At 71.1% G+C, this 57671-nt stretch carries 40 protein-coding genes and 1 pseudogene (2 of these 41 cut by a window edge); 20 read left to right on the forward strand and 21 right to left on the reverse strand.

Annotated elements, in window-relative coordinates:
• Positions 1-325 carry the 5' end (the start) of an ABC transporter ATP-binding protein gene (locus AC3IX6_RS35915; RefSeq protein ID WP_489367455.1) on the reverse strand. 431 nt of this gene lie to the left of the window's left edge, so 325 of the gene's 756 nt are visible here — the first part of the coding sequence; its start codon is at positions 323-325; its stop codon lies beyond the left edge, outside the window.
• A gap of 223 nt (positions 326-548) precedes the next feature.
• Here AC3IX6_RS35915 and AC3IX6_RS35920 point away from each other — a divergent pair, with 223 nt between their 5' ends.
• From AC3IX6_RS35920 to AC3IX6_RS35930, 3 genes are all read left to right on the forward strand, one after another.
• On the forward strand, positions 549-1472 hold the full coding sequence (locus tag AC3IX6_RS35920; RefSeq protein ID WP_489367456.1) for a sensor histidine kinase: 924 nt from the start codon (positions 549-551) through the stop codon (positions 1470-1472).
• A gap of 32 nt (positions 1473-1504) precedes the next feature.
• A complete protein-coding gene (locus tag AC3IX6_RS35925; RefSeq protein ID WP_489371662.1) occupies positions 1505-2182 on the forward strand; it encodes a response regulator in 678 nt (225 codons plus the stop codon).
• A gap of 70 nt (positions 2183-2252) precedes the next feature.
• Positions 2253-2936 carry a VOC family protein gene (locus AC3IX6_RS35930; protein WP_489371663.1) on the forward strand — a complete coding sequence of 228 codons (684 nt, stop codon included), beginning with the start codon at positions 2253-2255 and terminating at the stop codon, positions 2934-2936.
• Between the two features lie 21 nt (positions 2937-2957).
• Here AC3IX6_RS35930 and AC3IX6_RS35935 read toward each other — a convergent pair whose 3' ends face one another.
• From AC3IX6_RS35935 to AC3IX6_RS35950, 4 genes are all read right to left on the reverse strand, one after another.
• Entirely contained in the window at positions 2958-3461 is a 504-nt protein-coding gene (locus tag AC3IX6_RS35935) for a GNAT family N-acetyltransferase (protein WP_489367457.1), read from the reverse strand.
• Positions 3462-3553: 92 nt separating this feature from the next.
• A complete protein-coding gene (locus tag AC3IX6_RS35940) occupies positions 3554-5479 on the reverse strand; it encodes a helix-turn-helix domain-containing protein (RefSeq protein WP_489367458.1) in 1926 nt (641 codons plus the stop codon).
• A gap of 105 nt (positions 5480-5584) precedes the next feature.
• A complete protein-coding gene (locus AC3IX6_RS35945; RefSeq protein WP_489367459.1) occupies positions 5585-6970 on the reverse strand; it encodes an MFS transporter in 1386 nt (461 codons plus the stop codon).
• A gap of 190 nt (positions 6971-7160) precedes the next feature.
• Positions 7161-7601: a hypothetical protein gene (locus AC3IX6_RS35950; RefSeq protein WP_489367460.1), complete on the reverse strand. Its 441-nt coding sequence runs from the start codon at positions 7599-7601 to the stop codon at positions 7161-7163.
• A gap of 583 nt (positions 7602-8184) precedes the next feature.
• Between AC3IX6_RS35950 and AC3IX6_RS35955 the strand changes: the two genes are divergently transcribed.
• The 3 genes from AC3IX6_RS35955 to AC3IX6_RS35965 all read left to right on the forward strand — a co-directional run bounded on the left by AC3IX6_RS35955 (position 8185) and on the right by AC3IX6_RS35965 (position 13508).
• Positions 8185-9120, forward strand: coding sequence for a terpene synthase family protein (locus AC3IX6_RS35955; RefSeq protein WP_489367462.1), 936 nt, complete (start codon positions 8185-8187; stop codon positions 9118-9120).
• Positions 9121-9134: 14 nt separating this feature from the next.
• Positions 9135-10538, forward strand: coding sequence for a cytochrome P450 (locus AC3IX6_RS35960; protein WP_489367463.1), 1404 nt, complete (start codon positions 9135-9137; stop codon positions 10536-10538).
• Between the two features lie 69 nt (positions 10539-10607).
• Entirely contained in the window at positions 10608-13508 is a 2901-nt protein-coding gene (locus AC3IX6_RS35965) for an ATP-binding protein (protein WP_489367464.1), read from the forward strand.
• A 163-nt stretch (positions 13509-13671) separates the two neighbouring features.
• Here AC3IX6_RS35965 and AC3IX6_RS35970 read toward each other — a convergent pair whose 3' ends face one another.
• Positions 13672-14691: a LacI family DNA-binding transcriptional regulator gene (locus AC3IX6_RS35970; protein ID WP_489367465.1), complete on the reverse strand. Its 1020-nt coding sequence runs from the start codon at positions 14689-14691 to the stop codon at positions 13672-13674.
• 151 nt (positions 14692-14842) lie between these two features.
• Between AC3IX6_RS35970 and rhaI the strand changes: the two genes are divergently transcribed.
• The 5 genes from rhaI (at position 14843) to AC3IX6_RS35995 (ending at position 23550) form a co-directional block, all read left to right on the forward strand.
• Positions 14843-16009: an L-rhamnose isomerase gene (rhaI, locus tag AC3IX6_RS35975; RefSeq protein ID WP_489367466.1), complete on the forward strand. Its 1167-nt coding sequence runs from the start codon at positions 14843-14845 to the stop codon at positions 16007-16009.
• Between the two features lie 87 nt (positions 16010-16096).
• Positions 16097-18136, forward strand: a complete 2040-nt coding sequence (locus tag AC3IX6_RS35980; protein WP_489367467.1) for a bifunctional aldolase/short-chain dehydrogenase — start codon at positions 16097-16099, stop codon at positions 18134-18136.
• 7 nt (positions 18137-18143) lie between these two features.
• Positions 18144-19616 carry a rhamnulokinase gene (locus AC3IX6_RS35985; protein WP_489367468.1) on the forward strand — a complete coding sequence of 491 codons (1473 nt, stop codon included), beginning with the start codon at positions 18144-18146 and terminating at the stop codon, positions 19614-19616.
• A 386-nt stretch (positions 19617-20002) separates the two neighbouring features.
• Complete coding sequence (locus tag AC3IX6_RS35990) at positions 20003-23227, forward strand: discoidin domain-containing protein (RefSeq protein ID WP_489367469.1); 3225 nt, start codon at positions 20003-20005, stop codon at positions 23225-23227.
• Positions 23224-23550: an L-rhamnose mutarotase gene (locus AC3IX6_RS35995; protein WP_489367470.1), complete on the forward strand. Its 327-nt coding sequence runs from the start codon at positions 23224-23226 to the stop codon at positions 23548-23550. The genes AC3IX6_RS35990 and AC3IX6_RS35995 overlap by 4 nt, the downstream gene beginning before the upstream one ends.
• Positions 23551-24030: 480 nt before the next feature.
• Here AC3IX6_RS35995 and AC3IX6_RS36000 read toward each other — a convergent pair whose 3' ends face one another.
• Both AC3IX6_RS36000 and AC3IX6_RS36005 read right to left on the reverse strand, forming a co-directional pair.
• Positions 24031-25026, reverse strand: a complete 996-nt coding sequence (locus tag AC3IX6_RS36000; protein ID WP_489367471.1) for a GNAT family N-acetyltransferase — start codon at positions 25024-25026, stop codon at positions 24031-24033.
• A 56-nt stretch (positions 25027-25082) separates the two neighbouring features.
• Positions 25083-26222, reverse strand: a complete 1140-nt coding sequence (locus AC3IX6_RS36005) for a PucR family transcriptional regulator (protein ID WP_489367472.1) — start codon at positions 26220-26222, stop codon at positions 25083-25085.
• Positions 26223-26308: 86 nt separating this feature from the next.
• On the opposite strand from AC3IX6_RS36005, the gene AC3IX6_RS36010 reads away from it, so the two are divergent.
• The 3 genes from AC3IX6_RS36010 (at position 26309) to AC3IX6_RS36020 (ending at position 31110) form a co-directional block, all read left to right on the forward strand.
• Positions 26309-27364, forward strand: coding sequence for a ferredoxin reductase (locus AC3IX6_RS36010; protein WP_489367473.1), 1056 nt, complete (start codon positions 26309-26311; stop codon positions 27362-27364).
• An 8-nt stretch (positions 27365-27372) separates the two neighbouring features.
• Positions 27373-28491, forward strand: a complete 1119-nt coding sequence (locus tag AC3IX6_RS36015) for a fatty acid desaturase family protein (protein WP_489367474.1) — start codon at positions 27373-27375, stop codon at positions 28489-28491.
• A gap of 546 nt (positions 28492-29037) precedes the next feature.
• Entirely contained in the window at positions 29038-31110 is a 2073-nt protein-coding gene (locus AC3IX6_RS36020) for a SpoIIE family protein phosphatase (RefSeq protein ID WP_489367476.1), read from the forward strand.
• 48 nt (positions 31111-31158) lie between these two features.
• Here AC3IX6_RS36020 and AC3IX6_RS36025 read toward each other — a convergent pair whose 3' ends face one another.
• From AC3IX6_RS36025 to AC3IX6_RS36060, 8 genes and pseudogenes are all read right to left on the reverse strand, one after another.
• Positions 31159-32307, reverse strand: a complete 1149-nt coding sequence (locus AC3IX6_RS36025) for a substrate-binding domain-containing protein (RefSeq protein ID WP_489367477.1) — start codon at positions 32305-32307, stop codon at positions 31159-31161.
• 26 nt (positions 32308-32333) lie between these two features.
• A complete protein-coding gene (locus tag AC3IX6_RS36030; RefSeq protein WP_489367478.1) occupies positions 32334-33374 on the reverse strand; it encodes an ABC transporter permease in 1041 nt (346 codons plus the stop codon).
• Positions 33371-34936: a sugar ABC transporter ATP-binding protein gene (locus tag AC3IX6_RS36035; RefSeq protein ID WP_489367479.1), complete on the reverse strand. Its 1566-nt coding sequence runs from the start codon at positions 34934-34936 to the stop codon at positions 33371-33373. Before AC3IX6_RS36035 ends, AC3IX6_RS36030 begins: the two co-directional genes overlap by 4 nt.
• 95 nt (positions 34937-35031) lie before the next feature.
• The gene (locus tag AC3IX6_RS36040) at positions 35032-37803 is read right to left on the reverse strand and encodes a SpoIIE family protein phosphatase (protein WP_489367480.1); all 2772 of its coding nucleotides are present in this window, start codon (positions 37801-37803) and stop codon (positions 35032-35034) included.
• Positions 37804-37908: 105 nt separating this feature from the next.
• Positions 37909-38844: a cyclase family protein gene (locus AC3IX6_RS36045; RefSeq protein ID WP_489367481.1), complete on the reverse strand. Its 936-nt coding sequence runs from the start codon at positions 38842-38844 to the stop codon at positions 37909-37911.
• Positions 38845-39147: 303 nt separating this feature from the next.
• Entirely contained in the window at positions 39148-39531 is a 384-nt protein-coding gene (locus AC3IX6_RS36050; RefSeq protein ID WP_489367482.1) for a VOC family protein, read from the reverse strand.
• 9 nt (positions 39532-39540) lie between these two features.
• A complete protein-coding gene (locus AC3IX6_RS36055; protein ID WP_489367483.1) occupies positions 39541-40497 on the reverse strand; it encodes a nucleoside hydrolase in 957 nt (318 codons plus the stop codon).
• A gap of 168 nt (positions 40498-40665) precedes the next feature.
• Positions 40666-41085: pseudogene (locus AC3IX6_RS36060) on the reverse strand (SDR family oxidoreductase); the annotation flags it as partial.
• Positions 41086-41094: 9 nt separating this feature from the next.
• Between AC3IX6_RS36060 and AC3IX6_RS36065 the strand changes: the two are divergent.
• Complete coding sequence (locus AC3IX6_RS36065; protein ID WP_489371728.1) at positions 41095-42009, forward strand: EamA family transporter; 915 nt, start codon at positions 41095-41097, stop codon at positions 42007-42009.
• Here AC3IX6_RS36065 and AC3IX6_RS36070 read toward each other — a convergent pair.
• Positions 42006-42629 carry a hypothetical protein gene (locus tag AC3IX6_RS36070; RefSeq protein WP_489367485.1) on the reverse strand — a complete coding sequence of 208 codons (624 nt, stop codon included), beginning with the start codon at positions 42627-42629 and terminating at the stop codon, positions 42006-42008. The two genes, AC3IX6_RS36065 and AC3IX6_RS36070, sit on opposite strands and share 4 nt — an antisense overlap.
• A gap of 85 nt (positions 42630-42714) precedes the next feature.
• Positions 42715-44760 carry an RICIN domain-containing protein gene (locus tag AC3IX6_RS36075; RefSeq protein ID WP_489367486.1) on the reverse strand — a complete coding sequence of 682 codons (2046 nt, stop codon included), beginning with the start codon at positions 44758-44760 and terminating at the stop codon, positions 42715-42717.
• A 710-nt stretch (positions 44761-45470) separates the two neighbouring features.
• Here AC3IX6_RS36075 and AC3IX6_RS36080 point away from each other — a divergent pair.
• Complete coding sequence (locus AC3IX6_RS36080) at positions 45471-48836, forward strand: NB-ARC domain-containing protein (RefSeq protein ID WP_489367487.1); 3366 nt, start codon at positions 45471-45473, stop codon at positions 48834-48836.
• A 34-nt stretch (positions 48837-48870) separates the two neighbouring features.
• Here AC3IX6_RS36080 and AC3IX6_RS36085 read toward each other — a convergent pair whose 3' ends face one another.
• From AC3IX6_RS36085 to AC3IX6_RS36095, 3 genes are all read right to left on the reverse strand, one after another.
• On the reverse strand, positions 48871-49989 hold the full coding sequence (locus tag AC3IX6_RS36085) for an alpha/beta hydrolase (RefSeq protein ID WP_489367488.1): 1119 nt from the start codon (positions 49987-49989) through the stop codon (positions 48871-48873).
• A gap of 74 nt (positions 49990-50063) precedes the next feature.
• Entirely contained in the window at positions 50064-51236 is a 1173-nt protein-coding gene (locus AC3IX6_RS36090; RefSeq protein ID WP_489367489.1) for a serine hydrolase domain-containing protein, read from the reverse strand.
• Positions 51237-51412: 176 nt separating this feature from the next.
• On the reverse strand, positions 51413-53014 hold the full coding sequence (locus tag AC3IX6_RS36095; protein WP_489367491.1) for a DUF8189 domain-containing protein: 1602 nt from the start codon (positions 53012-53014) through the stop codon (positions 51413-51415).
• Between the two features lie 391 nt (positions 53015-53405).
• Here AC3IX6_RS36095 and AC3IX6_RS36100 point away from each other — a divergent pair, with 391 nt between their 5' ends.
• The 4 genes from AC3IX6_RS36100 to AC3IX6_RS36115 all read left to right on the forward strand — a co-directional run.
• Entirely contained in the window at positions 53406-54383 is a 978-nt protein-coding gene (locus tag AC3IX6_RS36100; protein ID WP_489367492.1) for an alpha/beta hydrolase-fold protein, read from the forward strand.
• A 62-nt stretch (positions 54384-54445) separates the two neighbouring features.
• Positions 54446-55966 (forward strand): DUF8189 domain-containing protein, encoded by a 1521-nt coding sequence (locus tag AC3IX6_RS36105; RefSeq protein WP_489371664.1) that lies wholly within the window; start codon positions 54446-54448, stop codon positions 55964-55966.
• Positions 55967-55977: 11 nt separating this feature from the next.
• Positions 55978-57450, forward strand: coding sequence for a DUF8189 domain-containing protein (locus AC3IX6_RS36110; protein WP_489367493.1), 1473 nt, complete (start codon positions 55978-55980; stop codon positions 57448-57450).
• Positions 57451-57476: 26 nt separating this feature from the next.
• A protein-coding gene (locus AC3IX6_RS36115; RefSeq protein ID WP_489367494.1) for a DUF8189 domain-containing protein crosses the window boundary here: on the forward strand, positions 57477-57671 show its start. It continues 1833 nt past the right edge of the window; only the first 195 of its 2028 coding nucleotides appear in the window; its start codon is at positions 57477-57479; its stop codon lies beyond the right edge, outside the window.

Genomic DNA, 57671 nt, shown 5'->3' on the forward strand with positions numbered 1-57671 from the left:
CGAGCGCCGGGAGGTCGTCGATGAGGTTGAAGAACTGGAAGATCATGCCGACGTCGCGGCGGCGGTAGAGGGCGAGGCCGGTCTCCGTCAGGCTGCCGAGGTCCTGGCCGTGCACGCTGATCGTCCCGGCGGTCGGCCGGTCCAGGCCGGCCACCATGTTGAGCAAGGTGGACTTCCCGCAGCCGGAGGGGCCCATCACGGCGACGGCTTCGCCCCGGCGGATCTCCAGGGACAGGGCGTCGAGCGCCAGGGTGTCGCCGTACTCCTTCGATACGCGGTCCAGGCGGACGACGACCTGGCCGGCGCTGTCGTGATGAGGTGTCATGGCACGAACCTAGAAGGCGGGCCGGACGTGCCGCGTCACCCCCCGGATGTATCGGGGAGGCCGCGTCATCCTGGGGATGTATGCGGGGACAGCACCGGGAGGGTGATGTGGACTACGCGGGGTGCCTGAGAAGGTCGGGTAGGAGAATCTTGGAAGATCGAGGTTCGTGAGGTCCGTGAGGTCCGTGAGGTCCACGCGCGGGGGCGGGGGAGGGGGAGTTGCTGTGACGACGGGATGGGTGGTCGCTGCCGTGGTGGCCGCGGCGGGTGCCGTGACGGCGGGGTTCGGGCTGACCATGGCGCTCCTGCGGGCCCGCGCGGCGCACCGGGCGGCGATCGAGGAGCGCGGCTGGCTGCTGGAGCGGGAGCGGGAGACCGCTGCCCGGACGGCGGTGGACGCGGAGCGGGCCCGGATCGCGGCGGAGCTCCACGACATAGTCAGCCACAACGTCAGCCTGATGATCGTCCAAGCCGGGGCCGCCCGCGAGGTGTTGGCGACGATGCCGGTGGAGGCGGCGGCCGCGATGGCCGCCGTGGAGAAGGCCGGGCGTACGACCATGACCGAACTGCGTCACCTGCTGGGCCTGCTCGCGCCCGCACAGGACGGCCGTGACGAACCGTACGGGGGCGGAGCCACCGAAAGACGGGACCCGGTCGCGGAGTTGGCGCCACAGCCGAGTCTGAGCCGGCTCAGTCCGCTCATCGACCGGATAGCCTTCGCCGGGCTGCCGGTCGAGGTACGGATATCCGGCGAACCGCGGCCGCTGCCGGCCGGGATCGACGTCACCGCCTACCGGATCATCCAGGAGGCGCTGACCAACGCACTCAAACACGGGGACGGGGTGAAGGCCGAGGTGACGGTGAGATACGCGGACCAGGCACTGAGGGTCGAGGTGCTCAACAGCGGACCGAGCGTGCTGTCCGGAGACCACATACCGGCGGCCACGGGCAAGCCCGCCCCGGCCGCGTCGACCACTGTCACCGCGGCCACCGCCGCCACCGCGTCGCGCCCGAAGGCGGACGGTGCGGGGCACGGGCTGGTCGGGCTGCGCGAGCGGGTCGCCGTCTACGGAGGGGACTTCGACGCACGCCGCCGACTGGGCGGCGGCTACCGGGTGCGCGCCCGCCTCCCGCTGGAGCGGCCGTGACCACGCAGGCCCCGGCCGCCGAGCCGGACCGGATGACGGCCTCGCCCCGGGTGGTCATCGCCGACGACCAGGAACTCGTCCGCACCGGATTCCGCATGATCCTCACCGCCCGGGGGATCGACGTGGTGGGGGTGGCCGCCGACGGAGTGGAGGCCGTCTCGGAAGTCCGCCGGCTGCGTCCCGACGTCGTCCTCCTCGACATACGCATGCCCCGCCTGGACGGACTGGAGGCCGCCCGCCAGATCCTCGCCGAAGCACCGGAATGCCGGGTGATCATGCTGACCACCTTCGACCTCGACCAGTACGTCTACGCCGCCCTCGCCGCCGGAGCCAGCGGGTTCCTGCTCAAGGACGTCACCCCGGAGTACCTCGCCAACGCCGTACGGCTGGTCGACACCGGCGACGCGCTGCTCTCCCCGTCGATCACCCGCCGGCTGGTGGAGCGCTGCGCCTCGGCATCGGCCGCCCGCAGCGGCGGGACGGCGGCACCCCACCCCGACCTGGACGCCCTCACCCCGCGCGAGCGGGAGGTGCTGACCCTCATGGGCCACGGGCTCTCCAACGCCGAACTGGCCCAGGAGTTCACGCTCAGCGAGGCCACCGTGAAGACCCACGTGGCCCGGATCTTCGCCAAGCTGAGCCTGCGCGACCGCGCCCAGGCGGTCGTCCTGGCCTACGAAACGGGCCTGGTCACTCCGGGGACGCCTTAAGGCCTGCCTGTTTCCTCGGCGGGCGGGGCTGACGTGGGGGACGGACTGGAAGGATGTGGCCGTGGAGCAGATGGTGAGTCGGCGGGAAGCGTCGGAGGCGGTTCAGGAATACGGGTGGCGCTTCCTGCTGGGCAGTTTGCTTACGGCGGTCCCGGTCGGATCGTTGGCTGAGGCGATCGGCTTGGCAGCGGAGGCCGTCGCGGTGTGCGGCGACGACGCCGACCGGCACCTTCGGGTCGATGTCCGCCCCGATCGGGTCGTCTTCACCCTGCAGTCGTTGGACCGCGCAGGGGTTACCACCCGGGATGTCGAACTCGCACGCCGGATCTCCGCCGCCGCGGACGCGTCCGGGTTTCCGGCCGGGCCCGACATCGGGACCGGAGCACCGCGGTCCGTCCAGGTTCTGGAGATCGCCGTCGATGCACTGGACATCGCCGGGATCCGGCCGTTCTGGAAGGCCGTGCTGGGCTATGCGGACGAGGCGGGCGCCGAGGGACCGGAGGATCCGCTCGTCGACCCGGTCGGGCAGGGCCCGGCCGTCTGGTTCCAGCGGATGGACCGGGCGCGCCCGCAGCGCAATCGCATCCACTTCGACATCTGTGTTCCGCATGACGAGGCACCGCGGCGGATCGAGGGCGCACTGGCGGCTGGGGGCCGGCTGGTGTCCGCGACCCGTGCCCCCGCCTTCTGGGTGCTCTCCGACCTGGAGGGGAACGAAGTCTGCGTGACCACATGGCAGGGCCGCGACGGTTGATGACTGTGACCAGCCCTCGCGTCACGGCAGTTCGCGGGTGAGCCATACGTGCTCGCCACGGTCGTCCGTGGCCACGCGATGCCGCTCGAAGCCGGTCTTCTCGAGGACGCGGAGCGAGGCCGTGTTCCAGGGACCGACGGTCGACCAGAGCCGCTTCCGTCCGGTCGCGATGGCGGCATCGATCACCGCCCCGGCCGCCTCGGTGGCGTAGCCACGTCCGTGGGTGCTCTGGAACAGCTCGTACGCGATCTCCGGCTCCTCCAGGGTGGAGCGGCCGATGATCAGCCCGCAGTAGCCGATGAAATCACCCTCGGCGCGACGCTGGATGGGCAGCAGGGCGATCCCCGTCGTCGCCGTCGCGGCGAGCAGCTCGGCTATGGACCTCCGGATGTCCTCGACCGCGTGGGTTCCCTTGCCGCGTTCGGCGAGGAGGTCGCAGAACGCGGCAGCGTCCGACTCGGCCCACGGCCGCAGGATCAGCCGCTCGGTCTCCAGGTGGAACGACATCGTCTCGTACGGAGTCATGCTCCCCACTCTGCCCCATGGGTCACCGCGCATCGCGGGCGGGAGTGCGGAGCGAGGGGCGCGGAGTGTGGAGTGCGGGCGCGTGCCTCGGCTCAGGCCGCGGGCGGGCCGGAGTTCGACAGGAGGTGCAGGCGCAGGGCGAGTTGGAGCTCCAGGGCGCGGGCGGGGGAGTTCCAGTCCTCGCCCAGGAGCCGGCCGATCCGGTCGAGGCGCTGCACGACGGTGTTCACGTGGATGTGCAGCGCCTCCTTGGCCTTGGAGAGGCTCGCCCCGTGGACGTAGTAGGCCTGGAGGGTGCGCACCAGCTCGGTGCCGCGCTGGGCGTCGTAGTCGATGACGGGGCCGAGCACCTGGTCGACGTACCCGCCGACGTCACCGTGGTCCCCGAGCAGCAGGCCGACGAAGCCCAGGTCCGGCAGGGCGGCCCCGTGGCCGGCGTGGCCCAGTGCGTGCAGGGCCCGCAGGCACCGTACGGCCTCGGCGTACACGGCCGGCAGCCCGCCCGGGTCGCCGGCCGGTCCGGCGGAGCCCACGGTGACGGGCGCGCCCACCGCCTGCCCCAGCTCCGCCGCCAGGGAGCGCGCGAGGTGCCCGGGGGGCCGCTCGGCGGGGGCCAGCAGTACGACGTGGCCCTCGTGCAGCCCGGCCAGGCCGTCGAGGGCGCGGGCGCGGCGTGCCGCCTCCGTCGACAGCCGGGGCCGCAGCGAAGCGTCGCAGTGGAGCACCAGGAGGGAGTGGGGGCGTGCGAGGTCCACGCCGAGTTTGCGGGCGCGGATCCTGCGGCTGTCGGTGTCGGGGGTGTGGCCCGGGCTCCGCGGGGTCAGCAGTTCGCCGAGGAGCTCGCCGCGCACCCGGTCCTCGGCGTGGGCCACCGAGCGGCGCAGCAGCAGGAGGAGCGCGGTGACCAGCCCGGTGCGCTCGAACAGCCGCCGGTCGCTGTCCGACAGGTCCGCCCTGCCCGTCAGGGCGATGCTGCCCAGGAGTTCGGGCCCGGCCAGGACCGCGCAGACCCACACCCCGTCGACCGGTACGGCCCGGCCGCCGGAACGGGAGGCCGCCACCCCCTGGGCGGGGGCGCCGATCGGGTCGGTGGCGACCCGGGCCAGCTCGGCGCCGTCGGCGTCGTGCACCACCAGTCCGCCCCGGAGCAGCGCGGCCACCTCCCGGGCCACATCGGTGACGTCCCCGCCGCGCAGGACCAGATCGGTGAGCCGGTCGTGGGTCTCGGTGGCCAGCCGCGCGGCCTCGCTGTGGGCCCGGGCGGTCTCGGTGGCGGCGTTGAGCTCGACCAGTGCCGTACGGGTCTCCTCCAGGAGCCGCGCCCCGTCGATGGCGACGGCGGCGTGGTCGGCCAGCGAGGAGAGCAGTGCGACCGCGTCGGGGGCGAACTCGCGCACCGACCGGTCGGCGGCGTAGAGCACCCCGATGACCCGGGAGGCGACGCGCAGCGGCACGCCGAGGATGCCCCGCAGCCCCTCCTCGCGGACCCCGGCGTCGATCGTGCTGGTGTGCCGGAAGCGGTCGTCGGCGCGGTAGTCGGAGCTGGCGTACGGCCGGGCCGTCTGCGCGACGAGACCGCCGAGGCCCTCGCCCATGCCGAGGCGCAACTGCTGGAAGGCGGCGGAGACGGAGCCGTCGGTGACGCGCATGAACGTATCGCCCACCACGGGGTCGTTGAGCGTGAGATAGGCGCAGTCCGTGCCGAGCAGGGTCCGGGCCCGCCGCACGATGGCCCGTAGCACCGCGTCGAGATCGCGCAGCGCCGCGAGGTCGCCGGCGGTGTCGAACAGGGCGGTGAGCTCCGCTTCGCGCCTGCGGTGCTGGTCGAGCGTGCGCCGGATGTCGAGGGCGACGCGGGTCGCCTCCTCCACGAGGGCCTGATCGGCGGCGCCGGCACCGGCGGTACGGGCCTGCGCGCCGGGCCGCGCGAAGTGCTCGGCGGGAGCGCCCTGGGCGAGCAGGTCCAGGAGCTGCCGCAACGCGGCCGCGGGCGCGGAGGGATCGTTCACGGGGGCCATGCTGGCAGCCCTTCGCTACGGGGTGGTGAGCGGGTCCGCCCGCCGGACCGGAGGCACCGGTCACGGCGGGCGGCCCGTGGGGCGGGCGGGGCCAGGCGGGTGGGGTCAGGCGGGATCGGAGACCGCGCCGGCGTACCCGCTCTGCGCGGCCACCCCGGTCGGCGCCGCCGCTCCCGCCTTCGGGACGGACAGGTCGCGGCCCCGGGTCTCGCGGGCGAAGAGGACGGTCAGGGTGGTGACGAGGGCCGCTGCGGACAGGTAGACGGAGACCGGCACGGAGGAGCCGTAGTCCTTCAGGAGCTCGACGGCGATGATCGGGGCCAGGGCCCCCGCGACGATCGAGGCGAGCTGGGAGCCCATCGAGGCGCCCGAGTAGCGGACCTTGGTGTCGAACATCTCCGAGATGAAGGCGGCCTGCGGCCCGTACATGGCCCCGTGCAGCAACAGCCCGGCCGTGACGGCGAGGGTGATGACCACGAAGGACTTCGAGTCCACCAGCGCGAAGAACGCGAACGCCCACAGCGCCATGCCGACCGAACCGATCAGCGTCACCGGCCGGCGCCCGATCCGGTCCGAGAGCGCGCCCCAGGCCGGGATGGTCAGGAAGTGGACGGCCGAGCCGATCAGGAGCGCGTTGAGCGCGGTGGTCTTGGGGAGCCCGAGGTGGGTGGTGACGTAGACGAGGAGGAAGGAGGTGAGCACGTAGTACGAGATGTTCTCGCCGAAGCGGGTGCCGATGGCGGTCAGCACCTGGCGCCAGTCCTTGCGGAACACCTGCACCACGGGTGCCTTCTCCACCTCGGCCCGGCCGGCCGCCTCGGCCTGCGCCGCGAGGAAGACGGGGGACTCGGACACCGAGAGGCGGATCCACAGCCCGACCATCACGAGGACCCCCGAGAGCAGGAACGGGATCCGCCAGCCCCAGGAGAGGAACGCGGCATCCGACTGCACGGCGGCGAGCAGCGCCAGCACGCCGGTGGCGAGCAGGTTCCCGCCGGGCGCCCCGGACTGCGGCCAGGAGGCCCAGAACCCGCGGTGTTCGGCCCCGCCGTGCTCGGACACGATCAGCACGGCCCCGCCCCACTCGCCGCCCAGCGCGAACCCCTGCACCAGGCGCAGCGCGGTCAGCAGGATCGGCGCCGCGACCCCGATGCTCGCGTGGGTGGGCAGCAGCCCCATCGCGAAGGTCGCGCCGCCCATCATCAGCAGACTGAGCACCAGCAGCTTCTTGCGCCCGACCTTGTCCCCGAAGTGCCCGAAGACCACCCCGCCCAGCGGCCGGGCGAGGAAGCCGATGGCGTAGGTGAGGAAGGCGATCAGGGTGCCCGTGAGCGGATCCGCGGTGGGGAAGAACAGCTTGTTGAAGACCAGGGCGGCGGCGGTCCCGTAGAGGAAGAAGTCGTACCACTCGATGGTGGTCCCGATGAGGCTGGCGGCGACGATCCGTCTGATGCCGGACGGAGCCTTCGGGTCGGCTGCGGTGGAGGCCATGTGAACCACTTCCAGGGTGTCTGCGGGGACGTCGGGTGTGGCCACAACGTAGAAGTCCGCAGGTCACCGGTATATGTGGCGTGCCGTCACAATCAACCCCACCTGAGTGTGTCCGACCACCATAAGGTCCGGACCGATTCCCTCGGACCCCTCCGGAAGCGGGTGGAAGGCCCCCGCCGGAATCGCGGAGTCACGGCTGTTGAGGAGGGGCTGCCGGGGAGTCGGCCGCGCGGGCGATGCCGTCGAGGCGGCCGTCGAACCACGCGTATCGCGCCGCGTCGCGAGCGGCCGGGGGTGCGCCGGGGTGTCGGTGACGGGTGCGGACGTTCTCCACGACCGCCCAGCCCTTGCCGCCGTCGAAGGTCCTGAACTCGACCAGGTGGTGGTCGAGGTGTCCAGTGATCATCACTGCCATGAGGGACAGGTACTCTCCCCGGAGGTCGGGGGTGAGCTCGCCCTCCTGCGGCCCTCCCAGGAGGACCTGCTGGTCCTCGGCCAGGAGCGTGCAAGTGGCCTGCACGGCCCGGACGAGTACCTCGAACCGCTCCCCGCCCAACCGCGTCCGTAAGAACTCCAGATGGGAGCCGAGGACGTCGGTCTCCAGGCCGCCTCCCGATCCGCCGGGATCCACTTGCGTTCCAGGCCCTCCGGGGTCCGACGGAAGATTCTCGGTCATGTTTCCGCCCTTCCCCCAACGGCCGTTGCCCTGAGCAGTGTAGGCAGGGGCCCGCGCTCCGACGGCGCTCTTCGGCCACCCGGCCGGCATCGGCTGCCTGCTCTACGGCACCCCTGGTCCCAGGCGCCCCGAACGCAATCGACTATGCCACTCGCACATTCAAAAGGAATGCGATTTCGGCAATTCCGGGATGGATTACCCGCGTTCACCCTCCCAACGTTGACAGCGTGCTGCGTCTTGAGGATAAATGAGTTCACAGGTGGCCTGATGTGGTCGCAGGTAGGCTGGATCAGGCCAGTCCGTGACCGGTTCGTTCCGCCCGTCACCTGGTGTGGTCGTGGCGATGTCGCAGTAGAGGGGTGTTTGGGTCGCGGGTGTACAGCGTGGTCGTGTAGTGAGCGGGTATTGACGAATCCGATTCTTCCGTGGGGGATCAATGGCCCAGCTCAGTTCTTTTTCCGTCCCCGATTTTCACCTTCCATTCGGAAACTCCAAGCATCCCGAGGCCGCCCGGGCGAACGCCGAGGCGACCTCGTGGGTGCTGCAACACGAGCTCGTGACCGCCGCGGCCGAGCAGTTCTCGGGCATCGGCGTGGGCCACCTGGCCGGCCGGGTGAGCGGTGACGTCCCCTACGAGCGGGTCCTCTTGCTCGCCGAGTGGATGGCCTGGTCGTTCGTCCTGGACGACCAGCACGACCACCTCATCAGGACGGGAGAGGTCGCGGCCTGGCGGCCCGTCACCGATGCGATCACCGGCTATCTGCGAACGGGGCGGATCGAGAGGTCGGCAGCGGGCCGGAATCCGTTGGTGACGGGATTCGTCGACCTGTGCGACCGGATCCTGGCCGGCATGACCGAGGGGACCGCGGCCCGGTACCGCGCCCATGTCCCCCTCATGCTCGACTCCTTGGACCAGGAGGCGGGCAACCGTGCCACCACGAGGTGCCCGGGGGTTCAGGAGTACGTCCTCATGCGCCGCCACAGCTCCCAGATCCTTCCGATGATGGACATGGTGGAGGCCGGGCTCGGGATCGACCTCCCGCAGAACGTCCACGACCTCCCCGAGTTCCAAGCTCTCGCCGCGAGCGTGCTCGACGTCATCTCATGGGGCAACGACGTGTTCTCCCTGCCTAAGGAGCACGCCTGCGGGGACACCAACAACCTCGTCTCCCTCATCTCCTTCTGGGAGAGGTGCTCCCTCCCCGACGCCGTCCAGGCGGTCGAGGCGCGTATTCAGGAGCGCATCGAGCAGTATCTGACCGAAGAAGAACGTCTGATTCAGGCCGTCAATGCGCTCCCCGGGACGGACCCGTCGCTGGTCGACGCGGTCACCCGCTGCGTGCGCAGTTACGAGGACTGGATGATCGGCGCCGATCTGTGGCAGCGTTACGAGTGCACGCGGTACAGCGACGAACGGTTCGCGGCCGGACTGGAGTCTGCGTACACCCGCCCGGATCTTGTCTCCGCGGCGTGACGGAAAGTCAGTTCATGGCAACTGAAGCTCATTCCGGTCCCGAGGTCCACGCTCCGGTCGCCCCAGGACGGTTACCGCTCCTGGGGCACGCGCTGCAACTGTGGCGCCGGCCGATAGCGTTCCTGGAGTCGCTCCGGGAACACGGCGACATCGTACGGCTCGACATCGGCACCTGGCCCGTCCACATGCTGACGAGCCCGGAGCACGTCCACTCGGTACTGGTCCAGCAGGCGCAGCAGTTCGGCCGGGGAAGGATCTTCGAGAGGCTCCGCCCGGTCTTCGGCAACGGGATCGTGACCACCGACGGCGACTTTCACCGCAAGCAGCGCCGGATGATGCAACCCGCCTTCCACCGGAACCACATCGCGGAGTACGCCGAGGTGATGTGCCGGCAGGCGGAGGCGATGTCCGCGTCGTGGACGGCCGGCCGTGAGATCTCCATGGTCACGGAGGCGCGCGGGTACGCGATGTCCTCGGTCGCCGAGATGATCTTCTCGGGGGAGCTGAGCCGGCCCGCCGTCGACGAGGTGCACCGCTCGCTGCCCATCGTCCTGGAGGGCATGCTCGTACGGGCGGTCATGCCCAAGTCGCTGGACCGGCTGCCCATTCCGTACAACCGGCGGTTCGACGGCGCGGCCGCCCGACTGCGCCGGGTCATCGACGAGGTGATCGAGCAGTACCGCGCCGAGGAGCCGGCCGACCGGGGCGACCGCCACGACCTGCTCTCCATGCTGCTGGCGGGCGTGGACTCCGAGACGGGCTCGACGATGGCTGCCGAGCAGGTGCGGGACGAGGTCATCGCCATCATGCTCGCCGGCACCGAGACCTCTGCGACCACCCTGTCCTGGATCTTCCACGAGATCGGCCGGCACCCCGAGGTGGAGGCGCGCGTCCACGCCGAGGTCGACTCAGTGGTGGGGTCCCGACCCGTGCGTCCCGAAGACATACCCGCGCTGACCTACACGCACGACGTCTTCCAGGAAGCCCTGCGCCTGCATTCCCCCTTGCTCTTCACCCGCAGGGCCCTGGCCCCCCTCACCCTCGGCGGAATCTCGATCCCGGCCGGCGCGGAACTGGCCTACAGTCCGTACACGTTGCACCGGGACCCCGTGCTTTTCCCCGACCCCGGCGTCTTCGACCCGGACCGCTGGCAGAAGGGGGCGAAGGAGCGTTCCCGTACTCACGGTTACGTCCCGTTCGGGGCCGGCCAGCACAAGTGCATCGGCGATTCCTTCGCCGTGGCGGAGATCCTGACCGCGGTGGCGACCGTCGCCTCGCGATGGCACCTGAAGCCAGCCCCGGGCGTCACCGTGCGCGAACTTCCCGCAGGGATCCCGCAACCCAGCGAGCTGCCGATGATTCCCGTGGCGCGGAAGATACAACACTCTTCTCATCCGAGTGATGAGATGCCGCAATAGTGTGCTGAAACAGCATCAACTCCTCCTCCGGCCCGTACACTCTGCCGCACGTGCTGGAGGGGGCAAGGGATGTCGCAGGTCACGGAACCGAGAAGCTGGAACGCTCAGCCCCTGCTGGAGCGGGAGGCGGAAGTCCTCGCGATCCAACGCGCGGTGGACGCACTCTGCGGCATCTCGGGCAATGGCTCGGCCAACCGCAGCGGGGGCGTCCTGACCTTCGCCGGATCGGCCGGCATAGGCAAGACCACCCTGCTGAGCGAGGCCCGCCGCCACGCCGCCGACCGCTCCTGCACCGTGCTCTTCGCGCGCGGCGGCGAGCAGGAGCGGCAGGTCCCGTTCCACGTGATGCGCCAGCTCATCCAGCCGGCCCTCGCCGCCATGAGCGAGGACGAACGGCGCGACGCGCTCGGCAACTGGTACGGCATCATCGCCCCCGCGCTCGGGCTGACCGCCGCCCCGAAGGGTCCGACGGGGCCCGACCCGCAGGGCGTGCGCGACGGACTCGACTGGGTGGTCACGCACTTAGCGGTGCGCAACGCCCCCGTCGTGCTGATCGTCGACGACGCGCACTGGGCGGACGCGGAGTCCCTGAGCTGGCTCACCTCCTTCGCGGCGCGCGCCGAGGAACTGGCCATGCTGATCATGGTGGCCTGCCGGCCCGACGAGATCCCCGCCGACGCCGGCGCGCTGCGCGCCCTCATGGGACGCCAGGGGACGCGCCCGCACGAGCTGGCTCCCCTGACCACGAGCGCCGTCGCGCGCATCGTGCGCGACGCCCTCGGTGAGAACGCGGACAACGTGTTCTGCCGCGAATGCTGGGCGATCACCGGTGGAAACCCCTTCGAGGTGGTCGAGCTGGTCATGAAGGGCCGCGACCGGGGGTTGAAGCCGCACCAGGGCAACATCGCCCAACTGCGCGACCTGGCTTCCGCGGTCAAGGGCAGCGGCCTGATCGACCGGCTCGAACAGCTCGGCCCGTCCACCGTCCGGCTCGCGTGGGCCGCCGCCGTGCTCGGCACCGCGGTCCCCCTCGGCATCGTCGGGGGCGTGGCCGCCCTCGGTGAGGCGCAGGCCGCCGAGGCCGTCGACCGGCTGCGGGCCGCACGGATCCTGACCGTCCTCACGGGCGTACGGCGCAAGGAAGTCGTGGAGTTCTTCCACCCGCTCATCGCCACCGCCGTGTACCGCTCGATTCCGCCCGGTGTACGGGTAGCCATGCACGGGATGGCCGCCCAGGCCGTGATCGACGACGGGCAGGGTTCCGCTGCCGGCGCCCGCCACCTGCTGGAGATGCACCCCGAGGGCGACCCGTGGGTCGTACAGCAGCTGCGTCAGGCCGCGCGCGAGAGCTTCTCCGCGGGCGCTCCTGATGCCGCGCGCCGCTACCTGGCACGTGCCCTGCGCGAGCCCCCGGAGGTGGAGGACCGCGCCGAGGTCCTGTTCGAACTCGGATCCGCCAACCTCCTGCACGATCCCGCGACGACGATCAACCAGCTCAGGGCCGCGCTGGAGGAGCCCAAGACCGACCAGGCCCTGCGCGAGGCGATCACGTACCGGCTCGCCCAGGCGCTCGGCCACACGGGGCAGCTGGGTCTGGCGGCAGGGCTCCTCGCGGAGGAGGCCCGGCGTGCCACGAGCTCCCGTACGCGGCTGCGCATGCAGGCCGAGCAGTTCAAATGGAACGCCGTCCGGTTCGACGAGGAGAACTCGCCCGCCCGCTCCCGGCTCCTCGCCCAGTTCGCCAAGCGGCTCACCGGTCGGGGTCTGCCCGAGCGGCACATCCTCGGTCTGCGGGCCTGGGACGCCGCGATGCGCGGCGAGCCCGCCTCCACCGCCCTGGAGTACGCGGAACAGGCGCTTGACGGGGGCATGAGCTGGACCGACCAGGACTTCGGCTTCGAGGTGCCCGCCGTCCTCGCGGTCACGCTCATGTACTGCGACCAGCCCGGCCGGGCCGAGGACCTCTTCAACACCGCGATCGTCGAGTTCGAGGGGAAGGGCTGGCGCGGCGCGCACCTGTCGTTCGTCTACACCCTGCTCGGCTACGTCCGCTACCGGCGCGGGCAGCTCGCCGAGGCCGAGGACTTCGTACGCAACGGCTTGCAGATCGCCGACCGCGTCGGCACCGGGATCCCGGCGCAGTGGTACGCGATCGGAACCCTCATCGAGACCCTGCTCGCCCGGGGGAACACCGCCGAGGCCCAGCGCATCGCCAAGGCCTACAAGCTGGCGGACGGCTTCCCCCAGGCCGTGGTCTATCCCGATCCGCAGGCCGTGTGGGGCAAACTGCTCCTGGCCCAGGACAGGATCGAGGAGGCGGAGCACCACCTCTCCGCAGCCGGCCGGCGCCTGGATCTGCGCGGAACGCGCAATCCCTCGTGGAGCCCCTGGCAGCTGGACCTGGCGCTCGCGCAGGCAACGCACGCGCCCGAGCAGGCACGGGCCACGGCGGCCGAAGCGGTCGCGCGGGCCCGCGCGTTCGGGACGTCCAGCGTGATCGGACACGCCCTGCGCGTCGCGGCCGCGGCCACGGACCCGTCCCAGGCGGCGATCCTGCTGCAGGAAGCGGTGGAGCACCTCGAACAGTCACCGGCCGCCTGCGAACTCGCGCACGCGCTCATCGACCACGGCATGGCCCTGCACGCCATCGGTGACCCACACCTGGCGGCACAACAGACCTATCGGGGCATGGAGTTGGCCGCCGACTGCGGCGCCGACGGGCTCGTGAGCCGGGCCAGGACCCAGCTGGCCTCGGCAGGTCTGCGGCCTCGCCGTCTGCACACCTCCGAGCAGGACACCTTGACCGTCGCCGAGCTCACGGCTGCCCGCCACGCCTCGACGGGGATGGACAACAGGGCGATCGCCGCGGCGATGCACACCAACGCCCAAGCGGTGACCGAGCTGTTGTCCGCGGTCTTCACGAAACTGGGCACCGACCGGCTCGGACTGCACCGGGCGCTCGAAGCCTGATCGCGGGGCCGGCCCGGAGGGGAGCCCGGGCCGGCGCCGGCGTCCCCGGTGAACGCGATCCCCGACTGATCGGCCCCGGACGTTCTGCCGGCGGGCTACTTCGAACGGGCCGCCGGTGCGGGCGCCCCTCGGACTCCTCGCCCGCGGCACGGCAACGCCGCGCTCAGCCGGGCAGCGGCACGCCCAGCGTCGAACGCCGTACCACCAGCTCCGGCTCGAACACGACCTGTCGGTGCCGGTGGGCCGCGCCGCCCGGGCCGGTCTCCTCGGCGAGCATCTCGGCCGCCGTCCGCCCCATCGCCTCCGCGGGCTGGCGCACCGAGGTCAGCGGCACCGCGGCCGCCGCGGCGAACTCGATGTCGTCGTAGCCGACGATCGCGAGGTCCTCGGGTACCCGCAGGCCCGCGGCGAACGCGGCCTGCAGCATCCCGAGGGCCAGCAGATCGTTCGCGCAGAACACCGCGGTGGGTCTCGGCAGCATCCCCAGCAGGCGGGCGCCGGCGTCGCGGCCCGCCGCCACGTCCAGCCCGTCCACCTCCAGGTCCAGCAGGACGGCGTCGCGGCCGGCCAGCGCCCGCAGCGCGCCGCTGCGACGGTCGGCGACCTGCTGCAGCCGGTGGCGGCCGCCCGCGAACGCGATCCGTCGGTGGCCGCTCGCCAGCAGGTGCCCGGCCGCCAGGGCGCCGCCCCCGACGTCGTCCACCGACACCGAGCAGGCCTCCAGCCCCTGGACGAGCCGGTCCACCAGCACGAAGGGCACACCGCCGCGACGGAGCGCCGCCGCTCCCGACCCCTCCGCGTCGGCCGGGGTCAGCAGCACCCCGCGCACCCGCTGCTCCGCGAAGAGGGCGAGGTAGTCCGCCTCGTCGGCGAGCCGCTGAGCGCTGTTGCAGACCATCACGCCCAGGCCCGCCGCGCGCGCCACCTGCTCGGCCCCGCGCGCCACGGAGACGAAGAACGGGTTGCCCAGGTCGAGGACCAGCAGACCGATGATCCGGCTGCTGCCGGAGCGCAGCTGGCGCGCCGACTCGCTGCGTACGTAGCCGAGCTGGTCGATCGCGGCCCGGACCCTGGCCCGGGTCTCCTCGCCGACCGACTCCGGCCGGTTGATCACGTTGGAGACCGTGCCGACCGACACACCGGCCGCCCGTGCCACGTCCTTGATGCTCGCCGCGCCGCCCATGTCCCACCACTGAAAGGTTTCACCGACTCCGACGGCCGATCCGGAGATCAGGTTACGACATCACACCAATAGCCCCCTGCTGGCGGCTTGACGCTTCCCGCGGTCCCCCCTACCGTCTGGCTGAAACGATTCATATCGTGGGAGGTGCTCCGTGGCCGACCGGTCCGCCGTGAAGGACGCCCTTCGGGCCCAGCGCATCGAGACGCCCTCGTGGGGCTACGGGAACTCGGGAACCCGCTTCAAGGTCTTCGCCCAACCCGGTGTGCCCCGCGACCCGTTCGAGAAGCTCGCCGACGCGGCCCAGGTGCACGCCGCCACCGGCGTCGCCCCGAAGGTCTCGCTGCACATTCCCTGGGACCGGGTCGAGGACTACGGTGCGCTGTCCGCCCACGCCCGCGAGCTCGGGCTGGAGATCGGCGCGATCAACGCGAACGTCTTCCAGGACGAGGACTACAAGCTCGGATCCGTCACCCATCCGGACCCGCGGGTGCGCCGCAAGGCTCTCGACCACCTGCTGGAATGCGTCGACATCATGGACGCCACCGGCTCGCGCGACCTCAAGCTGTGGTTCTCCGACGGCACCAACTACCCAGGCCAGGATGACATTTCGGCCCGCCAGCGACGCCTCTCCGACGCCCTGTCGGAGGTGTACGGGCGGCTCGGCGACGACCAGCGGATCCTGTTGGAATACAAGCTGTTCGAGCCCGCGTTCTACGCCACGGACGTCCCGGACTGGGGCACCGCGTACGCGCACTGCCTGCGCCTCGGGCCCAGGGCCGCGGTCGTCGTCGACACCGGCCACCACGCCCCCGGCACCAACATCGAGTTCATCGTCGCGTTCCTGCTGCGCGAGGGGAAGCTCGGCGGCTTCGACTTCAACTCCCGCTTCTACGCGGACGACGACCTGATGGTCGGCGCCGCCGATCCGTTCCAGCTGTTCCGGATCCTGCACGAGGTCACCGGGAACGGCGGCTTCGCCCCCGAGGCCGGCGTCGCGTTCATGCTCGACCAGTGTCACAACATCGAGGCGAAGATCCCTGCGATCATCCGCTCGGTGATGAACGTCCAGGAGGCCACGGCCAAGGCCCTGTTGGTCGACCGCACGGCCCTGACGGCCGCTCAGTACGCGGGCGATGTACTCGGCGCCAACGAGGTGCTGATGGACGCCTACGCCACCGACGTCCGTCCGCTGCTGGCCGAGGTCCGCGCCGAGGCCGGGCTTGACCCGAACCCGGTCGCGGCCTACCGGGCCGGCGGCTGGGCCGAGAAGATCGTCGCCGAGCGGGTCGGCGGCGCCCAGGCCGGATGGGGGGCCTGACCCGTCCGCCACGCGAGCCGGCCCGCACCCTCCTCGCGCACCCCCGCGAGAGCGCCACCGCCACCAGACAAGGAAGCTGCTCCCGCCATGGCCCAGCACCCCGTCGTCGCCGCCCTCCTCGCCCGCTCCCACCGGCTCGGATCGGATCCGCGCAACACCAACTACGCCGGCGGCAACACCTCTGCCAAGGGCGCGGCGACCGACCCCGTCACCGGGCAGCCCGTCGACCTGATGTGGGTGAAGGGCTCCGGCGGCGACCTCGGCACCCTCGCCGAGGGGGGCCTGGCCGTGCTGCGACTGGACCGCCTGCGCGCCCTCGCCGACACCTACCCGGGCGTGGAACGGGAGGACGAGATGGTCGCCGCGTTCGAGTACTGCCTGCACGGCAAGGGCGGCGCGGCTCCGTCCATCGACACCGCCATGCACGGTCTGGTCGACGCCGCGCACGTCGACCACCTGCACCCCGACTCCGGCATCGCGCTCGCCACCGCCGCCGACGGCGAAAGGCTCACCGCCGCCTGCTTCGGCGACACCGTGCCGTGGCTGCCCTGGCGCCGTCCCGGTTTCCAACTCGGCCTGGAAATCGCCGAGATCAAACGGACCCACCCGCAGGCCGTCGGTTGCGTCCTCGGCGGTCACGGCATCACCGCCTGGGGCGCCACCGGCGAGGAGTGCGAGGCCAACGCCCTGCACATCATCCGCACCGCCGAGACGTTCCTGGCCCGCCACGGCAAGCCCGAGCCGTTCGGCCCGCGGCTTGACGACTACCAGGCCCTGCCCGAGGCCGAACGCCGCCGACGCGCCGCCTCGCTCGCCCCCGTCATCCGCGGCCTGGCCTCCACCGACCTCCCGCAGGTCGGCCACTTCACCGACGCCGCGCCCGTGTTGGACTTCCTCGCCCGCGCCGAGCATCCCCGCCTGGCCGCCCTCGGCACCTCCTGCCCCGACCACTTCCTGCGCACCAAGGTCGCCCCGCTGGTCCTCGACCTGCCCGCCACCGCGCCCCTGGACGAGACGATCGCCCGCCTGCGGGAGCTGCACACCGGCTATCGGGCCGGCTACCGGGCGTACTACGAGCGGTACGCCACCGCGGACTCGCCCCCCATGCGCGGCGCCGACCCGGCGATCGTCCTGGTCCCGGGCGTCGGCATGTTCTCCTTCGGCAGGGACAAGCGGACCGCCCGCGTGGCCGGCGAGTTCTACCTCAATGCGATCAACGTGATGCGCGGCGCGGAGGCGGTCTCCTGCTACGCCCCGATCGAGGAGCGCGAGAAGTTCGCCATCGAGTACTGGGCGCTGGAAGAGGCGAAGCTGCGGCGGATGCCCGCGCCCAAACCGCTGGACACCCGCGTCGCCCTGGTCACCGGCGCCGGCTCCGGCATCGGCAGGGCCATCGCGCACCGCCTGGCCGCCGAGGGCGCCTGCGTCGTCGTCGCCGACGTCAACACCGCCACCGCCCGGGCCGTCGCGGACGAACTCGGCGGCCCGGACCGGGCCGTGGCGGTCACCGTCGACGTCACCTCCGAGGAGCAGATCGCCGAGGCGTTCCGCACCGCGCTCCTCGCCTTCGGCGGCGTCGACCTGGTGGTCAACAACGCGGGCATCTCCATCTCCAAGCCGCTGCTGGAGACCACCGCCGACGACTGGGACCGGCAGCACGCCATCATGGCCCGCGGCTCCTTCCTCGTCTCCCGGGAGGCCGCCCGCACCATGATCCGGCAGGGCCTGGGCGGCGACCTCGTCTACATCGCCTCGAAGAACGCGGTCTTCGCCGGCCCCGACAACATCGCGTACTCCGCCGCCAAGGCCGACCAGGCCCACCAAGTTCGGCTACTCGCCGTCGAGTTGGGCGAACACGGAATCCGCGTCAATGGCGTCAACCCGGACGGCGTGGTCCGCGGCTCGGGCATCTTCGCCGGCGGCTGGGGCGCCCAGCGCGCCGCCACCTACGGCATCGCGGAGGAGCAGCTCGGCGCGTTCTACGCCCAGCGCACCCTCCTCAAGCGCGAGGTGCTGCCCGAGCACGTCGCCGCCGCCGTCTTCGCCCTCACCGGCGGCGACCTCACCCACACCACCGGCCTCCACATCCCCGTCGATGCCGGCGTCGCCGCGGCCTTCCTGCGCTGAGGCGGTCGTGACGCCCCCCACCCCACGCACCCCGGCCGCCTTCGCCGCGGCGGACCTCGGCGCCACCAGCGGACGGGTGCTCGTCGGCCGGGTCGCCCGTGACCGCCTCGACCTCACCGAGACCCACCGGTTCGACAACATTCCCGTCCAACTCCCGGACGGGTTGCGCTGGAACGCCCTCGGCCTGTACCAAGGCGTCCTGGACGGCTTCCGCGAGGCCGCCGCGCGCTGGGACCTCGCCTCCGTCGGCATCGACAGCTGGGCCGTCGACTACGGGCTCCTCGACGCCGACGGCGCGCTCCTCGGCAACCCGTTCCACTACCGCGACCCGCGCGGCGCCGCCGCCGTCCAGGCCGTCCGGTGCCGCCTCCCGGCCCGTGAGCTGTACCGGATCACCGGACTTCAGCACCTGCCGTTCAACACGATCTTCCAGCTCGCCGCCGAGAAGCACCTCGACCGCGCCCGCACCCTGCTCCTGCTGCCCGACCTGATCACCCACTGGCTCACCGGCACCGTCGGCGCAGAGGTCACCAATGCCTCCACCACGGGCCTGTACGACGCCCGCACCGGCGCCTGGTCCGCCCCGGTCCTCGCCGCGCTCGACCTGGACCCGGCCCTCCTGCCCGCACTGCGCCGCCCCGGCGACCACGCCGGCACCGTCCTTCCGCACGTCGCCGCCGCCACCGGCCTGCGCCCCGGCACCCCCGTAGTCGCGGTCGCCTCCCACGACACCGCCTCCGCGGTCGCCGCCGTCCCCGCCGGCACCGAGGACTTCGCCTACATCTCCTGCGGCACCTGGTCGCTCGCCGGCCTCGAACTCGACGCGCCCGTCCTCACCGAAGCCTCCCGCGCCGCCAACTTCACCAACGAACTCGGCATCGACGGCACCGTCCGCTACCTGCGCAACGTCATGGGCCTGTGGCTGCTCAGCGAGAGCCGGCGCACCTGGCGCGCCCGTGGCGAGGTGCACCAGCTGCCCGAGCTGCTCGAACGCGCCGCAGCCGCCCGCCCGTTCGCGGCGCTCGTCGACCCCGGCGCCCCCGAGTTCCTCGCCCCCGGGGACCTGCCGGCCCGCCTCGCCGAGCACTGCGCCCGCACCGGCCAGCACCTGCCCGCGGACCAGGGCGCCGTCGTCCGCTGCATCCTGGAGAGCCTGGCCCTGGCGCATCGTCACACCCTGTTCCAGGCAGCTCATTTGACCGGCCGCGCGATCCGTGCCGTGCATCTCGTGGGCGGCGGCAGCCGCAACGCCCTGCTGTGCCGGCTCACCGCCGACGCCACCGGCCTGCCCGTCATCGCCGGCCCCGCCGAGGCCACCGCCATCGGCAACATCCTCGTCCAGGCCCGCGCCCACGGGCTGGTGGAGGACCGCAGCGCCATGCGCCGCCTGGTCGCCCGCACCCAGCGCCTGCGGCGCTACGAGCCCGCCGGAGACATCCGCGCGTGGGACGCCGCCGCCGCCCGTGTGGGGCTCGCCTGACCTGAGCCGCACGGCATGGACGCGGTGTCACCTCTCGTCCCGTCGTACAGACAGTGACGATCGGTCAAATATTGCTCAAGTTCGCATGGTTGTGGATCGTCATTCTGGAAATACTCCCTTTACCGAAGGGAAACGTGCTGGCCGTCAGGTGGCCGGGTGTACATATTCCCGATGCGATCGCGCGACCAGCGGCTGCCCTTCGTGTCATCCTCGACCTCGCTGTCCCTGCTGTGAGCTGCCCGTACGCCATCACCAGGACTCCGAACAGCGAGGCCCCGCGTCGGCCGAAAGTCGCTCCGTAAAACAATTGCGGGCGACCCGAACAGGTTGAGAAAGAAAGGCCTGTTCGGCTCTCGAGGCCATTTCTCAGAGTTCGGAGGGTCTCCATGCGCACGCCTCGCCGCAGATCCCTGCGTCTCCTGCTGTGCCTGGCACTGTCACTGTCCGCAGTGCCGCTGGCCGTTCTCGCCGCGCCTCAGGCCGGCGCTGCCGGCGGGCCGACCGTGTGGATCCTGGACGCCACCGACCGGCCCTTCACCTCGACCACCCCGCCGAGCTGGGCGCCGACCGGGATCGAGCTGTACGCGGCCCGCAACGCCTACGAGGGGGCGCAGATCCTGGTGCGGTCCGGTTCGGCGCAGACCGGGGTGTCCGTCACCCCCGGGGCGCTGACCGGCCCCGGCGGCGCGCTCATTCCCGCCGCGAACATCACCACGCGCTACGAGTACAGCCACCCGAGGATCCAGAAGGTCGGCAACGTCCAGAACCCGCCCGACGGTGGGACCGCCTACTACGACGCGCTGATGAACAACAGTCCGCAGTCGGTGGCGGCGAACACCACGTACGCCGCCTACTACCAGGTCTACGTGCCGGCCGGTCAGGCACCGGGCGTCTACACCGGCAGCGCCAGGGTGAACAGCAGCCTGGGCGCCGTCACGGTGCCGGTGTCCGTGGCCGTGTACAGCGCCACGATCCCGCCGACCTCGCAGTCCACGTTCAAGATGAACAACTGGTTCTCCTCGGCGGGCTGGGACTACGCGGGCACCGAGGCGTCGATCCCGAACGAGTACGGCGTACAGATGTACGACGCCAACTGGTGGACCGTCGAGGCCAACATCGCGGCGAACATGGCGCGACACCGGAACAACGTGATCTACGCCGACGCGGTGGCCCTGCTGATCCCGGACACCACCGTCGACGCCGCGGGCCGCTTCACCTTCGGCTGGTCCACCTTCGACCGGTTCGTCAACCTCTTCGTCAAGGCCGGGGCCATGCAGTACCTCTACACCCCGACCCTGCTGGAGCCGCCCGCCTCCGATCCGAACCTCGACACCCTGGTGCCGGTCAACGGCGTCAGCGGCGCGGTCAAGCACGTGCTCTGCCGGCCCAACTCCGCCGCGGCCAACGGCTGCCCGGACACCAACAACTGGTTGAAGCAGTTGTTCCCGGCGCTGAAGGCACACCTGGATGCCAAGGGCTGGACGGACAACTTCTACATGAGCGCCCTGGACGAGCCCACCACCACGCAACAGGCCACGGCCGCCAACTGGCTCTACACCCTCTACGAGCAGTACTTCCCGAACCCGCGCACCAACGAGGCGCAGCTGACCACCTTCACCGGGGACGCGGCCCATCTGTCGACGCAGACCCCGCTCTCGTCGAACTACGACGAGAACGTCGCGCTCTACCAGAACTACCGGATCAGCGGGAAGGACCTGTGGCTGTACAGCTGCATCCTCCCGCAGGGCTCGTACATGAACCGCTTCACCAGCAACTACCTCAGCGGGACCAGGCTCCTCCCCTGGCTGACCTGGAAGATCGGCGGCGAAGGCTACCTGCACTGGGGCTGGAACTACTGGCACGACGGCTTCAGCGAGCCGTACCCGCCCGCCGAAACCTTCAACACCCCGCAGACCGGCGACAGCTGGCTGGTCTATCCGAACAAGGCCGCCTACGACATCTACGACAGCCTCCGCAGCGAAGCTCAGACCGCGGGCCTGCAGGACTTCGAACTGCTCCAGCAACTGGCCGCGGTCAAGCCGCAGGCGGCACGCACCCTGGCCGAGACGCTGATCACCAACCCGACGGCGTACGACCACTCCGGGTGGAACGTCGAGGGCCGGCACAAGCAGCTCCTCGACGAACTGGCCGCGGCCTCCGGTGACCTGGCGCTTCCGTTCACGGACGACTTCAGCGGCGGCGACCACTTCTGGACCCACACCCGGGGGACCTGGTCGACCAGCGGCGCCCAGTACACGCAGTCCGACGCGTCGGCGTGGGGGCACGTCTCCTACCTGCGCGGCCGGGGCTACACCGACGTCTCGGTCGGCGTGGACCTGCAGATCACCGGAGTGAGCTCGTCCGGTGGAAGCACCAACTGGGCCGGTCTGATGGTGCGTTCGGCCAACGGTACGGACCTGGACTCCGGCTACCTGATCGCCCAGCGGGACAACGGCCAGGTGTTCGTCTACCGCAGCGGCACAAGGATCGGCTCGGCGTCCGTGCCCGGCTACGTGTCGGGGCAGCGCACCCGCCTGCGCGTAGTGGCGCGCGGGAACACCCTGAGGGTGTACTCCGGGACCGGGCAGGCACCGGTGCTGACCGTCACCGACGCGGCGTTCACCGCGGGCGACGTGGGTCTGGTCACCGGCGGCGCCAGCGCGAACTTCCGGAACGCCCGGATCATGCCGACCTCTCTCGCCCCGGCCGAGAGTGCCGCCGTCACCGCCTCCAGCTCGTACGAGGCCGACGGCTGGGGCATCCGCTCGGCGGTCGACGGGCAGCGGTCGTCGGCGCCGAACGCCGCGGGGTGGAGCAGTTCCGGCAGCATCGCCACCAACCACACCGAGTGGGTGCGGCTGGACCTGGGCTCGACCCGGCCGGTGAGCCGGGTGGACCTCCACCCGCGCAGCGACGGAGCCAACGCCGGTCAGGGCTTCCCGGTCGACTTCACCATCCAGACCTCCACCGACGGCACGAACTGGACCACGGTCAGCACCCGCACCGGGTACCCGAGGCCCGGCGCCACGGCGCGGACCTTCCCGTTCGCGACGGTCAACGCGCGCTACGTGAAGGTGACGGGGACCAACCTGAGTACGGATCAGTTCGGCAGTTTCCGCATGCAGTTCGCGGAGATCGAGGCCGTCGCCGGAGACCTGGCACTGGGCCGCACGGCGACCACCTCCAGCTCGGTCGAGTACCACAAGGAGGGCTGGCTGACCGCCAACCTCACCAACGGGACCCATCACACCGACCTGTGGAACTCCTCGGGCTGGAGCAGCGCCGGGGCCGGCTCCCCGAACACCACGCAGTGGGCGCGGGTGGACCTCGGCGGCCCGTCACGGATCAGCCAGGTCACGTTGTACCCCCGCGACGACATCCCGAACACCGGGCGCGGCTTCCCGTCGGCCTTCACCGTCCAGCTCTCGACCGACGGCACGAACTGGACCACCGTGGTGTCGAGGAGCTCGTACCCGCGCCCCGGAGCCGGCGGCCTCTCCTTCGCCTTCGCCGCCACCACCGCCCGGTACGTGAAGGTCACCGGCACCACGCTCACCGCCGACCAGTTCGGCGTGTACTACATGCAGCTGGCGGGGATCGGTGCCTCATGACGAAGCACCGGATCTGCTTCCTGCTCCAGGTGAAGGCCGAACTCGTCGACGAGTACCGCGAGCGCCACGCCAAGGTGTGGCCGGAGATGCTCGACGCCCTCCGGGCCACCGGCTGGACCAACTACTCCCTGTTCCTGCGCCCGGACGGCCTGCTCGTCGGCTACTTGGAGACCGAGGACTTCGATCGCGCCCGCGAGGCGATGTCCGCCTGCGAGGTCAACGCCCGCTGGCAGGCCGAGATGTCCCGCTACTTCCAGTACCTGGACGGCACGCCGGCCGACCGGGCGATGGCACCGCTGACGGAGGTGTTCCACCTGGACTGACAGTCCTGAGAGGAGGGAAGAGGCAGGCGACTCTGTCAGGCTACGCGATCTCCCGGGAGCCGGACTTCCGCGCCGGAACGGTCCTGGACCCGCTGTCGGGCCAGGTCTCGCACAAGGGCCGTAGCTCCCTCGTCCTCCCCGTGACCAGCCCCGTGCTGAGCCGGCACCTCGCCGACTGCCTGCCGCTCGTCCAGGAGGTGCTCGGCCACCGGGCCGCGCTCACGCACACCCTGACGGTCCTGACGGCGCACGGGGAAGGAGGCCATTACGGCATGCACACCGACGCCTCACGGGTCCGCGGCCGCTCGCGGACGTGGAGCACGACCACGACGGCGCACGGCCCACCGCTCTTCCGCCGGCTGGGCCTGCCACCCGACTCGGCCTTCCTGCGGCCCGCACGAGCGAGGAGGGACCGGACGCCCTGCGAGCCTGATCAGTCCCATGATGGCCGTGACCGGCGGCGGCGCAGGCCGGGTCCCTTCACAGGGGCCACTCCCGAAGGGCTCCGCTCCGGTCGGCGCGGAAGCCGAACGACTGGTTCACGTGCAGCATGCCGGCGTTCGAGGCCGCGTTCCAGGTTTCCACCGTAGCCAGTGCGGGCTCGTGTTCCGCGGTCCACGACAGATTCGCGCGCTTGAGCACTCCGCCCAGTCTCCGGCCGCGGTGTGACGGAAGAACGATGGTGTCCCACTGGCTCGCGTGCCGCTGGTGTGCGTCGGCCATGCCGAGGGCCGAGTACCCGACGAGCAGGCCGGTGGCCCGGTGCCGTACGGCGGTCAGATAGGTGCGGTAGCCCCACGCGCGGAGGGCGGCGTAGAGGCGGTGGATCTTGTCGGCGTCGAAGATCTCCGGCGCCTGGTCGCCGCCGGCACGCGCCGCTTCCTCTGCCGCGAGACGCGATGACATCTCGGCGAAGGCCGCCTCGTGCTCCGAGGGGACGCCGTCGCGCCAGTGCAGCAGCTCGTACGCGGGGTCCACGTCGAGGGGCTGACGGGTCGGGCCGGTGCGCAGTGACAGCCCCAGATACCGCTGGACGCAGGCCGCCCCCGTGGCCTGAGCGAAGGCATCGCCCGGACTCGCCTCGCCGGTGGGGCCGGAGGTGAAGACCGCCAGTTTGCGTACGCCGACTCCGGCCAGCTGGTGTGTGGCGGCGGCCAGCAGCCGCCTGCCGAGGCCTGTCCTGCGGACATCGGGATGAACGAGGAAGTGGATCACCTCGGCGGTCGGACGCGTGCCGTTCTTCCGCACGCCGATCGCGCACAGTCCCACCGGGAGCCCGCGGCTCCACAGGCCCCAGGTCAATACCGAGGTCCCGGGTCTGGGGTGGAGCATCTGTCCCAGGAAGGCCGTCGGGCAGGGCGGGGGGCCGGTGGGAAGGTCTTCGGCCTGAGCCCGCTCCTGCAACAGGCGGAGGCTCCTCAGGGCGCCTTCGTCGGCGAGTGACAACGGCGCGATCGAGGCGATGTGCTGTGTCATGCGTGAGCTCCCGCTGTGTGCTGCGAACGTGAGGTCAGGAGCTTGCGAACTCCGCGTCAGCTGACCCGGAGACCGACCGCCAGGGTCAGTTCAAGGACCCGCTGTGGCGATGCGAGATCCGGAAACAGATCCCGCAGCTGCGACATCCGGTACCGGACCGTCTGTGGATGGACGAACAACGCCGCCGCCGCCTCGTCCCGCCTGCCCTGGTGCAGCAGCCACGCCCGCAGTGTCTCCTCCAGCCGCCGCGCGGTCGCGACGGGCAAGGTCCGCAAGGGTGCGAGGGCCCGGGCGCGCAGGTCTGCGAACGCGTCCGCGTCAGCGCTCAGCACCAGGTCGGGCAGGTGCTCCTCGGTGTCGCGAATGTCAGCGGAGAGGGAGCGCGCGCGTACGGCTCGTGCGTACGAGGCGGACGCACGAGTCCACGGCCGGGCCGGGCCGACCACGGCGGTGCGGTCGGTCAGCTGCCGCAGGAGATGTGATCGGTCGGCATCGGGGACGAGCAGCACACCGGTGGCGTCCTGCAGATCATCGAGGACGAGGGTGTTCGGGTCGAGCGTGCGGTAGGCGGGCCGGGCCTGGGCGGCGGGCAGCAGGACCGCGGTCAGCGAAACCGGAGGCTGCCACCCGGCCCGTTGGACGGAGGCGAGCAGCACGTCCGGGCTCGCGTCGGCGAGGAGATCGCGGGCCAGGTGTTCCAGGTGGCGCTCGTGAGCCCTGCCCCGGGCGGCCAGTTCGTCGGCGTGGCCCGCGGCGCTCGCGGCGGAGAGCTCGTCGATGTAGGCGAAGGTCAGCTCGGCGAACTTGGCGACCTCGGCGGCGGGCAGACCGGCGGGTACGGCGCCCGCTGCCAGGCATCGCCAGGCCACGCGGGCGCCGACGCGGTAGGCGCTGAGCAGGGCGTCCATCGAACGGCCGTCGCGCACCTCGCCGCGGCCCAGCTCGTAGGCCGCGTCACCGGCGTCGCCGCCCGTGGCGTTCCCGGTCGCGAGGTCCAGGTAGTGCCCCAGGGCGGTGCGGACGGATCGGCGGATGGTGGCGCCCATGCGGCCCGAAAGTGCGTTGGCGTAGGACGGGACCTCGTCGATGATCGCCTGGACGACCTCGTCGGCGGTGCTCCTCAGCGCGGCCCGAAGTGCCGTGACCGTCGTCTCATCCAGAGCCAGCTCGCTGGCCCTCCGGACTGCATGCCCCATGTTTTGTTCCCTACGAACAATCCAGCCGATCAGATTCACGTCCTACGGACAGGACTTTACGCCCTGAGGCGCAGCAATCTGGAGTCATGACGAGCACAGCCCTCCGCAGCAGGGCCTGGAAACTGCTGGAGATGGTCACGACGCCGCTGCTGCCGTCGGACTACCTCGACCTGGTCAGCCCGCTGCGTGCGGGCGCCGACCTGCGTGGGCGCATCGAGGCCGTGCACCCCGAGACGGGGGACGCCGCGACCATCGTGATCAGGCCGGGACGGGGCTGGCGCGGCCACACGGCCGGTCAGTACGTGCGGATCGGGGTCGATGTCGACGGGGTGCGCCTGTGGCGTGCCTACTCCATCACCTCGCCGACGAACCGCCAGGACGGCCGCGTCACGATCACCGTGAAGGCGATCCCGGACGGCAAGGTCAGCAACCACCTGGTCCGCAGGGCGCAACCGGGCACGCTGATCCAGCTCGACCAGCCGACCGGCGACTTCGTGCTGTCGCGGACCCAGCCCGCCAAGGTGCTCTACCTGACGGCCGGCAGCGGCATCACGCCCGTGATGGGCATGCTGCGCGACACCGAGTTCGACGACGTCGTCATGGTCCACTGCGCGCCACGGCCGCAGGACGTGATCTTCCGCGGCGAGCTGCACGACCTGGTCGCGGACAAGAAGCTGCGGCTCACCGAGGTGCACACCGACACGGACGGCATGCTCGACATCGCCCGTCTCGACGCACTCGTGCCCGACTGGGCCGAGCGCGAGACCTGGGCCTGCGGGCCCGCGGGCCTGCTCGACGCCGCCGAAGCGCACTGGACCGGGCACGGCGTACAAGAGCGCCTGCACACCGAACGCTTCCGCCCCACCATCGTCGTCACCGGCGACGGCGGCGAGGTCACGTTCAGCGCCACCGGCAAGACCGTCGACGCGGACGGCGCCACGCCGTTGCTGGACGTCGGCGAGGAGGCCGGCGTGCTCATGCCCTCCGGGTGCCGCATGGGCATCTGCTTCGGCTGCGTCACGCCGCTCAAGTCGGGCGCCGTCCGCGACCTGCGCACCGGCGAGATCACCGAGGCCGAGCCGGGCGTCCTCATCCAGACCTGCGTGTCCGCCGCGGCGGGCCCTTGCGACATCGAACGGTAGGAAGCACCTTGACCGCCATCGACCCCACCGCCCACCTGACCGCGGAGCAGATCGAGGAGCTCGGCCGTGAGCTGGACGCGATCCGCGACGAGGTGATCGCCGACCGCGGAGAGAAGGACGCCGCCTACATCCGTAAGGTCATCTCGGCGCAGCGCAAGCTCGAGCTGGTCAGCAGGGGCGTGCTGCTGTTCTCGATCTTCCCGCCCGCGTGGCTGATCGGCACTGCCGGGCTGTCCGTGGCGAAGATCATGGACAACATGGAGATCGGTCACAACATCCTGCACGGCCAGTGGGACTGGATGCGGGACCCGAAGATCCACTCCACCACCTGGGAGTGGGACCACGTGTCTCCGTCCGAGCAGTGGAAGCACTCGCACAACGAGCTGCACCACACGTACACCAACGTGATCGGCAAGGACAACGACCTCGGCTACGGCATCATGCGCGTCGACGAGGACCAGAGGTGGCACCCGTTCCACCTCGGCCAGCCGCTGTGGAACTTCCTCAACGCCTGCTTCTTCGAGTACGGCATCGCCGCGTACGACCTGGAGCTCGGCAAGAACCTGAACAAGCGCCGCCGCAAGAACCCGGAGTTCCGCGCGCGGGCCAAGGCCGTGGGCCGCAAGATCCGCAAGCAGGTGCTCAAGGACTACGTGATCCACCCGCTGCTGTCGGGCCCGTCGTTCCTCCCCACCCTCGCCGCCACGTTCACCGCGAACCTGGTCCGCAACATCTGGACCCACTCGGTGATCATGTGCGGGCACTTCCCCGAGGGCGTACAGGTCTTCGAGCGCCGGTCGATCAGGGGCGAGACGCGCGGCCAGTGGTACCTGCGCCAGATGATGGGCTCGGCGAACATCAGCGGCAGCAAGGCCATGCACTTCATGACCGGCAACCTGTCGCACCAGATCGAGCACCACCTGTTCCCGGACCTGCCGAGCAACCGGTACGCCGAGGTCGCGGTGAAGGTGCGCGCGCTGTTCGAAAAGTACGAGCTGGAGTACGTCACCGGGCCCCTGCCCAAGCAGGTGTTCTCCGCGTGGCACAAGGTCTTCCGGCTCTCGCTGCCGAACAAGAAGCCCAAGCTCAAGACGCCGGACCGCAAGCAGAAGCTCGTCGCGGTCTGATTCCCGGCACCGGTCCAGACCTCTCGGTCGCACCATTGGGCTCGGCGAGATCCGTTGCGGACGGTGGGCGGCCGAGGCATCAGATTCTCCAGGGGGACGGCCACCGTGCCGCCGTCGGACGGCTTGTTCCGGCAGCCCCGCAGCTCGTCCATGTCCTCGCCGCTCAGGCTCAGAACTCCATGGCCTGCTTCGCGTCGCCGGCGAAGCTGATGTACGGGTTCAGGTGAGGGGGCACGTTCGCTCCCTTTGTGGCGATTGCTCAGTGCGGGCAGCCTACGTGTACGGCGCGCGTACGAAGGGTTCCCCCGGGCCGTCCGTGTGCCCCGTGTCGTACGTCTCGACGTACTGCCGGTGCATCTCCTCCCGGGCCTCTCGGAGCGGTGTGGGCACGGCGTGCTCGTCGCCCCAAGAGGCGGTGTCATGCCGACCGGGCAGACGATGGATCCGTAGGACCCGGTTCCCGGAGGGCCCGCCCGAGCGGTTCGGGGCCTCACGGCGACCGCGGACGCAGGGCAAGGACGCTGCGGCGTGGGGTACAGGTGCCAGATGAATGAGCGCATCCCGGTCGACGAGCTGATCAGCGGCGCCGCGCAGGCTGCCGGCGGGTGGCTGGGCGCGTTGCCGGTCGCGCTGGTGGCCACCAGCGCGACCGGAACGATCGTCCGCTGGAACCAGGTCGCGCAGGAATTGCTCGGCTATGCACCGCCGCAGATGCTGGGGCGCAACATCGCAGACCTCCTCCATCCAGGATCCGATCGCAGCCTGGGCCGCTCTCTTTGGGAAGCCGCGGCCGCCGGGCGGGGCGTGATGGGCACGGTGACCGCCTGGCACCGCGACGGGCACCCACTGGAGCTGGAGATCTGGGCCTCTCCGGTGTCCGACCGCGGGCACGGCGTGGCCACGGTGCTGGTCTTCGCAGCCGATGCCCACGCGGCACGGCGCATCCGGGGATCCTCGGCGGTGTGGGAAGGCTTGTTCGCCCGTTCCCCGGTCGGCATCGCGATCCTCGACTCGCAGTTGCGGTTCTTGCAGGTCAACGCCGCACTCGAAGCCATGAACGGTCTGCCGGAATCGGCACACGTGGGACGCCGCCTGGCCCAGATCCTCCCGGAGGTGAACGCCCGCGAGATGGAGGAGGCCATGCTGCAGGTGCTGGAGACCGGGCGGCCGGTCCTTGACCGCCGCCGTGTCGGACGGACGCCGGCGGAACCGGACCACGACCGTGTGTGGTCGTGTTCCTACGTCCGGGTGGAGGATCCCGCCGGCATGTCGATCGGAGTCATCGCCTCGCTCGTCGACATCACCGAGCAGCAGCGCGACCACGTCGAAGCCGAAGCCGCACGGCGCCGCCTCGCCATGCTCAGTGAGGCCAGCATCCGGGTCGGCTCCAGCCTCGACCTGGAGCGCACCGCGCAGGAACTCGCCGATCTCGCCGTGCCGCGCCTCGCCGATGCCGTCACCGTGGACGTCCTGGATGCGCTGGCGCGCGGGGATGAGCCCGGCATGGGGCTGACCGGCGGGGTCGCCCTGCGGCGCCTCGGCAAGGCCCCGCTGTCCGGATCCAAGGTGACCGATGTCCTCGCCCCCCTCGGCAGGACGCTCGCCTTCCCCGTCGCCGCCCCCTACACGCAGGCCCTCGCGGCCCGGCAGTCCTTCTTGACCGCCCGTCTCGACGAGCAGGCCGTCGCCCCCGCCGCCCGGCACTCGGCCAAGCCCGCCCAACTGCTCGCGGTGGGTGTGCACTCATTGGTCATGGCGCCCCTGGTGGCCCGGGACACGGTGCTCGGCGTCGCCACCTTCTACCGCACCCGCCCGATAGGACCCTTCGGATCCGAAGACGTCACCCTCGCCGGTGAACTCGCCGCCCGCGCCGCGCTCAGCATCGACAACGCCCGGCTCTACCACCGTGAGCACGACACCGCGGTCATCCTCCAGCGCAGCATGCTCCCCCAGCACATCAGCCCGCCGCCGGGCATCGCGGTCAGCCACCGCTACCTCCCCGCGAGCGACGTCAACGAGATCGGCGGTGACTGGTACGACGTCCTGGCTCTGGCCGACGGCAAAGCCGCCCTGCTCATCGGCGACGTCATGGGGCACGGCATCGCCGCCGCCGCGGTCATGGGCCGACTGTCCGCCTCCGTGCGGGCCCTCGCACGGCTGGACCTTTCGCCCGTACGGCTGTTGCACCAGCTGGAAGCCGTCCTCGGTGATCTGGCCGAGCCGATGCTGGCCACCTTCCTGTACGTCGTCTGCGACCCGGCCACCGGACTCTGTACGGTCACCAGGGCCGGACACCCGCCGCCCGCACTCGTGCTCCCCGACGGTACGGTCCGGCTCCTGGACACCCCGCCGGGTGTCCCCCTGGGCGTCGGGGGCATCGACTTCACTCCCACCGAGATCAATGTGCCTCCCGGCAGCATTCTCGTGCTCTACACCGACGGACTGATCGAAGCCCGAGGCCGTGACCTGGACGAACGGCTGGCCGAGCTGACGCAACTGCTCGCGGATCCACAACGGCAGCTGGACCACCTGTGCGACTCGCTGATCACCCACCTCGTTCCGGCGGCGTCCGACGACGACGTCGCGCTCCTGGCCGCCCGCATCGGCGGGGTGCCGTGAGGAGCTGTCGAGCTCCCGCGCCACCGGCGACCGCTGCCGGGCCCCGGGTCACTCCCCGCGCCAGATGCTCCGGTACGCCTCTCGGTAGCCCCGCGGGTCCCAGGACGTGGCCCCGCCGCTGTTCTCGGCCGTCACCACATGAGCGGGGGCGACGTAGCCGCTGGCGGGCCGGCCGGCGAAGGCGCGGTTGAACTCGTCGATGATCTGCCACCCCTGCTGGGCCAGCGGTTCGGGGACGGTGGCGGCCTGGAAACGTCGGCTGTTGATGCGCTGGAAGGCGGAAGGATCGCCGTCGCCCGCGCCGATGTTGAAGGGCGGCCCCTCGCCGGGGCGCCCGGCGGCAAGCAGCGCCGGGGCGGCGTCGGCGAAGTAGAGGTCGTTGACGGCGACGGAGTGGGTCCACCGGCTGCCGAAGCGGGACACCAGGGAGGAGACCTGCCCCGGGGTGCGCTGCCCCGCGTCCGGGATGGGGATGTTCTCGGTCGCCAGCAGCGTCACCCCCGGGCACGTCGCGAGGTGCCGTTTGATCAGCTCGGACTTGTTGCGGGCGAACGGGATGGAGTCATCGGTGAAGATGACGACCCCGGCGTCACCGCCGGACCGGGCGATGACCCAGTCCGCGCTCACCCTCGCGACCTCCTCCACCTTCGTGGTGACGTTGGTGAACAGCCGGGGACTCGTACTCGGTCCGGGGGAGTCGACCGCGTGCCAGCCGATCAGCGGAATGCCCGCGGCCGCTGCCCGCGCAGTCTGCTGCGCGGTGAGCAGGGGATCGAAGCCGCCGATGACGATGCCCGAGGGCCGGAGGGTGACCGCCTGGCTGAGCGCGGCTTGGATGCCCGCGGGGGTGCCGTCCCCGTCGATCACCCGGACCTGCCAGCCGATGGCCGCTGCGGCTTCCCGGACGCCCCTGGCGACTCCGGCGACACCAGGATTGGTCATGGTCTGGGCCACATAGACGATGACTTTGCCGGGCACCGCCTCGGGTCCGGTTGTGGGACCGTTCCAGGGGAGGCCCGTACGCGCGGCCCGCTCGACGGCCTCCTTGGCTCGCACGAGTGCGGCCGGGCAGTCGGCGGCCGAAGGCGAGGCCGAGGCCGAGGTCCGCGACGAGTCGCCTCCGCAACCCGCGACGAGGGTGGCGGCGGCCGCCCAAAGGGCTGTGGCCGCGAGGACGCTGGTCCGATTCGGGTACACGGTGCTCCTGACCTGGGTTGCCGGGTCTATCGGGCTTCGGCTGCCCGCGCCGCCGATGGCCCGGAAGGCTCGTCGGGCGGGTTGCGGTCCCCTGTGGCCCGCGTGCGCAGCCGCCGCCTGGCCGCGTAGCCGGCCAGGCCGACCGCCATCAGCAGCGTGCCCCCGTTGAACAGCGGCGTGGCCCAGAACTGGGCGCCGAGCTGGCCGATCCCGGCGAGCCCGACGGCGAGCACAGTGACGGCCACGAGGGTTCCGAGCGCGTTGGCGCGGCCGGGTTTGATCGTGGTCGAGCCGAGCAGCGCGCCGACGAAGGCGGGCAGCAGGTAGTCCAGGCCGACGCTGGGGTTGCCGATCTGCTGCTGCGCGGCGAGCAGGACCCCTGAGATGCCCACGAACAGGCCCGATCCGGCGAAGGCGTAGACGGAGTACCTGTGGGTGGGGATGCCGATGATGGCGGCGGCGCGGGGGTTGGAGCCGACTACGTACAGGTACCGGCCGAACGGCAGCCGTTCCAGAACCACCCAGAGGACGGCGACGGCGGCGAGGACGTAGAAGGCGGGCACCGGCAGACCGAGGAACCGGGCGTTGTAGAGGCCGGTGAAGGAGGTCGGCAGGCCCTCCGGGCCGGGAACGATCCTGCTGCCACCGGTGAGCCATCCGGTGAGGGCGTACATGATGCTGCCGGTGCCGAGGGTGGCGATGAAGGAGTCGATCCGGGCGAATTCGACGACGGCACCGTTCAGGGCGCCGACCAGCGTCCCGCCGAGCACGACGGCGAGACAGGCGAGCGGCCAGGGCGTCCCCGCCTCGGTGATGAGGTACATGACCAGCACGTGTGCCAGCCCCAGCCCGTACCCGATGGACAGGTCGAACTTGCCGGTGGCGATGGGGATCGTAGCCCCGAGTGCGAGGAGGGCGGGGATCGACTGGTTGGAGAGGATCGAGGACACGTTGTCCCGGGTGGGGAAGGTGTCCGGCAGGACGACGGAGAAGACCAGGAAGAGCAGGGCGGTCAAGGCCGGCAGGCCGTAGTTCCCGATGACGTGCCCGCGCCGGGAGGGGGTCACGGGGCCGTCGGGCTTCCGGTGATCGCGGGCATGGCCGAGGCGGCACGGGTGAGCTCGGCGGGCGTCAGGGCGGCACCGGCCGGCTCGGCCACCACCGATCCGCGTACGAAAACCAGAGCGCGGTGGCAGAGGTCCGCGACCTCCTCGAAGTCGGTGGACACCAGCAGGACCGCCAGGCCCCCGGTGGCCGCTTCGTCGAGCAACCGGTGGATCGCCGCCTTGGCGCCGACGTCCACGCTCGCGGTCGGCTCCTCGAGGATCAGCAGCCGCAGCCGCCCGCGGAGGGACCGGCCCAGCACCACCTTCTGCTGATGGCCGCCGGACAGGCCGGCGAGGGGCACCTCGCTGTCGAGGGGGCGTACCGAGAACCGTTCGATCAGGGCGGAGGCCTCGCGCCGCTCATGCCGGGGACCGCGCCAGCGCCACGCCGGCACACCGGCCGCCCGGGGGTTGGCCAGGAAGTTCTCCCGGACCGTCAGATCAGGGGCGCAACCCTCCTCCTGGCGGTTGGCGGCCACGAAGCCGACTCCCTGGCGGAGGGCGGCGGCCACGGTGCGCGGGTGGTACGGCCGGCCGTCGAGGATTGCCCGCCCGCCGAGCAGGGGCAGCGCGCCGGCGAGGGCGCGGCCCAGGTGCATGTGGCCGGCGCCGGTCAGCCCGACCATGCCGACGATCTCCCCGGGCGCCAGATCCAGGCTGATGGGCCGGGTCCGCTGCGTCGTCACGGCGTCGAGACGCAGCAGGGGAGGGCGGCCGGTGGGCACGGCGGCGGCAGGCCCGCGACGCGCCGGTACGTCGCCCGCGATGTCATGGACCAGACGGGCGGGACCGTACCCGGAAAGAGGTCCACCGCTGACGAGGCGGCCGTCGCGCAGGACGGCGAACGTGTCGGCGACCCGGTAGACCTCGTCGAGCCGGTGGCTGACGTACAGGACGGCGTGCCCCCGGTCGCGCAGTGTGTGCAGCACGTCGAAGAGCCGGGCGCAGTCCGCGGCGGGAAGCGTGGCGGTCGGCTCGTCGAGGACGAAGAGCTCCGTCCGTCGCGCGAGGGCTCGGGCGATGGCGACCAGGGAACGCTCGGCGGGCGCGAGATCCGCGATCCGGGCGTCGGCGTCCAGGTGTCCGGCGACGATCCGCAGGGCGTCGGCGCACTGCTCCCGGGTCCGTCGCCAGGAGATCAGGCCGTGGCGGCGCGGGTAGCCCGTCCCCAGGGCGATGTTCTCCGCGACCGTCATCCACTCGACCAGACCGAGGTCCTGGTGGATGAAGGACATCTTTCCGGAGGCGGCTTCGGATCCGAGCGGTTGCCCGGCCACCGTGACCTCGCCCTCGTCGGCTCGGTGGACCCCGGCGAGCACCTTGATGAGCGTGGACTTCCCGGAGCCGTTGGGGCCGAGGAGGGCGAGCACACTGCCGCGGTGGAGGTCGAGGCTGACCGCGTCCAGTGCGACGGTGCCGCCGAACCGTTTGCCGAGACCGCGTATCCGCACGAGCGGTTCGCCGGCGGCGTGTCCGGACGGGCGGCCCGGCGAGGTGTCGGAAGTGTCATGGGCGTCATGCACGGACGTCTCCGGGGCCGACCTCGGATCCCCTCTCGGGAGGGTGGACAGGGAGGATGCTAATGGGGGCCGGGGAGCAATTGCGTGAATGACGGTCGTTACGCCGCATTCAGCGCGCATTCGGCCCAGATGACCTTGCCGTGGGGGGTGTAGCGGGTGCCCCATGCCTGGGCGAGCTGCGCCACGAGGAACAGGCCGCGCCCGCCCTCGTCCGTGGTGGCGGCCCGCCGCATGTGCGGGGCGGTGCTGCTGCCGTCGGAGACCTCGCAGATCAGCGCGCGGTCGTGGATCAGGCGTACCTGGATCGGCTCGGTGCCGTAGCGGATGGCGTTGGTGACCAGCTCGCTGAGCAGCAGCTCGGCTGCGAACGCGAGTTCGTCCAGCCCCCAGCGGGTCAGCTGGCGGGTCGCGGCGGCGCGGAGGTCGCAGACCCGCGCGGGGTCGGCCGTCAGGTCCCAGGCCGCGATCCGGTCGGCGGGCAGGGTGTGGGTGCGGGCGACGAGCAGGGCGATGTCGTCCGAGGGATGCTCGGGCGCCATGGCGTCCATGACCGCCCGACAGGTGTTCTCGGGGCTCCGGTCCACCTGGGCCAGGATCTCCTGCAGCTGGTCGAGGGAGGCGTCGATGTCGCGGTGGCGATCCTCGACGAGCCCGTCGGTGTAGAGGACGAGCGTGCTGCCCTGGGGTAGCACGATCTCGGCCGTCTCGAAGGGGAGACCGCCCAGGCCCAGCGGGGGCCCGGCGGGCAGGTCCGGGAAACGCACGCTGCCGTCGGGATCGACCAGGGCCGGCGGAAGGTGGCCGGCCCTGGCCATGGTGCACTGTCGCGAGACGGGGTCGTAGACGGCGTACAGGCACGTGGCGCCGACGATGCCGGTGCTGCCCGCGGTGTGGTCGTCGCCCTCCTCCCGGTCCAGGCGGACCAGGAGGTTGTCCAGGTGGGTGAGGAGCTCGTCCGGGGCGAGTTCCAGTTCGGCGAAGTTGCGTGCGGCGGTCCGGAGCCGCCCCATGGTGGCGGCGGCGTGCAGTCCGTGGCCGACGACGTCGCCCACGAGCAGGGCGACGCGGGCGCCGGACAGGGGGATGACGTCGAACCAGTCGCCTCCGACTCCGGATTCGGCGGGCACATAGCGGTGGGCGACCTCGACGGCACTCTGCTCGGGCATGCCGCGCGGGAGGAGGCTGCGCTGGAGCGCCAGGGCCAGGGCGTGTTCCCGGGTGTAGCGGCGGGCGTTGTCGATGCACAGGGCGGCGCGGGCCGAGAGTTCCTGGGCCAGCCGGCTGTCGTCGTCCCCGAAGGGGGCGGGGTCCTGCGAGCGGTAGAAGCTCGCTATGCCCAGCAGGACTCCGCGGGCGAGCAGCGGGACGGCGATGAGGGAGTGCACGCCGCGCGCCATGACCCGCCGGGCGCGCTCGGGGTCCTGAGCGATCCAGCCGGCCGCGGACTTCAGCTCGGGCTCCAGGAACGCGTGCCCTTCGGTCAGGCACCGCATGACGGGATTACCGGGGCGGAGCTCCACATGCCGTCCGGTCGGGTAGAAGGGGCAGTCGTCGCGGATGCCGTGGACCACCGTTCGGTACAGATCGGTCCCGGGACCGGCGGGGTCGTCCCCGCGCAGCACCGCCTCGGGCAGGTCGATGGTGACGTAGTCGGCCAGGGCCGGGACCGCCATCTCGGCGAGCTCCCAGCAGGTGCGGCTCACGTCCAGGGTGGTGCCGATGCGGGTACTGGACTCGGCCAGGAGTTCCAGGCGCCGCCGCGCCTCGACGGCGTACTTCCCGACTTCCGGCTCACCCACCAACACCAGGCCGCGGACCGTGGCGGGGCGGGGCTCGGCGGTGCGGTGCGCGGGTTCGGCGGGCGGCGGTCCAGCGGGGGAGGTGTCGGCGCGGGGCGCGACGGAGAGGTGGCGCACCGGCGGCGTGGTGCTCCTGAGCACGGCTTCGACGACCATTCCCTCCACCCCGGAGCGGCTCGTGACCGCGCGGCTCAGCAGGGTGGCCTCCCGGCCGTGCGGGAGTGCCACGTCGACGGTCGCCTGCCGGGACGATGAGATCAGCTCCGTCGCCCTGTCCTTGAGGATCGCCTGATCGTGCGGGTCCAGCTCGGGACCGACCAGTTCGTCCCATTCGTCCAGCCCGGCCGACTCGGCAGGGACGGTCGCCCGGCCGAAGCGCCCGTCCTGGGTGCCCCTGCCCGGCAGGGTGCGCCGTTCGGCATCGAGGTACGCCCGCAGCAGTCCCCGCTCGCGCGCCGAGGTCTGTCGTGTCAATCGCCGCTCGATCGTCGCGGCGGCCCGGCGGAGCAGGACGGCGAGGGCAGGGCGCTCGTAGGCGTGCGGGTAGCCGAAGCAGAGCACGCCCGCGATGCGCCCGCTGATCTGATCGTGGATGGGGATGGCGCAGCAGGCGTTCCACTGGGCGCGTTCGGCGAAGTGTTCCGCGCCGTAGACCTGGATGGGGCCCCGTTCGGCCAGCGCGAGGCCGATGCCGTTGGTCCCGGCGAACCGCTCGGCGAAGACGAAGCCCGGGACGCTCTGGATGGGGGGAAGGCTCCGGGCCAGGGCGGGATCGCCGAAGCGGCGTTGGAGCACCGTGCCGTTCTCGTCGGCTACGGAGATGTTCATCCGGCTGTCGGAGAACCGGGACTGCAACTGGTCGAGGACGGGTCCGGCGGCACGTACGAGTCGGCTGTCCGGATCGAAGTCGTCCCGGTAGGGCAGCTCGGTCTGGTCCGGTGACAGTCCCAGCAGCCGACAGCGCAGCCACGAGTTCAGGATCGGAGTCCGTACGGCGGTCGCGACCGGCTCGCCCACCAGGAATCGCTCACGGGAGCGTGCGGGACCGATCTGCTCTCCCGTGACCCCCATCTGCATCACTTCCCCTTGCCGGCGCGCGTCCGAGGTGGTCCGTGCAGTCCGTGCGATGAAAGTCGCATCAGTGTGTTCTGAGTATATTCCTGGCTATTTGAACCCTCACAGGAGAGCGACCGGATTGACCGGTGATCCCGTCCCGCCGGGGACATTGAGGGGTGCCACGACGATCATGAACTCGTAACGTCCCGCTTCGGCGCACGCGGCGGACAGCGCCTCCAGGTCCAGGTTGTCCAGCAGCGGGACCCCCATGGCCGAGAGGGCGAGGGCGTGGACGGGAGAGTGGACGCCCTCGACGGGGGAGGGCCGGACGTCGCTGTCCCCGTCCGCGCCGAGCAGACTGATCGCACGCTCGGCCAGCAGCGGCATCGCGTCCACATGGAAGCCCGCGCTCGCCGCGTCGACGTCCCATGGGCCCATTTCCCGACGGCGCCGGAACCGGCCGGAGCGCAGCAGCACCGCACATCCGTCGTCGATCCCGACATCGAGTGCCCGCTCGGCGGCGATGACGTCACGGGCGCGGACGGCTTGTCCGGGCTCCAGCCAGTCGGCCCCGAGGACGACGGGCAGGTCGAGGAGGACACCCCTGGTGACGAGCGGGCCGAGCGCCGCCACCGAGCCGAAGCGGGCGCCGCCGGCGCCGATGAACTCGCGTGCCGGGTGTCCCTCGTAGAGCTGCCCTTGGTAGGCGATGTGTGACAGTGCGTCGAGGTGGGTGACGGCCTTGCCGTGGTAGTCGACGGCGAGGAAGTCCTTGTGGGCGGACGGTTCCGGGGGCTCCACATCGCCGAGGTCGGACATGTAGTGCAGGGCGGGCCTGGTGTTGTCGGGGCCGGGCCGGGTGTTCCAGGGCAGCCCCAAGGGCACCGTCGTACCGTCCCGGACCAGGGTGGCGGCCCGCCGTACGTGGTCCGGGGTGACCCGGTTCCAGGCGCCCCGGTCGGCGGGGGCCCAGCGGCCCCACGTACGGACCTCGGCGAAGAGGGCGTCGAATTCCTGACGGGAGATCCGGGGGGTCTCCACGGGGTTGGTGCTCAAGGGTTCGCGGCGCTCCAGACTCGACGGGCGGCGGGGGGCGGCCCGCCGTTTCCGCATCCGTACCCGCTGCCGGCAGCGGCCGGACCTCCGCGGGGACCGGTGAACCTGAGTGGCGGGCATGCCGCCGGGCGGCGGTGATCCGTACGACGCGGTCCGGATCCGGCACGGGGTCTGGATGATCGTCGGGGATGTCCGAGGGGCGCTCCGCAACGCCACCGGCGCGGTCAGCCGCTGTGCGGGATGAGCGCGGCCAGCGGCAGGTGGCCGACCGGCCCGACGTGCAGGCGGCGAGCCCGAATCCGGTCACGGGCGAAAGCGCAGCGGGTGGTCCGCCGGCACCTCCACCACGGCGATGCGCACGCCGTCGGGGTCGGCGATCCACATCTCGATCAGGCCCCATGCCTCGCGCCGTGGCGGCCGCAGCATCTCGATGCCCCGGCCGCGCAGTTCCTCGTACGCAGCCTGCACGTCGGCGACTTGGAGCCACAGTTGAAGACCGGGCGCGGGCGGAGCCTCGGCGCGCCCCGATACCTCGAGGAACCCGCCGCCGAGGAAGTAGACCGTCCCCCGCTCGGGGCCGGAGGCGAACTCGCGGTAGACGGCGAGCCCCAGGGTGTCACCGTAGAAGGCGCGTGAGCGCTCGGGGTCCGTGGGACGCAGCAGAATCCTGCTGCCCAGTACATGCACCGTGACCCCCTATCCTCGCTCACGCGGCGTACGGGCTCCGAGGGCCGTGACGGCGGCGATCATCCGGTCCCAGAACCGGTCGATCTCCAAACCCACCGCGACTCGGGCGTTGACCGGGCGGACGCCGTCACGCTGCAGGTCCACCACCGTGGCGCCGCGCGTGTACCGGCCGTGCAACTCCACGACGACGTTCGCGTCCACGCAGTGCACGAGCCCGGGATCGATGACCCGGGCCACCGCGACGGGGTCGTGCAACGGCGGGTGCGGGAACCCCCACAGCGTGCGGTACGTGGACGCGAAGAAGGCCAGCAACTCGGCGCACATGTGTCCGAGGGGCGTACCGAGCCCCTCGAAGCGGGCCACCACCTCGGGCGTGGCCAGTGCCTGATGAGTGACGTTGAGACCGCACATGGTGACGGGCACGCCGCTGCGGAAGACGATGTCCGCGGCCTCCGGATCCGAGAGGATGTTGAACTCGGCTGCCGGGGTCCGGTTGCCCCGCTCCGTCGATCCGCCCATCAGGACGATCTCGCGGATGCGGGAAGCGTCCTGCGGAAAGCGGGTCAACAGGAGGGCGATATTGGTCAACGGCGCCGTCGGTACGAGGGTGACCGGCTCCGGATGCCCGGTCAGCATCCGGTGGATGAGGTCCACCGCGTGCTCCGGGACGACGTCCACGGTGGGTTCCGGGAACATGGGCCCGTCGAGGCCGGAGGCTCCGTGCACGTCCTCCGCGACGCTGAGCGCCTGGACGAGCGGCCTGCCGCAGCCCGCCGCGATGGGCACATCGGTGATCCCGGCCACCGTGCACACACGCCGAGCGTTCAGAGTGGTCTTGTCGAGCGTCTGATTGCCCGCGACCGTGGTGATGGCCAGCAGATCGACCGCAGGGTCCCCGGCCGCCAGCAGGATCGCGAGGGCGTCGTCGTGTCCGGGATCGCAGTCGATGATGATCGGGACGGGCACGTCGCTCCTGCCGGTGCGGGGTCGTGGGCCCTCCAGTGTGGCGCCGTCCCGGGCCCGTGACCAGGAGGCGCCCGGGGAGTGGCTGGGAAGAGCCGGGGGAGCACCGGTAGCTCCCGCTGGGCCCGCCGGTTGGGGCCGAGCACCCGCGTGTCCCGGCCTTCCCGGCGGTCACCGGGCGCTCGCGGCAGGACGCACGACGATTTCGTTGACGTCGACCCCGGCCGGTTGGGCGACGGCACAGGCAATGGCCTCGGTGATGGCGGATGCCGGAAGCGCCACGGCTCGACAGGCCTTCATGGCCTCCCTCGCAACAGGATCGGAGATCCCTTCGGCCAGCTCGGACTCGGTCACGCCCGGAGAGACCAGAGTGACCCGGACCGAGCCGTCCGACTCCTGGCGCAGCCCTTCGGAAACAGCTCGGACGGCGAACTCGGTCGCGCAGTAGACAGCCGCGGTGGGCGACACCTCGTACGCACCGACGGAGGCGACGTTCACGAAGTGCCCGCCGCCCTGGGCGCGCATCACGGGCAGGGCGGCGGCGATCCCGTACAGCACGCCCCGCACGTTCACGTCGATCATCGGGTCCCACTGTTCAGCGTGTGCGGAATCCAGTTCGGCGCGGCCCTCGCGCCCCATGCCTATCCCCAGGCGGGGGCGGACGGGGTGGTGTTCCCCAGGCTGCTGATCGCCGGTGTGCTGCTGTGCCTGCTGTGGCGACCGCGCCGGAAGAACTCGAACACGGTGAAGGGGTCCTGGATGACGGTGATCGCCGCCGGGACCCTGCTCGCGGCGCACCACATCGCCTTCTTCGAAGCCGTCGGTCAGGTCCCGCTCGGGATCGTCGCCACGATCGAATTCCTCGGCCCGTTCACCATCGCGCTGGCCGGCTCCCGCCGCGTGATCGACCTGCTGCCGGCGTGTTTGGCGGCAGGCGGTGTCGCCCTGCTCAGCGGCACGGACACGGGCTCCCTCCCTTGGCAAGGACTCGCGCTGGCCGTGGTGGCGGCATGCTGCTGGGCCGGATACATCCTCGTCTCCGCCCGCATGGCCACCCGCCTTGGCGGCCAGGGTCTGGCCGTGGCCATCATCTGGGCGGCTCTGCTGAGCGCCCCCCACGGCATCTCGCACGCGGGCGGCTCCCTGTTGGACCCCTACGTACTGGGGATCGCGGCCGCCGTGGCCATCGGCTCCAGCGTGCTGCCGTACTCGCTCAACCTGGAAGCCCCGCGGCCGGATCCCGCCCCGTGTGTTCGGCGTCCTGACCAGCCTGGAGCCGGCCGCGGGCGCCCTGTTCGGCCTGCTCATCCTCGGGCAGCACCTCGCTTGGCCCCAGTGGCTCGGCATCGCCGCGGTCGCCTGCGCTTCCGTCGCCGCCACATATCTGGGGACCGGAACACGCCGATCCGCACGCGTCCGCGCACACCCCCCTGCCAGTACCCCTCGCAACCCGTCCCGTGCCGATTCGGTGCTGACTACGCGGAGTTGAGAGCAGACCCGAAAGGGACGGTCTAGCCGCGCGCCCGCCTGCGGCGCAGGAGGATGCCGACGGCCGCCCCGGCCAGGGCCGTTGCGGCCACTCCTGCCGTCGTCCACCAGACGGCGGGACCCGTGGTGGGTTCCGCCGGGGCCTCGGGGGCCGTCGCAGGTGTCGGCGTCGGGGTCTGTGCCTGCGTCCCGGTCGGCGGTGGTGTCCCGGTCGGCGCGGAGGACGGCTCGGCGGGGCGGGGAGCCGGGGTGCCGGTGGTCGGGGCCGGGTCCACCACCGGTACGCCGACTTCGAGTTCGCCGTGTCCGAGGGCGGGGAAGCCCACGTCCACGCTGACCTTCCAGGCACCGGGCGGCAGGGACTCGGCCGTGGTCCAGCCGGCCGGCGTCGCGGCGGGATCGCGCACCAGCCGCCAGGGCCCCAGGGTGCGGGAGCCGTCGGCGCTGACCGCGTTCACGGTGGCGGCGACCGCCTCTTCGACGGCGTCGCCGTCGTTCTCCCAGGTGACGTCCGCGGTGACGTGGCCCTCCCGCTGCCCGGTGACCACCACCTTCACGGTGTCGCCGTGGGCGTGTGCCACGGCCGGGGACAGCAGGATCAGGCCGACGGCGGTCAGGACGGCCTGGAAAGCGATTCGTATGCGCATCGTGGCGTGCTCCGGGTGGGTGAGGGGCCGGCGGACGGCCGCGCGACGCGGCCGTCCGCCGGAGGGGACTTCAGGGCCGTCGGGGTCAGCCGACCTTCTGCACGGTCCAGACCTGTGGGGCCCGGCCGTCCGCGCGCTGGAGGTCGAGCAGCCAGTTCCCGTAGTAGGGACGGCTGCTCACGGTCAGCGCGAAGCCGCCGCTCGGGTCGGTGACGCTCACCCCACCACCGCGGGTGGTCAGCTTCCAGCTCTGCGCACCGGCGCGGCCGCAGGGCTGCTGCGCGATCCACATGCCCGCGGCGGGAGCACCGCCCGGCTGCAGGCACTTGCCGGAGACCGCGGAGCGGATGCGGACCAGTCCGCCGCCCGCGTCGTCGAAGTACCACTGCTGCTGCGCGTACCCGTTGGAGCGCGCCCCGACGAGCACGGTGCCGTCGGCGCCGCGCCCGCCCCACACCTCGGCGGCCATGCCGGTGCTGCCGTTCCCGAGCAGGTACCGGGTTCCGGGGGTGGTCGCGCCGCCGCCCGTGCCCTTCGTACGGAAGGAAGTGGTCTTGCCCGCTCCGCTGTCCCGGCCGGCGCTGTCGCGGACGGAGACGGCGACGGTGTAGGCGGTGTCGGGCCGGAGGTTGTAGACGCGCAGCACCGGGGACTGGACCCAGCCCAGGTGCTTGCCGTTCAGCAGGACCTGGTACCAGGCCGCTCCCTCGACCTTGGGCCAGCTCACGACGGCGGAGTCCGACTGGATCTGGCCGACCGTCACGGCCGGTCCGCCCGTGGGCTTCTTGGTCGGGGTGGGCGTGGGCTTCTTGGTCGGCGAGGGGCTCGGGTTCGGCCCGGGGTCGGTGCCGCCGCCCTTGTTCTTCATCAGGAACTGGTTGTCGGCGATGTTCCAGTGCTTGGAGAGGTAGCTGCCGGCCTTGGGGCTGGTGTGGAAGTAGTCGTCGTGGTTGCAGTCCAGGATGTTCTCGGAGGCCTGGTTGGTGCAGATGTTGCGCATCTGCGGGTAGTACGGGGTGTCCGAGTAGCACATGACGTCGAACTCGTCGGTGCAGTGCGCGCCGCGGCTGGTGTTCGGGGCGCTGTTGTTGACCGCGCCCAGGTTGTGGCCGAGTTCGTGCGCCGCGGTGTGGCCGCCCCAGCAGCCGGAGTCCGTACGCCCGTAGGAGGGACCGAAGTTGCTCAGGTTGGCCTGGCCGGGCCGCTCGTCGCCGTTGAAGGTGCCTATGCCGCAGTAGACCTTGGTGTCCGCGAAGATCATGTACTTGCGGTCGCGGCGGTCGAGCCCCTTGCCGGCGAGGGCGGCGTTGGTCGCGCTGAACTCGGCGAGCGCGGAGTCCGGGAGCTCGATGTTGAGCACGGTCGGGGTGCAGTCGGCGGACGTCACGTAGCGGATGTGCCGGACGCCTCCGGTCTCCTGGGCGCTGGCGGAGTAGATGAGGTCGGCGTCGGCCGCCCATTTGCGGAACGAGGCCACGTACTCGGAGTAGCGGTCACGGCCGGGGCCGTGGACGTACACGACCTGGACGCGGTTGCCCGTGCTCCCGTCTCCGTCGCACTGGACGGTCTGGCCCGAGGGGCCGGCGGCGACGGTCTGGCCGGCGGCGGAGGGCGCGGGCGCGGCGGACTTGTCGGCCGCGCGGTCGGCGTCGGCCGCGGGCGCGTCCTGAGGACGCCCGCCGCCTTCGCCGGCCGCCGGGTCGTCGGCGGCGGGGCGGGCCGGGTCGGCCGCCGGTGCCGAGGCCTTGACGGCGGGCGCGATGTCCTTCGTTATGTCGACGCCCTTGGGCGGGGCGTCGGGGCCGTGGGTGCACAGACCCGCGCCGGTCCGGTAGACGCCGGCGCACCGGTCGCCCTTCGGGGCGGGGGCGAGGCCGTCGTAGACCATGCCGCGCGCGCTCTCGTTGGCGGGTGCGGCCGCGAGGGGTTCGGGCTCCTGGTCCCGGGCGGGCGCGGCGGCCGGCGCGGCGGCCTCCGCACCGGCTTGTACGGACACGGCCTGGGCGCCATCCCCGAGTCCGGAGTAGGTGATGCCGGCGGCGATCACCGCCGCCGAGGCCATGGCGGCGGTGAGGAGCATCAACCGCCGCGGCTTGCGGCGGTGTTCACGCCGTCTGCGTCGTTCTGTCATGGGCACCTCAAGTGAACGTCGGATGAGTGGGTGCGCGGAAGCCTGCCAGACGAATGCGGCGGAGAATTCGGACAAAGAGGGGTGCGGTTCGAGAAATCGTTCCGTTACCTGTCCGTCGGATCTGATGAACACTCAACAAGCAATAAAATTAGGGAAGTTACGCGCGTCATGCGGTATTGGTCCAGGCCTTATCGGGGGCAGTCGTTATCTAATCGAGATAACAAGTGGAGTCTTATTGACGGGAATTCAGTCAAGGATTCACCTAATTACTACCTGTCGAATTCCCCTGGTCACGACCCGTGAGGAAGACGCTGCCCGGTCGGCCCGACGGAGCACGGTGGCGCGTGCCGCTTCCACTGGTCCTGTGGCGTTCCCCTGGGAGTGGGGAGTTGATCTGGCTAAGGTCTCGGGGGGACTGTTCTTGGGGGGACGGCTTGCGTGCACGTGTGTGGGCAGTGGCCGTGGTGGCGCTTGCCGGTCTGGGCGTTGCGCTGGCTGTTGTGATGGCCCTGGCGGGGAACGCCGCCACGTCCACTGCGCGGTGGCCGTGGATCCTTGACGAACTGCGTCAGCATCCGTGGCGGTCCGTCGGTGTCTTCGGTGTGCTGGCCGTCGTGACGGGTGGTGTCGCGGCACGGTTGCAGGTGCGTACACCAGCCGGCCGGAGCGATCCTCCGCCGCCGCCCCCGGCGGTCGTTCCCGAGTGGTTCGTGGATCGTGATCAGACCACGGCCGCAGCCGTGGCGGTGTGCGGTGGGGGCCAGGCGGTGGGCATCACCACTTCTCTGTGGGGCGCGGGCGGTTTCGGCAAGACGTCCTTGGCGAACGCGGTGTGCACCCGCAAGGTGGTGCGGCGGCACTTCCGCTCGCGGATCTACCCCGTGACCATCGGCCGGGACGTCCGTGGCCGGGCGGCCGTGTCCGCCAAGGTCGCCGAGGTCACCCGGTTCATCACCGGGGACACCACCGAATTCTCGGATCCCAGTCTGGCCGGGGCTCACCTCGGCCGGCTTCTCGACCAGCGGCCGCGCACGCTGCTGGTGCTCGACGACGTCTGGGAGGAGGAGCAGCTGGCCCCCTTCCTCATGGGGGGTAGTGACTGCGTTCGTCTGGTCACGACCCGCAACCCGTCTCTGCTGCCGGGTGGTGCCCGTGCCATTCAGGTCGACCAGATGTCGCAGGATCAGGCCAAGGCCGTCCTGGTCTGGAATCTCCCGCCCCTGCCCGCGTCCTTGGTCGATGACCTCTTGCGGGCCAGCGGCCGGTGGGCCCTCCTGCTGAGGCTGACCAACCGCCTGATCGCCGAGCAGTGCGCCGGCGGCGCCGACCCCGTCGCCACCGCCGAGGAGACCCTGCAACGGCTGTACATGAACGGTCCCGGCGCCGTGGACGACCCGGCCGTGACCTGGGACCTCGACGACCCTCGCCAGCGCAACCAGGCCGTCAGGGCATCGATGGAGGCCGCGACCACCCTCCTGCCGCCGGGGGGCCCGGAACGCTTCACGGAGCTGGGGGTGTTCGCCGAGGACGAGTCCGTGCCCGTTCCTGTCATCGCCCGGCTGTGGGAAGCGAGTGGTGGGCTGACGATGGAGCAGACCCGCAGGCTGTGCCGGAAGCTGGAGCGGCTGTCCTTGATCTTCCTGGATCAGGTGGACGATGGCAGGGTCAGGATGCACGACGTGGTCCGTGACTACCTCCGCGGTGTTCTGGGCCCGGCCGGTCTGACCCGCACCCATGCTCTCCTCGTGGATTCGGTCGCCGCCCACCTGCCGGCGGCCCAGCCCCTTGCCCCGGCCCAGCCGGACCCTGGACGCGCCTGGTGGCAGCTCACGGACGGCTACTTGCCGGACCATCTCATCGACCACCTCGTCGCGGCCGGACGCGTCACCCTGGCCGAGGCCGTCGCCGGCGACCTGCGCTGGGTGGATTCCCGTCTCGCCCAGCGCGGACCCACCGCGCCGTGGAGCGACCTCACCGGCATCGACACCGCTCACACGCGTCCACTCGCCCGCAGCCTCGCCCAGATCACGCATCTGCTGGGCCCCACCGACCCGCCCCAGGCCCTCACCGGGGTCCTGCACACCCGCCTGGGCACCCATCCCCACTGGCAACCCCAAGTCACCGCGCACCACGAGGACCCCACCCGGCGTCCCTGCCTCGAAGCCCAGTGGCCGCTGCCTGACGCCGCTCCGGCTTTGGAGCGGACGCTCATCGGTCACACCAACTACGTGACCTCGGTAGTGATCGGGCCGGACGGCACGTGGCTGGCCACGACCGGCTACGACACGACCGTGCGGATCTGGGACCGGGTGACCGGTGTCTGCACCGCCACCTTCACCAGCGGCGGAACCTCGATGGCGGTCGCCCCCGACGGCACGTGGCTGGCCACGGCCAGCCACGACAGGAGGGTGCGGATCTGGGACCGGGCCACCGGCGTCAGCACCGCCGCCGTTACCGATAGCCTGGCCGAAGGGAGCAGGGTGATGATCGGACCGGGCAGCACGTGGCTCGCCACCGTCAAGTACGACATGACCGTGCAGTTCTGGGATCCGGCAACCGGCAGCTGCACCGCCACCCTCAGCGGCCACACCGGTTACATGGACCTCCTTGGCGGCTGGGCCGAAAGGCCGCACTCGGTGGTGATCGCTCCGGACGGCACCTGGCTCGCCACCACCGAATACCACACCGTGAAGCTCTGGGACCGGGCGACCGATGCATGCAGCAATACCCTGACCGACGCCGGGAACTCGGTGGTGATCGCGCCGGACGGTACCTGGCTCACCACCATCAGCCGGGACATGTCCGTCCGGATCTGGGATCGGGCGACGGGTGCTTGCACGGCTACCCTCACCGGCCACACCGATGCCGTGACCTCGGTGGTGATCGCGCCGGACGGTACCTGGCTCACCACCATCAGCCGGGACATGTCCGTCCGGATCTGGGATCGGGCGACGGGTGCTTGCACGGCTACCCTCACCGGCCACACCGATGCCGTGACCTCGGTGGCGATCGCGCCCGACGGTACCTGGCTCGCCACCACCAGTGGGGACATGACGATTCGGATCTGGGACCGGGCGACGGGTGCTTGCACGGCTACCCTCACCGGCCACACCGATGCCGTGACCTCGGTGGCGATCGCGCCCGACGGTACCTGGCTCGCCACCACCAGCCGGGACACGACCGTGCGCGTCTGGGACCCGCTCCTGGCTCCGGCGAACCCCAGCCCAGGTCGCATCGGAGGAGTCGGTGCGGTAGCGGTCGCCCCGGACGGAACGTGGCTCGCCGCCGTCAGGAACGACAGGACCGTCGGGGTCTGGCACCGGGCGCCCGGCAGTTGGACCGAGATCCTCACCGACCGCACCATCGTGATCGCAGCGGTGATCGCGCCGAACGGCAGATGGCTCGCCACCGCCGGCGACGACAAGATCGTGCGCCTCTGGAGCCGGGCAACCGGTGCCTGCATCGCGACCCTTACCGGACACAACGCAGGGGTGACCGCAATGGCGGTCGGACCGGACGGCACGTGGCTCGCCACCACTGACCAGAATGGAGTGGCGCGCTTGTGGGACTGCTCGACCGGTGCCTGTACCGCCGTGCTCACCGGTCACGCCACGACGGTGACGTCGGTGGCGATCGCTCCGGACGGTACCTGGCTCGCGACCGTCGGCACCGACCAGACCCTGCGGATCTGGGACCGGGGAACCGGCGCCTGCACCGTCATCGCCACCCGGCACGCCGGCCCCGTGACGTCGGTGGCGATCGCTCCGGACGGTACCTGGCTCGCGACCGCCGGCACCGACCAGACCCTGCGGATCTGGAACCGGGCGACCGGTGCCCGCACGGCAACCCTCACCGGCCACACCGACTCGGTGACATCGGTGGCGATCGCTCCGGACGGTGCCTGGTTCGCCACCACCAGCACCGACAAGACCCTGCGGATCTGGAACGCGGTGGACCGGCACACCGCGGTCATCGCCAGAGCGGAGGGCCACCTGCAGTCATGTGCCTGGGGTCCCGATCACGAACTCGCGGTAGGTGGCGATCAGGGGGTGTACCTCTTCACGTTCCGCGCATGAAGCGGCTCCGATCGGGTTGGCCGAGCGGGGTGCTTCAGCCGGTCTGGGCGAACTCGTTCGCGAGGCGGGGGATGTAGTCGGCGAGGGCCGGGGCCCAGCAGGTGTAGGCGTGGTCGCCCTTGCAGGTGGGCGACAGGGCGGAGCCGTTGCCGTAGTTGACGAAGCGGTTCGGGATGCCCAGTTGGTTCAGGCGGTTCGCGACGTTGGTGGAGGCGACCGCCGTCCTGGCGTCGATCGGACCCTGGTTGCCGGTGTAGAGGGTGACCCCGGTGTTGGAGAGCTTGCCCAGGTTGGCGAGCGAGGCGGGGTTGACCTCGTTCCAGATCCGGTCGTTGAAGATCGGGTACGGCGAGCCGAAGATCGCGTCGCTGTCCACCACCGGCCCGTACCCGGTGCAGTTGCCGGTACCCGAAGTGGTGGAGGCGCACCAGGCGCCGGTGAGGTTGAGCTCCGTGGCCAGCACCGCGGCACGGACCTCCCACAGGCCGAAGTCGATGCCCCCGGACAGGGAGGCGACACGCCCGAACAGGTCGGGGCGGGCCTGGGCGTAGTGCAGAGCTCCGAAGCCGCCCATGGACAGGCCGACGACCGCGCGGTGGCCGCGGTCGGGCAGGGTCCGCAGGTTGGCGTCGATGAAGGGGACCACCTGCAGGAGGTGGAAGGTCTCCCAGTTGGCGGCGCCCTCGGCGGTGTTCTGCATGCGCCAGTTCGCGTACCAGCCCTTCAGGCCGCCGTCCGGGACGATCGTGATCATCCGGTCGTCCCGCAGGGCCGGGGCCGCGGCCGCGTCGTTCACGGTGCCGCCACCGCCGTGCAGGAAGTACGTCACCGGCCAGCGCTTGTCCGGCTCGGCGTAGTAGCCGCTCGGCAGGAAGACCCGTACCTTGTGCCGGCCGGAGAGCTGCGGCGTGGTGACGGTGAGGGTGAAGTCGGTCCCGGAGCGCACCTCAGTGGCTCCGGTGACCTGGGTCAGACCCTGTCCGTCGGTGAAGGCCGGGATGGTGGGGGCGTCGGCGAGGCCGACGGCGTGGGCCGCGGAGCCGGTGAGGGCGGTCGCCGCGACCGCCGCCACGGCGGCGGCCGTCAGCGCGGTGGCCCGTACCGCGGCGCGGAGGCCGGCCGCGCCGGTGCGCAGGGATCGCTGGGATCGCACGGTGGTTCTCCCTTCTGTGAGGCTGGTCTCGGGGTGGGGCAGGGGCAGGGGCAGGGGCAGGGTCGGGGTCGGGGTCAGGACGGCGTTTCGCACAGGGCGCTGGTCAGGGTCTTGTACATCTGCGCGCCCGGGATGTTCGTGGCGAGATGCGCGTTGGTCATGACGGAGGCGTGCCGCCCGTCCTCGGTCACGAGCGTCCGAGAGTAGTATCCGGGGACGGCTCCGTCGTGTCCCCAGGCCGTGCCGCCGCAGGGGAGGGCGATCTTGACCATCCCGAGGCCGTAGCCGTTCCCCGAGCCGGGCTGGCCGAGCTCGAAGGTCCTCTCCATCTCGGTGAGGTTCGCGGGCGAGAGCGCCGTGCCGTCGACGATCGACTGGTAGAAGGCGGTCATGTCCCGCAGCGTGGAGATGACGGCGCCGGAGCCGTAGAAGGTGGACGGTTCGAACGCCGTCCCGTCCAACCAGAAGAAGAACGAGCCGATCCGGGTGCCCCGGTAGCCGTGGATCGCCGGGCTCGGCACGGCGCGGTCCGTGGGGGCGGGGAAGCGGGTGTGGGCCAGGCCGAGGGGCTGGATCACCTGCTGGGTGACGGCCTGGTGCACGGGCAGGCCGGTGATCTTCTCGACCAGCATGCCGAGGATCTCGTAGTTGGTGTTCGAGTAGTGGAAGGCGGCGCCCGGCTGGGAGGCCGGGGCGAAGCGCAGTCCGTCCTTCACCAGGGCCGCGAGCGTGTACGAGCCGTCCGGGCGGGCCTGGGCGAGCGGGAGGCCGTTCCCCGGTATGCCGCTGGTTTGCTGGAGGAGGTGCCGGATGGTGATGCGGTTGCCGTCGTAGCCGTTGACGGAGACCACACCGGGCAGGTGCCGCTCGATGGGTTCGTCGAGGCCGATCCCCTTCGCCTCCGTGAGCTTCAGTACGGCGACGGCGGTGAAGGTCTTCGACTGGCTCCCGACGCGGTAGTACTCGTCCGGGCCGATCGGATCGTTGGTGTTGATGGTGGCGGTGCCGGTGGAGAGGTTCCACGAGGCGTCGCGGGTCCCCGCGTACACGCCCGCCCCGGGACCGCCGCCCGCCTTCAGCTCGTTGAGGGCCGCGAGCGTGGCGGAGTGGTCCGCGGTCGCCCGGGCCGGGGTCTGGGTCGGGGTCTGTGCCTGGGCCTGTGCGGCCGTGGGCACCGCCAGGAGCGCACCGGTGACACCGAGGGCGAGCGAGAACCGTAACGCGGTCGACTTCAACTTCGACTTCATCGAACCTGCTCCTCATGGAGGGAAACGTCTGCCGGAAGGGCCGGAAGGGCCGGAACTGCCGGGACTGGCTGGGCCACAAACTAGGAGCCGGGGGAGGGGCGGGGCACCCGGAACCATCCGGAGTGACAGCGGGGCCGGAGTTCCAGGCGATGCCCCGGCCCCGCCGGCCACCCCCGTCAGCTGATCGCGGGGCCGGAACCGTTGAGCCACGCCCACTGGGCCCAGTCGGAGAAGCCGGTCTGCCAGGTGTGGTAGACGCCCGCACGGCTGGTTCCGAAGACCTCGATGCGGCCGTCGGCGTTGGTGGCGGCGGTGATGTCCGTGCCGCCGGTGCCGATGGTGACCCAGTCGTGGAAGGGGGCGTTGATCCCGGTCTGCCAGGCGTGGACGGCGGTCCCATCGCTGATGGCGAAGACCTCCACCCGGCCGTCGGCGGTGCGCTCGCTGGTGAGCTTCGAGTTGCCCGGGCCGCCGGTTCTCACCCAGCCTGACCAGGAGGTCGGGCTTTCCTGGTACCGGTGGAAAATGGCCTCCGGCCCGGAGGCGAACACCTCGAGACGCCCGTCGGCATTGTGGTCCACCGTCAGATCGTGGCCGCCTCCTCCGAAGTGTTCCCAGGCGGACCAGCCACCGTTGGGGGCGAGCTGGTACTGGTGCTCGAAGACCGTGCCGTTCAGGGCGAATACCTCGAGGCGTCCGTCGGGGGACCTCTCCATTTCCAGACGGGCGTCGACGGGGCCGCCGCCGGTGAATTCCCAGCCCGACCAGCCGGCGTTCGGGGCGGTCTGGTACCGGTGGTACACGCCCTTCGGGCCGGAAGCGAAGACCTCGATACGGCCGTCGGCATTCGTTCCGGCGGCGATGTACCGACCACCGGTGCCGAATCCCTGCCAGCCGGACCAGTCCCTGGACGGGCCGGTCTGATACATGTGCTGGGCCGTGTCGCCGTTGATCGCCAGCAGCTCCAGCCGACCGTCGGCGTTGGGCACGATCGCCATCTGCGCGTTGCGCGGACCGCCGAGCGGACGCCAGGCCGACCAGCCGCCGTTCACCTCGGTCTGCCAGGCGTGGTAGACCCCGTCGGCTCCGGCCGCGAAGGTCTCCAGCCGGCCGTCGGCCGACCGCGCCGACACCACACGGCCCGTCTCGGCCGGGCTGGAGGCATGGTGGGAAGGAGCCTCGACAACCCTCTTGTAGCGGTACGGAGCGGCGGTGAACTGGCCTCCGCTGGTGGTGTAGTTGATCGGCCGCTCATATCTGACGGACCCCGCCCCGCCCATCTCCTCCATGGTGAAGAAGCGCGTGTGCTCGCGGTTGGCCCAGCCGGCGAACAGGACGACATGTCCCGCGTCGCCTCCGGTTCCCGGCCCGAGGGTGCCGACGGCGTCACCCGGCTTCAGATCCTCCCAGGCGATCGGGTCCAGGAACTCGGAGAGGTAGACCGTACTCGGGGAGGAGGGCAAGTGCAGTGCCATGGAGACGAAGCCCGAGCAGTCGGTGCGGTAGTGCCTGCCCTCCAGGTCCGGGTGGGAGTCGTTCTGGTTGTAGTAGACGTTCAGATCCACCCAGTGCTGGGCGCGGATCAGGATCTCGTCGCGGGTGATCGGGCCGCCCACGTCCGACTGGACGGACTGGGCGGAGCGGAGACCGATGCCGTTTCCGGCGGCACTGGCCCCGGATCCCGTCGCGAGGACGTTCGCGCCCGCGAGGGATATCGCGGCCGAAAGTCCACCGGCGGTTCTGAGAAGTGCTCTGCGGGAGGGATGGTGTGCGCTCACAACGGGCTCCTGGTCGGTAGCGGTACGAGGCACGTGCGGAAAGGGGGGACCCGCCGCGGTCGCGCCGGGTCGCCGTGTGATCGCGCCGAAAGCTACCGAGAGGGACACGGCCCGGGGATCCGGAGCATTACGGATGGTCACCCGAGGCCCCTCCCGCTAGGGGGTGTCGTCAAACTCCCCCTGCCTCGCGACGGGCGACGACGGGAGTTTGACGACAGGCCCCAAGGCGGTCGGCGGCTTCCGGCAGGCCCGGCCTAGACGACGCGATCCGGTTCTGTCAGTCCGTAAGGTTCCGGATACTCCTGCCGGGCGGGGATCGCTAGCTTCCAAACCGCCGGTGCCGCTGGGGCGGCAGCCGGGTCACCAGCCAGCTCGCCCACAGGAGGTCACCTTGACCACGCAGGACCCCACCCGCAGGAGCATCCTCAAGTCCGCCGGCGGGCTCACCGCCGCGGTGGCCCTGGGAGCCGGCGGCGTTCTCGCGTCGGCGTCGGCGGCGTCGGCGGCCGACGACCTGCGCGTCACGGAACGCAACCAGCAGGATCACCGGATGTGGTACTACCGGTTCCAGACCTCCGCCATCGGCGGCTGGACCCCGGCCGTCAACGTGCTGCTCCCCGACGGCTACCACACCAGCGGGCGCCGCTACCCCGTTCTCTACCTGCTCCACGGTGGCCTGGAGAACTTCATGACCTTCGACGTGCTCCACGACATCCGGGGTCTGACGGCCTGGAAGAATCTCATCGTCGTGATGCCCGACGCCGGGCGGGCCGGCTGGTACTCCAACGCGGTGAGCTCCAACATCGGTGCCCGGAACTGGGAGCACTTCCACATCGGGCAGCTGATCCCGTGGATCGACGCGAACTTCCGCACCTACGCCGAGTACGACGGCCGCGCCGTCTCCGGGTTCTCCATGGGCGGCTTCGGCGCCCTGAAGTACGCGGCCAAGTACTACGGCCACTTCGCCTCGGTCAGCGCCCACTCCGGCCCGGCCAACCTGCGCGGGGGCAACGGAGACCTGGTGACCCACTGGGCCAACGCCTCCTCCGCCGCCGTGGAACTGAACGGCGGCAGCATCTACGGCGTGCCCTTCTGGGACCAGGCCCGGGTCAGCGCGGACAACCCGTGCGAGCGCATCGAGAGCTACCGGCACAAGCGGGTCTTCCTGGTCGCCGGCACCAGCCCCCAGGACATCCAGGGCTACGCCAACGAGACCCTGGTGCTCGCCACCCAGCGGGAGTTCAAGTGGAACCTCGACCGCGTGGGCATCCCCTACGAGCAGCATGAGGTGGAGGGCGGCCACGGGGTCCGCCGGCATCTGCTGGAGCAGGACATCAACGGTGTCATCGACCGCCTGCGCAAGGCGTGACGGGGAGACCTCGCATGATGTCCGTCCTTTCCCGAGGCATGTCCGGGCGGGGGCTCGGGCGGATGCTCGGGGTTCTTCTCGCGCTGACCGTGATCTTCGCTCCGGGGCTAGCCGTTGCCTCGCCGGCGGCGGCCGGGGCGCAGACCGCGGTCTCCCCGGTCCCGGCCCGGGCCGCCGGTTTCGCCGCCGCCTGCCCGGCCGCCGGTGACATATCCCAGTACTACAGCTGGGAGCACAACGGCATCGACATCGCCGGCGACTACGGCAGCCCGATCTACGCGGTCGGCGACGGCGAGGTGATCATCTCGGGATACGAACCCGGCTACGGGCAATGGATCCGCATCCTGCACCCCGACGGCACCATCACCGAGTACGGCCACATGTACCGGCGGGACGTCCAGAAGGGCGACCGTGTGAGCGCCGGGCAGCAGATCGCGCTGATCGGCAGCGAGGGCCAGTCCAGCGGACCTCATCTCCACCTTCGGGTCTGGGGGAACACGGGCGCGTCCGTGCGTGTCGACCCGATTCCCTACCTGGCGGAACGCGGCATCGACATGCCCTGCGCACCGGGCAGCCATCCTGGCCCCGGGCCGTTGGTGTATCCGGCGGAGTCGGGTCGTGTGGTGTCGGCGCGGTCGGTGGACGGGCGTCTTGAGGTGTTCGCGGCCGGGACCGATGGTGTGCATCATGCCTGGCAGGAGAGCGTCAACGGCGCTTGGTCGGCTTGGGAGTTCATCGCGGGTCCCAAGGGCGCGGAGCTGGCGATCGGGTCGAATGCCGACGGCCGGCTCGAGGTGTTCGCGATCAACGGCCAGATCCTTCAGCACCGTTACCAGAACCAGCCCTCCGGCGGCTGGTCGGGCTGGGAGAAGTTCGGTGAGGGTGGTCGTGACGTCGCCGTGGGTTCCAATGGCGACGGCCGACTGGAGGTGTTCGCCTCCGGTCCCGAGGACGTGTTCCACCGGTTCCAGGCGGCCCCCAACGGTGGCTGGTCGGGCTGGGAGGGGACTGGCGGTGGCCCGGGGAAGAGCCGCATCGAGCTGGCGAAGGCACCGGACGGCCGGCTTGAGGCGTTCGCGCTGAATGATGAGGTTTTCCGGCATCTGTTTCAGACGTCCGTGAACGGCAGTTGGTCCTCTTGGGAGGACTTCGGTGTCGGTGGTCATGACCTGACGGTCGATCACAACCTGGACGGTCGGCTCGAGGTGTTCGCCTCCGGGCCCGTCGGTGTCTTCCACCGGTATCAGACCGGTCCCACCAGTTGGTCGGGCTGGGAGGGGACCGGCGGGCTCGCGAACTCGCAGTTGACGAGTCAGCGCACCGTGGACGGGCGGGTCGAGGTGTTCGCCCTCAACGGCAGCGAAGCCCAGCACATGTGGCAGACCGGGGCGAACGGCCCTTACGACCGGTGGGAGTCCTTCGGTGCCGGTGGCACGGAGATCACGGCCGTGGCCAATGCCGACGGCCGGATCGAGGTCTTCGGGACCAATCCCACCGGGGTCTACCACCGGTGGCAGACCGACCGCTCCACCTGGTCCCAGTGGGGCTGGCTCAAGGACACCGCCGGACCCGCGATCAACTGAGGAGAAGCCAGATGAGAGCCACACGGCGCGCTCGAAGAGCGCCCCACCGCGTCATTCTGTCCGCGTTCGTCTCCCTGTGCGTGGCGGCGGGAATCATGGCCGGCGCCACACAGCCGGCCTCCGCCGTCTCCGGGAGCGACCTGTGTGCCGAGGTCGGGTACACCGCGGGCTTCCGGGGCGAGGGCCTGGTGACCGCCGTCGCCGTCGCCCTGGCGGAGTCCAGCTGTAATCCGCAGGCGTACAACGTCACGAACAACACGCCCCCGTCCACCGACCGGGGTCTGTGGCAGATCAACGACTACTGGCACGCCGAAGTCAGCGACGCCTGCGCCTACGACGCGCAGTGCAATGCGAACGAGACCTTCCGGATATCCTCCAGGGGCACGGACTGGAGGCCTTGGTCCACCTACAACCAGAGCCACCATCTGCGGCACATGGACACGGCGCGCGCCGCAGTGGACCGTCTTGGCCACCCCGGTCCTGGCCCCGGGCCGTTGGTGTATCCGGCGGAGTCGGGTCGTGTGGTGTCGGCGCGGTCGGTGGACGGGCGTCTTGAGGTGTTCGCGGCCGGGGCCGATGGTGTGCATCATGCCTGGCAGGAGAGCGTCAACGGCGCTTGGTCGGCTTGGGAGTTCATCGCGGGTCCCAAGGGCGCGGAGCTGGCGATCGGGTCGAATGCCGACGGCCGGCTCGAGGTGTTCGCGATCAACGGCCAGATCCTTCAGCACCGTTACCAGAACCAGCCCTCCGGCGGCTGGTCGGGCTGGGAGAAGTTCGGTGAGGGTGGTCGTGACGTCGCCGTGGGTTCCAATGGCGACGGCCGACTGGAGGTGTTCGCCTCAGGCCCGGACAACGTGTTCCACCGGTTCCAGGCGGCCCCCAACGGTGGCTGGTCGGGATGGGAGGGGACCGGTAGCGGTCCGGGGAAGAGCCGCATCGAGATGGAGAAGGCGCCGGACGGTCGGCTGGAGGTGTTCGCCCTCAACGGTGAGGTCTTCCGGCATCTGTATCAGGAGTCCGTGAACGGCAGTTGGTCCTCTTGGGAGGACTTCGGTGTCGGTGGTCATGACCTGACGGTCGACCACAACCTGGACGGTCGGCTCGAGGTGTTCGCCTCCGGGCCCGTCGGTGTCTTCCACCGGTATCAGACCGGTCCCACCAGTTGGTCGGGCTGGGAGGGGACCGGCGGGCTCGCGAACTCGCAGTTGACGAGTCAGCGCACCGTGGACGGGCGGGTCGAGGTGTTCGCCCTCAACGGCAGCGAAGCCCAGCACATGTGGCAGACCGGGGCGAACGGCCCTTACGACCGGTGGGAGTCCTTCGGTGCCGGTGGCACGGAGATCACGGCCGTGGCCAATGCCGACGGCCGGATCGAGGTCTTCGGGACCAATCCCACCGGGGTCTACCACCGGTGGCAGACCGACCACTCCACCTGGTCCCAGTGGGGCTGGCTCAAGGACACCGCCGGACCCGCGATCAACTGACGCAAACGTTCCTCTGGAGTCTTCTCGTGCATCCGTTCAGCAGGCGCAGCCTGCTGCGCGCGGCCGGAGCGGGAGCCCTCGGGCTCCCGCTCACGGGCCGTGCCGCGGCAGCGACCTCCGTCCCAGGTCCGGCGTCCCAGTGGGTGGGCGCCGGTTCCTTCACCCACGTCTACGACCCCTCCACGCCGGGCCGGCCCCGCTACCTCAACGACCACACCCTG

It is taken from the genome of Streptomyces sp. GL_141 (genome assembly GCF_057834385.1).

Bases quoted from the DNA above. Each gene is read 5' to 3' on its own strand.
- AC3IX6_RS35970 (WP_489367465.1), bottom strand. From the start codon at position 14,691: ATGGGCGGCGCGGCGAGCATCAAGGACGTGGCACGGGCGGCCGGTGTG.
- AC3IX6_RS36040 (WP_489367480.1), bottom strand. From the start codon at position 37,803: ATGGGGGTCACGGGAGAGCAGATCGGTCCCGCACGCTCCCGTGAGCGA.
- AC3IX6_RS35995 (WP_489367470.1), top strand. From the start codon at position 23,224: ATGACGAAGCACCGGATCTGCTTCCTGCTCCAGGTGAAGGCCGAACTC.
- AC3IX6_RS35940 (WP_489367458.1), bottom strand. From the start codon at position 5,479: ATGGCCCCCGTGAACGATCCCTCCGCGCCCGCGGCCGCGTTGCGGCAG.
- AC3IX6_RS35945 (WP_489367459.1), bottom strand. From the start codon at position 6,970: ATGGCCTCCACCGCAGCCGACCCGAAGGCTCCGTCCGGCATCAGACGG.
- AC3IX6_RS35930 (WP_489371663.1), top strand. From the start codon at position 2,253: ATGGTGAGTCGGCGGGAAGCGTCGGAGGCGGTTCAGGAATACGGGTGG.
- AC3IX6_RS36010 (WP_489367473.1), top strand. From the start codon at position 26,309: ATGACGAGCACAGCCCTCCGCAGCAGGGCCTGGAAACTGCTGGAGATG.
- AC3IX6_RS36000 (WP_489367471.1), bottom strand. From the start codon at position 25,026: ATGACACAGCACATCGCCTCGATCGCGCCGTTGTCACTCGCCGACGAA.
- AC3IX6_RS36020 (WP_489367476.1), top strand. From the start codon at position 29,038: ATGAATGAGCGCATCCCGGTCGACGAGCTGATCAGCGGCGCCGCGCAG.
- AC3IX6_RS36070 (WP_489367485.1), bottom strand. From the start codon at position 42,629: ATGCGCATACGAATCGCTTTCCAGGCCGTCCTGACCGCCGTCGGCCTG.
- AC3IX6_RS36110 (WP_489367493.1), top strand. From the start codon at position 55,978: ATGAGAGCCACACGGCGCGCTCGAAGAGCGCCCCACCGCGTCATTCTG.
- AC3IX6_RS35965 (WP_489367464.1), top strand. From the start codon at position 10,608: ATGTCGCAGGTCACGGAACCGAGAAGCTGGAACGCTCAGCCCCTGCTG.
- AC3IX6_RS35935 (WP_489367457.1), bottom strand. From the start codon at position 3,461: ATGACTCCGTACGAGACGATGTCGTTCCACCTGGAGACCGAGCGGCTG.
- AC3IX6_RS36005 (WP_489367472.1), bottom strand. From the start codon at position 26,222: ATGGGGCATGCAGTCCGGAGGGCCAGCGAGCTGGCTCTGGATGAGACG.
- AC3IX6_RS36075 (WP_489367486.1), bottom strand. From the start codon at position 44,760: ATGACAGAACGACGCAGACGGCGTGAACACCGCCGCAAGCCGCGGCGG.
- AC3IX6_RS35960 (WP_489367463.1), top strand. From the start codon at position 9,135: ATGGCAACTGAAGCTCATTCCGGTCCCGAGGTCCACGCTCCGGTCGCC.
- AC3IX6_RS35980 (WP_489367467.1), top strand. From the start codon at position 16,097: ATGGCCCAGCACCCCGTCGTCGCCGCCCTCCTCGCCCGCTCCCACCGG.
- AC3IX6_RS36090 (WP_489367489.1), bottom strand. From the start codon at position 51,236: ATGAAGTCGAAGTTGAAGTCGACCGCGTTACGGTTCTCGCTCGCCCTC.
- AC3IX6_RS35990 (WP_489367469.1), top strand. From the start codon at position 20,003: ATGCGCACGCCTCGCCGCAGATCCCTGCGTCTCCTGCTGTGCCTGGCA.
- AC3IX6_RS35925 (WP_489371662.1), top strand. From the start codon at position 1,505: ATGACGGCCTCGCCCCGGGTGGTCATCGCCGACGACCAGGAACTCGTC.
- AC3IX6_RS36105 (WP_489371664.1), top strand. From the start codon at position 54,446: ATGCTCGGGGTTCTTCTCGCGCTGACCGTGATCTTCGCTCCGGGGCTA.